Origin of the sequence: Streptomyces sp. CLV115 (assembly GCF_038448545.1) — a bacterium.
GTDB lineage: Bacteria > Actinomycetota > Actinomycetes > Streptomycetales > Streptomycetaceae > Streptomyces > Streptomyces sanglieri.
In genome coordinates this window covers 1-42,745 of the sequence record NZ_JBCEWQ010000072.1, presented here as the reverse complement: position 1 = coordinate 42,745, position 42,745 = coordinate 1, and the positions used below count along the sequence as shown (strand labels likewise).

Annotated in this window: 38 protein-coding genes, 1 pseudogene and 1 riboswitch; of the genes and pseudogenes, 13 read left to right on the top strand and 26 right to left on the bottom strand. The window is 71.1% G+C overall.

What is annotated here, in order from left to right; translation table 11 throughout:
• Positions 1-1,091: MacS family sensor histidine kinase (gene macS, locus AADR41_RS23895; RefSeq protein ID WP_342283434.1), on the bottom strand; the 1,091-nt coding region annotated here is incomplete at its 3' end.
• 51 nt (positions 1,092-1,142) lie between these two features.
• On the bottom strand, positions 1,143-1,886 hold the full coding sequence (locus AADR41_RS23890; RefSeq protein WP_342283433.1) for a lysophospholipid acyltransferase family protein: 744 nt from the start codon (positions 1,884-1,886) through the stop codon (positions 1,143-1,145).
• 216 nt (positions 1,887-2,102) lie between these two features.
• Here AADR41_RS23890 and AADR41_RS23885 point away from each other — a divergent pair, with 216 nt between their 5' ends.
• Both AADR41_RS23885 and AADR41_RS23880 read left to right on the top strand, forming a co-directional pair.
• Complete coding sequence (locus AADR41_RS23885) at positions 2,103-2,882, top strand: alpha/beta hydrolase (RefSeq protein WP_342283432.1); 780 nt, start codon at positions 2,103-2,105, stop codon at positions 2,880-2,882.
• Positions 2,875-3,552, top strand: a complete 678-nt coding sequence (locus AADR41_RS23880; RefSeq protein ID WP_342283431.1) for a hypothetical protein — start codon at positions 2,875-2,877, stop codon at positions 3,550-3,552. The genes AADR41_RS23885 and AADR41_RS23880 overlap by 8 nt, the downstream gene beginning before the upstream one ends.
• Positions 3,553-3,573: 21 nt before the next feature.
• On the opposite strand, the gene AADR41_RS23875 is transcribed toward AADR41_RS23880, so the two are convergent.
• The 6 genes from AADR41_RS23875 to AADR41_RS23850 form a co-directional block, all read right to left on the bottom strand.
• Positions 3,574-4,332 carry an endonuclease/exonuclease/phosphatase family protein gene (locus AADR41_RS23875; protein ID WP_342283430.1) on the bottom strand — a complete coding sequence of 253 codons (759 nt, stop codon included), beginning with the start codon at positions 4,330-4,332 and terminating at the stop codon, positions 3,574-3,576.
• Between the two features lie 78 nt (positions 4,333-4,410).
• A complete protein-coding gene (locus AADR41_RS23870; RefSeq protein WP_342283429.1) occupies positions 4,411-5,352 on the bottom strand; it encodes an ROK family glucokinase in 942 nt (313 codons plus the stop codon).
• Positions 5,353-5,428: 76 nt separating this feature from the next.
• Positions 5,429-5,887, bottom strand: a complete 459-nt coding sequence (locus tag AADR41_RS23865; RefSeq protein WP_342283428.1) for a DUF5304 domain-containing protein — start codon at positions 5,885-5,887, stop codon at positions 5,429-5,431.
• A gap of 83 nt (positions 5,888-5,970) precedes the next feature.
• Positions 5,971-7,257, bottom strand: a complete 1,287-nt coding sequence (locus AADR41_RS23860) for an ArsA family ATPase (protein WP_342283427.1) — start codon at positions 7,255-7,257, stop codon at positions 5,971-5,973.
• A gap of 5 nt (positions 7,258-7,262) precedes the next feature.
• The gene (locus tag AADR41_RS23855) at positions 7,263-7,712 is read right to left on the bottom strand and encodes an SRPBCC family protein (protein WP_342283426.1); all 450 of its coding nucleotides are present in this window, start codon (positions 7,710-7,712) and stop codon (positions 7,263-7,265) included.
• Positions 7,713-7,819: 107 nt separating this feature from the next.
• A complete protein-coding gene (locus AADR41_RS23850) occupies positions 7,820-8,614 on the bottom strand; it encodes a metallophosphoesterase family protein (RefSeq protein WP_342283425.1) in 795 nt (264 codons plus the stop codon).
• A gap of 280 nt (positions 8,615-8,894) precedes the next feature.
• On the opposite strand from AADR41_RS23850, the gene AADR41_RS23845 reads away from it, so the two are divergent.
• Positions 8,895-10,691 (top strand): AMP-dependent synthetase/ligase, encoded by a 1,797-nt coding sequence (locus tag AADR41_RS23845; protein ID WP_342283424.1) that lies wholly within the window; start codon positions 8,895-8,897, stop codon positions 10,689-10,691.
• Between the two features lie 62 nt (positions 10,692-10,753).
• Here AADR41_RS23845 and AADR41_RS23840 read toward each other — a convergent pair whose 3' ends face one another.
• Positions 10,754-11,896 (bottom strand): glycosyltransferase family 4 protein, encoded by a 1,143-nt coding sequence (locus AADR41_RS23840; RefSeq protein ID WP_342283423.1) that lies wholly within the window; start codon positions 11,894-11,896, stop codon positions 10,754-10,756.
• Positions 11,897-12,018: 122 nt separating this feature from the next.
• Between AADR41_RS23840 and AADR41_RS23835 the strand changes: the two genes are divergently transcribed.
• Positions 12,019-13,263 (top strand): glycosyltransferase family 87 protein, encoded by a 1,245-nt coding sequence (locus AADR41_RS23835; protein ID WP_342283422.1) that lies wholly within the window; start codon positions 12,019-12,021, stop codon positions 13,261-13,263.
• A gap of 13 nt (positions 13,264-13,276) precedes the next feature.
• On the opposite strand, the gene AADR41_RS23830 is transcribed toward AADR41_RS23835, so the two are convergent.
• The 5 genes from AADR41_RS23830 to AADR41_RS23810 form a co-directional block, all read right to left on the bottom strand.
• Positions 13,277-14,515: a hypothetical protein gene (locus AADR41_RS23830; RefSeq protein ID WP_342283421.1), complete on the bottom strand. Its 1,239-nt coding sequence runs from the start codon at positions 14,513-14,515 to the stop codon at positions 13,277-13,279.
• A gap of 16 nt (positions 14,516-14,531) precedes the next feature.
• Complete coding sequence (locus tag AADR41_RS23825; protein ID WP_342283420.1) at positions 14,532-15,563, bottom strand: C40 family peptidase; 1,032 nt, start codon at positions 15,561-15,563, stop codon at positions 14,532-14,534.
• Between the two features lie 237 nt (positions 15,564-15,800).
• A complete protein-coding gene (locus tag AADR41_RS23820; protein ID WP_342283419.1) occupies positions 15,801-16,829 on the bottom strand; it encodes a C40 family peptidase in 1,029 nt (342 codons plus the stop codon).
• A gap of 284 nt (positions 16,830-17,113) precedes the next feature.
• Positions 17,114-18,475 (bottom strand): NYN domain-containing protein, encoded by a 1,362-nt coding sequence (locus AADR41_RS23815; RefSeq protein WP_342283418.1) that lies wholly within the window; start codon positions 18,473-18,475, stop codon positions 17,114-17,116.
• A 36-nt stretch (positions 18,476-18,511) separates the two neighbouring features.
• Positions 18,512-18,754, bottom strand: coding sequence for a hypothetical protein (locus AADR41_RS23810; protein ID WP_014156692.1), 243 nt, complete (start codon positions 18,752-18,754; stop codon positions 18,512-18,514).
• A 163-nt stretch (positions 18,755-18,917) separates the two neighbouring features.
• Between AADR41_RS23810 and AADR41_RS23805 the strand changes: the two genes are divergently transcribed.
• Both AADR41_RS23805 and AADR41_RS23800 read left to right on the top strand, forming a co-directional pair.
• Positions 18,918-19,670: a rhomboid family intramembrane serine protease gene (locus tag AADR41_RS23805; RefSeq protein WP_342283417.1), complete on the top strand. Its 753-nt coding sequence runs from the start codon at positions 18,918-18,920 to the stop codon at positions 19,668-19,670.
• On the top strand, positions 19,667-19,948 hold the full coding sequence (locus AADR41_RS23800) for an Lrp/AsnC family transcriptional regulator (protein ID WP_124718123.1): 282 nt from the start codon (positions 19,667-19,669) through the stop codon (positions 19,946-19,948). The genes AADR41_RS23805 and AADR41_RS23800 overlap by 4 nt, the downstream gene beginning before the upstream one ends.
• Positions 19,949-20,005: 57 nt before the next feature.
• Here the strand turns inward: AADR41_RS23800 and AADR41_RS23795 are convergent, their stop codons facing one another.
• The 6 genes from AADR41_RS23795 to ctaE all read right to left on the bottom strand — a co-directional run bounded on the left by AADR41_RS23795 (position 20,006) and on the right by ctaE (position 27,193).
• Complete coding sequence (locus AADR41_RS23795) at positions 20,006-21,385, bottom strand: aminotransferase class V-fold PLP-dependent enzyme (protein WP_342283416.1); 1,380 nt, start codon at positions 21,383-21,385, stop codon at positions 20,006-20,008.
• Positions 21,386-21,561: 176 nt separating this feature from the next.
• Positions 21,562-21,679: riboswitch (SAM riboswitch) on the bottom strand.
• 138 nt (positions 21,680-21,817) lie between these two features.
• Positions 21,818-22,882, bottom strand: a complete 1,065-nt coding sequence (gene trpD / locus AADR41_RS23790) for an anthranilate phosphoribosyltransferase (protein ID WP_342283415.1) — start codon at positions 22,880-22,882, stop codon at positions 21,818-21,820.
• Positions 22,883-23,005: 123 nt separating this feature from the next.
• Positions 23,006-24,655, bottom strand: coding sequence for a cytochrome bc1 complex cytochrome b subunit (qcrB, locus tag AADR41_RS23785; RefSeq protein ID WP_342283414.1), 1,650 nt, complete (start codon positions 24,653-24,655; stop codon positions 23,006-23,008).
• On the bottom strand, positions 24,652-25,704 hold the full coding sequence (gene qcrA / locus AADR41_RS23780; protein WP_259930658.1) for a cytochrome bc1 complex Rieske iron-sulfur subunit: 1,053 nt from the start codon (positions 25,702-25,704) through the stop codon (positions 24,652-24,654). The genes qcrB and qcrA overlap by 4 nt, the downstream gene beginning before the upstream one ends.
• Positions 25,701-26,510 carry a cytochrome bc1 complex diheme cytochrome c subunit gene (gene qcrC / locus AADR41_RS23775; RefSeq protein ID WP_342283413.1) on the bottom strand — a complete coding sequence of 270 codons (810 nt, stop codon included), beginning with the start codon at positions 26,508-26,510 and terminating at the stop codon, positions 25,701-25,703. The genes qcrA and qcrC overlap by 4 nt, the downstream gene beginning before the upstream one ends.
• A gap of 62 nt (positions 26,511-26,572) precedes the next feature.
• Positions 26,573-27,193 (bottom strand): aa3-type cytochrome oxidase subunit III, encoded by a 621-nt coding sequence (gene ctaE, locus AADR41_RS23770; protein WP_124718117.1) that lies wholly within the window; start codon positions 27,191-27,193, stop codon positions 26,573-26,575.
• 187 nt (positions 27,194-27,380) lie between these two features.
• On the opposite strand from ctaE, the gene AADR41_RS23765 reads away from it, so the two are divergent.
• A complete protein-coding gene (locus AADR41_RS23765; RefSeq protein ID WP_342283412.1) occupies positions 27,381-27,782 on the top strand; it encodes a hypothetical protein in 402 nt (133 codons plus the stop codon).
• A 58-nt stretch (positions 27,783-27,840) separates the two neighbouring features.
• On the opposite strand, the gene AADR41_RS23760 is transcribed toward AADR41_RS23765, so the two are convergent.
• The 4 genes from AADR41_RS23760 to ctaC all read right to left on the bottom strand — a co-directional run bounded on the left by AADR41_RS23760 (position 27,841) and on the right by ctaC (position 32,306).
• Complete coding sequence (locus tag AADR41_RS23760) at positions 27,841-29,097, bottom strand: L,D-transpeptidase (RefSeq protein ID WP_342283411.1); 1,257 nt, start codon at positions 29,095-29,097, stop codon at positions 27,841-27,843.
• Positions 29,098-29,215: 118 nt separating this feature from the next.
• Complete coding sequence (locus tag AADR41_RS23755) at positions 29,216-29,614, bottom strand: cytochrome c oxidase subunit 4 (protein ID WP_342283410.1); 399 nt, start codon at positions 29,612-29,614, stop codon at positions 29,216-29,218.
• On the bottom strand, positions 29,611-31,347 hold the full coding sequence (ctaD, locus tag AADR41_RS23750) for an aa3-type cytochrome oxidase subunit I (RefSeq protein ID WP_342283409.1): 1,737 nt from the start codon (positions 31,345-31,347) through the stop codon (positions 29,611-29,613). Before ctaD ends, AADR41_RS23755 begins: the two co-directional genes overlap by 4 nt.
• Positions 31,344-32,306 carry an aa3-type cytochrome oxidase subunit II gene (gene ctaC / locus AADR41_RS23745; protein WP_342283408.1) on the bottom strand — a complete coding sequence of 321 codons (963 nt, stop codon included), beginning with the start codon at positions 32,304-32,306 and terminating at the stop codon, positions 31,344-31,346. Before ctaC ends, ctaD begins: the two co-directional genes overlap by 4 nt.
• Positions 32,307-32,576: 270 nt before the next feature.
• On the opposite strand from ctaC, the gene AADR41_RS23740 reads away from it, so the two are divergent.
• Positions 32,577-33,959, top strand: coding sequence for a cysteine desulfurase/sulfurtransferase TusA family protein (locus AADR41_RS23740; RefSeq protein ID WP_342283407.1), 1,383 nt, complete (start codon positions 32,577-32,579; stop codon positions 33,957-33,959).
• On the opposite strand, the gene AADR41_RS23735 is transcribed toward AADR41_RS23740, so the two are convergent.
• Positions 33,960-34,934 (bottom strand): carbohydrate kinase family protein, encoded by a 975-nt coding sequence (locus AADR41_RS23735; RefSeq protein WP_342283406.1) that lies wholly within the window; start codon positions 34,932-34,934, stop codon positions 33,960-33,962. It abuts the gene before it with no gap.
• Between the two features lie 160 nt (positions 34,935-35,094).
• Between AADR41_RS23735 and AADR41_RS23730 the strand changes: the two genes are divergently transcribed.
• Together AADR41_RS23730 and AADR41_RS23725 are read left to right on the top strand one after the other, a co-directional pair.
• A complete protein-coding gene (locus tag AADR41_RS23730) occupies positions 35,095-35,292 on the top strand; it encodes a hypothetical protein (RefSeq protein ID WP_342283405.1) in 198 nt (65 codons plus the stop codon).
• A 199-nt stretch (positions 35,293-35,491) separates the two neighbouring features.
• Positions 35,492-36,973, top strand: coding sequence for a hypothetical protein (locus AADR41_RS23725; RefSeq protein ID WP_342283404.1), 1,482 nt, complete (start codon positions 35,492-35,494; stop codon positions 36,971-36,973).
• Positions 36,974-37,087: 114 nt separating this feature from the next.
• Here AADR41_RS23725 and AADR41_RS23720 read toward each other — a convergent pair whose 3' ends face one another.
• Entirely contained in the window at positions 37,088-37,444 is a 357-nt protein-coding gene (locus tag AADR41_RS23720) for a HesB/IscA family protein (RefSeq protein ID WP_030933606.1), read from the bottom strand.
• 246 nt (positions 37,445-37,690) lie between these two features.
• Between AADR41_RS23720 and nadA the strand changes: the two genes are divergently transcribed.
• From nadA to AADR41_RS23705, 3 genes and pseudogenes are all read left to right on the top strand, one after another.
• Positions 37,691-38,887 (top strand): quinolinate synthase NadA, encoded by a 1,197-nt coding sequence (nadA, locus tag AADR41_RS23715; protein ID WP_342283403.1) that lies wholly within the window; start codon positions 37,691-37,693, stop codon positions 38,885-38,887.
• A gap of 236 nt (positions 38,888-39,123) precedes the next feature.
• The gene (locus tag AADR41_RS23710; protein WP_342283402.1) at positions 39,124-40,533 is read left to right on the top strand and encodes a lipase/acyltransferase domain-containing protein; all 1,410 of its coding nucleotides are present in this window, start codon (positions 39,124-39,126) and stop codon (positions 40,531-40,533) included.
• Positions 40,523-42,745, top strand: a pseudogene (locus tag AADR41_RS23705) (tetratricopeptide repeat protein); the annotation flags it as partial. The gene AADR41_RS23710 and the pseudogene AADR41_RS23705, both read left to right, overlap by 11 nt.

Sequence of the window (42,745 nt, the reverse complement as noted above, 5' to 3'; positions counted from 1 at the left end):
ACCCCCATCCGCCCCTCCCCCTCGGCCTGGGCGAGCCGCCCGTCCGGGATTCCGGGGCCGTCGTCCCGGACCGTCACGATCACCTCGTCCGGCCAGTCCTCGACGAGGATCCATGCCTGGGCATTCTCCCCCGCGTGGACCCTGACATTGTCCAGGGCGGCACTGACAGCGGCCGCCAGCTCCGTCGCGGCCGCGGCGGCCAGCAGCACCGGAGCGCCCGGCTCCGCGAAGCTGACCCGGGATCCGGCGTGCGGGGCGAGCAGCGCGCGCAGGTCGCGGTCGGCCTGTTCGGACGGTTCGTCGTCGACCTCGACGCTGCGGACCACCGCGCCCTCGGCGGCGTCCTCGGAGACCCGGGTGGTGGGCACGAGACCGCTGGAGACCAGGGTGCGCAGGGCGACCTCCTGTTCCCCGGCCATCCGGCCCAGTTCGGCCGCCTCCCCGCCGATCGCGGTGCCCCGGCGCTGCACCATCGCCAGGACCTGGAGCACGCTGTCGTGGATGTCCCGGGCCAGCCGTTCCCGCTCGCGGGTGGCGGCCTCGATCTCCAGGGCGCGGGCCAGGGTGCGCTCACTGGCCCTGGCCACCTCGATGACGTACCCGATGGCGATGGAGGCGACCCAGACCAGCAGCACGTTGTGGAAGGTGTCCCGGCTGGGATGACCGCGCTCGACGATGTTGGCGACGGCGACGAAGCTCGACGCGAAGGCCGCCCAGCGCCAGCCGCCCTTGATCGCGAAGGCCAGCACGGAGCCCGCGGTCCAGATCGACGGCAGCGTCGGGCCGTCCATCTGCTGGGCCTCGAAGTCGGCGAGCGGGGTGAGGAGTATGCCGGTGAGCGCGACGGTCAGATCGGCGCCGAGGAAGCGTTTGGTGCAGGCGGTGGCGTTCGAGACCTTCGGGAGGGTGGCGAGCGTCCAGACCACCAGCACCGCCAGGAAGGCGACGGCCACCCACGGCCGGTCGTACTTCTCCCGGCCGAAGACGGCGAGCAGTACCGCGTACAGCATCGTCAGGATGCGATACGCGGTCAGCGCACTCCACAGCGGCTGCTCGACCGACATGCGTACGACCCGCTCGCGCCTGGCCACAAACCCCACCCCCTGGACGGAACGGACGCGTTCACGCGCCGTACCGTTCCCTCACCCCTGCGTCGCGGACCCGGTGCCCTTGTGCTTCTCCGCCTCGGCGCGGCGCTTGGCCTCGTCCGCGATCTGCCGCTTGGCCGCCGTCGCGTAGATGTCGACGTACTCCTGGCCGGAGAGCTTCATGATCTCGTACATCACCTCGTCGGTGACCGAGCGCAGGATGAAGCGGTCCCCGTCCATGCCGTGGTAGCGGCTGAAGTCGAGCGGCTTGCCGATCCTGATCCCGGGGCGCATCAGCTTGGGCATCACCTGGCCGGGCGGCTGGATCTTCTCCGTGTCGATCATCGCGACGGGGATGACGGGCGCCCCGGTGGCCAGCGCCACCCTGGCCAGCCCGCCGGGCTTGCCCCGGTAGAGACGGCCGTCGGGCGAGCGGGTGCCCTCCGGGTAGATGCCGAAGAGGCCGCCGCTCTCGATGACCTCGATGCCCGCCTTGATGGCCGCCTCACCGGCGCCGCGGGCGCCCGAGCGGTCCACCGGGAGCTGGCCGACGCCCTTGAAGAAGGCGGCGGTCAGCTTGCCCTTCACTCCGGGGGCGGTGAAGTACTCGGACTTGGCGATGAAGGTGACCTTGCGGTCCAGGACGGCCGGCAGGAAGAAGGAGTCGGAGAACGACAGATGATTGCTCGCGAGGATCGCCGGTCCCTGCGCGGGGATGTTCTCCAGGCCCTCCACCCATGGCCGGAAGGCGAGCTTCAGTGAGCCGCCGATGGAGAACTTCATTGCGCCGTAGATCAACTCGGGTGCCTCCTGTGTGCTGTCCGACAGACCTTAACCCGTGGGGCGCCCGCGCTCCCGCCCGGCACGGAGCCGCTGCGGCGGCCGCAGCGGGTGACGGCCCTGGTCGGTGTCGGTGACGGCCCTGGTCGGTGTCGGCCCGGTCGCGTACGGTGAAGTAATCCTCTGCACTCCCCCCTTTCGCTCCCCCGCGAGCCTCACGAACAGGAGACCCCGGTGCCGGTCCTTCCCGGAGCCGAGCCGTTCCGCCACGAGGGCGGAGAGGTCGGCGTCCTCCTCTGTCACGGATTCACCGGTTCCCCGCAGTCGCTGCGCCCCTGGGCCGAACACCTGGCGGAGCGCGGGCTCACCGTCTCGCTGCCCCTGCTGCCGGGGCACGGCACCCGCTGGGAGGACATGCAGCTCACCGGCTGGCAGGACTGGTACGCGGAGGTGGACCGGGAGCTGCGCGCCCTGCTGGAGCGGTGCGCCCAGGTCTTCGTCTTCGGGCTGTCCATGGGCGGCGCGCTGACGCTGCGGCTGGCGGCGAAGCACGGGGACGCGATCAGCGGCCTGGTGCTGGTCAACCCGGCCAACAAGGTGCACGGCCTGTCGGCGTACGCGCTGCCGGTCGCCCGCCATCTGGTGCGGACGACGAAGGGGCTGGCGAGCGACATCGCCCTGGCCGGGTCCGACGAGGTGGGGTACGACCGGGTGCCGCTGCACGCGGCGCATTCGCTGCGGAAGTTCTTCCGTCTGGTCGACGCCGAGCTCCCCCAGGTCACCCAGCCGCTGGTGCTGCTGCACAGCCCGCAGGACCACGTGGTGCCGCCGGCCGACTCGGCCCGCATCCTCAGCCGGGTGTCGTCGACGGACGTCGAGGAGATCCTGCTGGAACAGAGCTACCACGTCGCGACGTTGGACCACGATGCGGAGCGGATCTTCGACGAGAGCTACCGGTTCATCGGCCGCCTCGCCCCGAGCGTCGGAAAGAAGGGGAGCACGTCAGGTGGCTGAGCACGACGCGGAGCGCGCGGGCAGCGAGGAGGAGCGCGAGCCTCTCCCCGCGGAGGGAGCGGCCGTGCCCGACGACGGCACGGGCCCGCAGGACGGCGCGGCACAGCAGGCGGCACCGGGCGCCGACGGCACCCGGTCCGAGCCACCGGTCGACGAGGACGCCGCGTGGCAGGCGATCGTCGCCGGGTACGGCGAGGAGCCGCCGGACCCGCCGGGCGCCAGGCCGTTCAGGTCGATCGAGGATCTGGCGCTGCCGGAGGACGACCAGCCCGTCCTGGATCCGGACAAGGGGATCGGTACGAAGTCCGCGAAGCCGCCGGAGAAGCCGCTCGGCAGCTCGGTGGTCTTCGCGCCCGGAGTCATGGGTCCGCGCGACTACGAGGTCGCGGAGCCGAAGGACGACGATCCGGACGGCAGCGACGAGGGGCATTTCGTCCCCCCGGAGCCGCCGCCACTGCCGGAGGCCGATGTCACGGCGAAGTTCGCCTGGCTCGCGGTCGTCGGCGGTCCGGTGCTGATGCTGATCGCGGTGCTGCTGCGGTGGGACATGACCTGGTGGCTGACGACGGTCTGCGTCGGCGGCTTCCTGGGCGGTTTCGTCACGCTGGTGGCGCGGATGAACGACGACGACGAGGACGGCGACGACCCCGGGCGCGGGGCGGTCGTCTGAGACGGGGGCGGAGCACGGGTGTCAGGGCAGCATCGCGGGCACCCGTAGCACCGCCAGTACCGGCAGGTGGTCGGTGGCCGCCCGCAGGTCCGCCTCGGTGACCCCGGGCAGCCCGGCGGGGACTCCGCAGCCGAGCACCTCGATCCCCTCCGTCGCGAAGATCGCGTCGATGCGCCGTCGCGGGTGGTCCGGCGAGTAGGTGTGCTCCTCGCCCCACGGCCGGACCGCCCAGCAGTCCTGGAGCCGCCCGGCCAGCCGCCGGAACGCGCCCCCGGTCGGTACGTCGTTGAGGTCACCGGCCGCGATCGCGTGCTCGACGCCCATGTCGTCCAGCCGCTCCAGCAGCATCTCGGCCTGGGCCAGGCGTTCGTCCCGTTGCAGGCTGAGATGGAAGCTCAGCAGTCCGATCCGGGCGCCCGCGATCCGTACCACCGAGGTGGCGAAGCCCCTGCGGTGCAGCCCTGGGGTGAGTGGCAGCAGCACGTCCTGCGTCCGCTCCACGGTGGCCCGCAGCGAGCAGAGCAGCAGCGGCCCGGACGCCGTGGCACCGCCGCCGAGCACGACCAGGTCGGTACGGGCCGCGAGCCAGGCCGCGCGCTTGCGCCAGCGGAAGAACCGCGGCGCTTCCTGGACGAGGACGAGGTCGGGGGCGCAGGCGGTGATGACGCGGGCCAGCGCCTCGCGGTCGTCGCGCATCGACCGGATGTTGTAGCTGAGCACTCTGATGACGGCCGAACCGTCCGGCTCGGTACGGGAGTCGGGCAGTGGCGTCAGGACCATGCGCCTCACGATACGACGGACGCCCGCCGCTGCCACAAGGGCGCGACGGGCGTCCGGGTTCGCTGCGGTCCGGCCGGCTCAGCCCTGGCGGGCGAGGTCGGCCGCGCCCACCAGACCGGCCTCGCCGCCCAGTTGGGCCGCGAGGACCTGGGCGTGCGGGCGCCATTCGCCACCGATCAGCCAGCGCCGGAACGACTTGCGGATCGGGTCGAGCACCAGCTCGCCCTCGTCCGAAACACCGCCGCCGACGATGAACGCGGACGGGTCGAAGAGCGAGGCGAGGTCGGCCAGTCCGGCGCCGGCCCAGCGGGCCAGCTCGCGGAACGAGTCGACCGACACCGGGTCGCCCTGCCGGGCGGCCTGGCTGATGTGCTTGCCCTCGATGCCGTCCACCGTGCCGTCGCCGAGCGACAGCAGGATCGTGGCGTTCTCCGGGGTGGCGTTGGCGCGCTGCTTGGCGTACCGGACGAGTGCGCGTCCGGACGCGTACTGCTCCCAGCAGCCCTGGCTGCCGCAGCCGCAGAGCAGACCGTCCGGGACGACCCGGATGTGGCCGAACTCGGCGGCCACGCCGAAGCGTCCGCGGCGCAGCTTGTTGCCGATGATGATGCCGCCGCCGAGGCCGGTGCCGAGCGTGATGCAGATGACGTCGTCGTGGCCCTGGCCGGCACCGAAGCGGTACTCGCCCCAGGCGGCGGCGTTGGCGTCGTTCTCGACGACGACGGGAAGGCCGACGCGCTGTTCGACCTTGTCCTTCAGCGGCTCGTGCCGCCAGTTGATGTTCGGCGCGAAGAGCACGGTGGCGCGCTTGTCGTCGACGTATCCGGCGGCGCCGATGCCGACGGCCTCGATCCGACGGCCCTCGCTCGCACCGGACACGGCCGAGGCGATGGCGTCGACGATGCCTTCGGCCGTCGGCGGGGTCGGCACCTTGTGCGTCGAGAGGATCCGGCCCTCTTCGTCGACCACTCCAGCCGCGATCTTCGTGCCGCCGATATCGACGCCGATGGTGAGTCCCATGAATCCCTCAGTTCCGGTCGAGCCCCGCTGAGGCCAACCGTACCCGAGCCGGGGGCCCGGCCCTTTCGGCGCCCGGTCAGTCCAGGTCGATGTGTTCGCCCGCGGCGGGGCCCTCGTCACGGGGGTCGGAGGGGTTGTCGGCCTTCTTCTCGGGGCCGGCGGGGTCCTGGGCGCCCTGGGTCCAGCGGCGTTCCTGGCCCTCGACGGCGGAACGGTAGGCGGCGAGGAGTTCGCCGCCGGCCGCGGCGATGTGGTCGAAGACGTCCGGGTTGCGCTCGATGACGGGCTCGACCGCGGACTTCGCCTGCTTGATGATCTGCTGCACGGTGCCCTGGGCCGCCGCGCCGAACAGCGGCGACTGGAGGGACGAGAACTTGTCGGCCACGGCGTCGACCAGCTTGCGCAGTTCCTCGGCGGCGGAGCCGGGCGGCGGGCCGTGCTGGGCCCGGCGGCGGGCCTTCTCCGCTTCGAGGTCCTCGGCGCAGGCCTTCGCCCACGCGTCGTCGTCGACGGGACGATCGGTGGCATCGCTCATGGCGGACTCCTGCGACGTGGTGTGCCGGCGGCCCGGCATACGGGGCACGTACTACCGACGTTACCCGAAGCGCGACGCGCCGTTCAGCCCGTCCTCGGCCACAGCCCGGGGTCCGGCGTGAACCGGACCCGGAGCACCCCGTCGGTGAGGGCGGCGCCGGAGACGGTGCAGCGGCGCAGTCCGGACTCCAGCGGGACGATCCGGTGGAACGGGCCGACGGTGAGCAGCAGTTCGTCGCCGCGGCGGACCAGCTGGAGGTCCTTCTTGGCGGCGCCGGGCAGCGGCAGGCACCAGACGAGGACCGGGTCGCCGTCGCCGGACGGCGGGCCGGTGGTCACGATCCGGGCGCCGGGCAGCAGCCCGTCGAGGCCGTCCGGGCTGTCGGGGCTCTCCACCCACCAGGGGTCGTCGGCCCGGCCGGGGCCCCGGCCCTCCAGTCCCGCGGCGAGTCCGCCGTCCGCGCGGGAGGCGTCGGCCGCGGTGTCGAGGCGGGCGAGGTCGTCGGGGCCGCGCGGGTCGCGGCCGAGGTGGGGCACCTCGCGCAGCGCGGCGTCGGGCGCCCACTCCTCGTACCAGTGGTCGACGGTCTTCTCCTGCTGGGCGGCGAGCTCCGCGAACCAGGGGTCGGCCGAGTGCCTGGGCAGCACCCGGTTGACCGCGAGGGCGTCGACCCGCAGCCCGTGCAGGGCGAGGCCGGTGCGGGCGGTGCGCAGGGCGTCCTCGGCGGCGGGGCCGGGCTCCGCGACCAGCCGGACCGTGGTGTCGCGGGCCTCGATCAGGGTCTGCACGGCGGCCAGCTCGGCGTCCCTGCGGGCGGCCGCCTCGTACAGCCACTGGGCGGGCATGGGCACACCGGCGAGCTGGGCGAGCATCGGGCGCAGGGCGCGGGCGGCCTGGCGTTCCGGGGGGAGCAGCCGGCGCAGATAGCGGCGCAGCTGTTCGGGGAGGGCGAGCAGGGCGAGTGCTTCGCGCAGGGGTGGCAGGTCGACGACGAGGAGGTCGTGGCCGGCCCGCGACCAGTCGCCCTCGGCGGCGCGGCGCAGGCTGTGCAGCAGGGCGAGCTGGGTGCTGCCGGGGAGCTCGGTCAGCTCCTCGCCGTCCAGCCGGTTCCCGCCGAGCAGGTCCAGTACGACGGAGGCCTGGTCCTGGAGGGCGAGGAGTTCGCCGCGGAAGTGCTCGCCGGAGTCGATGCGGGCGGACCACAGCCCGTCGGTGACCTCGGTGGGCTCGGTGTCCTCGGGGAAGCCGGGTATGCCGTCGGCGGTCAGCAGCAGGGTGCGCCGGCCCCGGCGGGCGGCGGCCAGCGCGGTCGCCGCCGCGACGGTGGTACGGCCGGCGCCGCCGGGACCGGTGACGAGGACCGTACGCATCCGGGTCAGGCCTTCGGGACGGACTCGACGCGCTTCTTCAGTCCGGCCAGGGCCCGGTCGATGATGACCTTCTCGGCCTTGCGCTTGATCATGCCGAGCATCGGGATCTTGACGTCGACGGTGAGCCGGTAGGTGACCTCGGTGCGGTCGCCGTCGCCGAGCGGGGCCAGTGCGTAGGAGCCGTCGATGGCGCGCAGCATCTGGGACTTGACGAGGGTCCAGCTGACCTCGTAGTCGCCGATCCAGGTGTAGGCGAGGGTGTGGTCGTCCTTGATCGCTCCGGCGTCGAGGACGAGCCGGACCTTCTCGGCGCGGCCGCGGTCGTCCTCGGCCAGGACCTCGGCCTCCTTGACCTCACCGGTCCACTCCGGGTAGCGGGCGAAGTCGGCGATCACTCCCATGACGTCGGCCGGTGCCGCCTCGATCGTGATGCTCGAGCTGGTGTGTTCAGCCATCGCCGTGGCTCCTCCAGTGCGGTGTACCGGTGCGTCGGCAGATGCCTGCCGTCAGAAGGCTATCGCGTGTGCGCGGCGCCTCGTTCCAGGGTCCGGCGCCGGTGTGGTCACCACTCCAGGGACCAGGGCCTGCCGGTGGACGCGAAGTGGCCGACGTTCACACATTCGGTGGCGCCGATCCGCATCCGGCGCACCAGCGGCTGGTGGACGTGGCCGAACAGGGCGTACCGGGGGCGGGTCCGGCGTATGGCGTCCAGCAGGGCCCGGCTGCCGCGTTCGAAGCGGCGCGCCACCGTGTCGTACGTCAGCTCCGGCACATCGGGCGGGATGTGGGTGCAGAGCACGTCGACCGGGCCGAGCGCCTCGATCTTCGCCGCGTACTCCTCGTCGCCGATCTCGTACGGGGTCTTCATGGGGGTCTTCAGCCCGCCGCCGACGAAGCCGAAGACGCGGCCGCCGATCTCGGCCCGTTCGCCGTCCAGGACGGTGGTGCCGGGATGCGCATACTCGGACCACAGGCCGGGGATGTCGACGTTGCCGTAGGTGGCGTACGTCGGGGTGGGGAAGGCCGCGAAGAGCTCGGCGTACTGCTTGCGCACCGCCGAGACGATCGCCGCGTTGCGGTCCCGGCCCGCCCACAGGCCCCGGCCGAACTCGCGGGCCTCCTCGAAGCGGCGCGCGGTGCGCAGCGCGACGATCCGGTCGGCGTTCTCCACTCCGAAGAGGTCGGGGAAGATGCCGCGCGAGTGGTCGGCGTAGTCGAGGAAGAGCACCAGGTCACCGAGGCAGACCAGCGCGTCGGCGCCGTCCCCGGCGCGGGCCAGCGCCTCGGTGTTGCCGTGCACGTCGCTGACCACATGGATACGCGTGCGCTGTCTGGTGCTGTCCGGTCCGGCTCGCATGACGATCACCCTAGGACCCTCCCGGTCACCTGGGTAGAGGCCGCCGGACCTGCGAAAATCTTCGCCCGGTCATACGGGTGGACTACTGTGCGCCCAAGGATCACCGTGATGTGTGACGCGTAAGACATCTGGCCGGAACCCCCTATCGGGAACCGAGTACTGGTGGGTAACGTCCGGGCAGTCCAGTCGTGCTCACCCCACTGAGCACCTGCCAATCTTGGACCGCAGCCGGTGCGTCACACAGAGCCGTGGCACCGGAGCCCGATGAGGAGCAGCAGTCTTGCGCGAGTTCAGCCTTCCGGCCCTGTACGAGGTCCCCTCGGACGGCAACCTGACGGATCTCATCCGCCGCAATGCCGCTCAGCATCCCGATGTCGCGGTGATGAGCCGCAAGGTGGGGGGCGCGTGGACCGATGTGAACGCCGCGCAGTTCCTGGCCGAGGTCAGAGGCGTCGCCAAAGGGCTGATCGCTGCGGGCGTCGACGCCGGTGACCGGGTGGCCCTGCTCTCGCGCACCCGTTACGAGTGGGTACTGCTGGACTTCGCGATCTGGAGCGCCGGCGCGGTCACCGTCCCGGTGTACGAGACCAGTTCGCCCGAGCAGATCCAGTGGATCCTCGGTGACTCCGGTGCCACCCTGTGCCTGGTGGAGTCCGAGGCGCACCAGGCCTCCGTGGTCTCCGTCCAGGCCGATCTGCCGGCCCTGAAGGGCATCTGGCAGATCGAGGACGACGCGATCCGCGGGCTGACGGCGATCGGGGAGGACGTCTCGGACGAGACGCTGGACCTGCGGACGACGAGCGCCAAGGCGGACGACCCGGCCACCATCGTCTACACCTCGGGCACCACCGGCCGCCCCAAGGGCTGTGTGCTCACGCACCGCAGCTTCTTCGCCGAGTGCGGCAACGTGGTGGAGCGGCTGAAGCCGCTCTTCCGTACCGGTGAGTGCTCCGTTCTGCTCTTCCTGCCCGCCGCGCACGTCTTCGGGCGGCTGGTCGAGGTGGCCGCGGTGATGGCCCCGATCAAGCTCGGCTGCGTACCGGACATCAAGCACCTCACCGATGAACTGGCCTCGTTCCGGCCGACGTTGATCCTCGGTGTGCCGCGGGTCTTCGAGAAGGTGTACAACGCGGCGCGCGCCAGGGCGCAGGCCGACGGCAAGGGGAAGATCTTCGACAAGGCCGCGAACACGGCGATCGCCTACAGCCGCGCGCTGGGTACCCCTCAGGGCCCCCCGCTGGGCCTGAAGCTGAAGCACAAGGTCTTCGACCGGCTGGTCTACGGCAAGCTGCGCGCGGTGCTCGGCGGGCGCGGCGAGTACGCGATCTCCGGCGGCGCGCCGCTGGGCGAGCGGCTCGGCCACTTCTACCGCGGCATCGGCTTCACCGTCCTGGAGGGCTACGGCCTGACCGAGACGTGCGCGGCCACCGCCTTCAACCCGTGGGACCGGCAGAAGATCGGTACGGTCGGCCAGCCGCTGCCCGGTTCGGTGGTGCGGATCGCCGACGACGGCGAGGTGCTGCTGCACGGCGAGCACCTGTTCACCGGTTACTGGAACAACGAGGCGGCGACGGCCGAAGCGCTGGCCGACGGCTGGTTCCACACCGGCGACATCGGCACGCTGGACGAGGACGGCTATCTCGCGATCACCGGCCGCAAGAAGGAGATCATCGTCACGGCGGGCGGCAAGAACGTCGCTCCCGCGGTGATCGAGGACCGGATCCGCGGGCACGCCCTGGTCGCCGAGTGCATGGTGGTCGGCGACGGACGGCCGTTCGTGGGCGCGCTGGTCACCCTGGACGAGGAGTTCCTGGGCCGCTGGGCCGCGGAGCACGGCAAGCCGGCCGGTTCGTCGGCGGTGTCGCTGCGCGAGGACCCGGAGCTGCTGGCCGAGGTGCAGCGGGCGGTGGACGACGGGAACGCGGCCGTGTCCAAGGCGGAGTCGGTGCGCAAGTTCCGCATCCTGGACTCGCAGTTCACCGAGGAGGCGGGCCACATCACGCCGTCGCTGAAGCTGAAGCGGAACGTGGTGGCGAAGGACTTCGCGGACGAGATCGAGTCGATCTACCGGGGCTGACGACCGGGACGTACCTGCGAGAGGGCCCGCACGGCGTGTGCGGGCCCTCTCGCGTACGTGGCTCAGAGCAGCGCCCGCAGCCGCTCGGCGAGCAGGTCCCAGCGCCACTTCTCCTCGACCCAGGCCCGCCCCCGCTCCCCCATCCGCTGCCGCAGCTCCGGGTCGCGCAGCAGCGTGACGATCCGGTCGGCCGACTCCTCGGCGCTGCCGCCGCGCACCACCCACCCGGTCTCGCCGTCGAGCACCGCGTCGGGCGCGCCGCCCGAGTCGCCCGCCACCACCGGCAGACCGGTCGCGGAGGCCTCCAGGAAGACGATGCCGAGCCCCTCCACGTCGAGGCCGCCGCGCCGGGTGCGGCACGGCATGGCGAAGACGTCGCCCGCGCCGTAGTGGGCGGGCAGCTCCTCCCAGGGCACCGGTCCGGTGAACCGCACGGACTCCCCGACCCCGGTCTCCTCGGCCAGCCGCCTCAGCTCCTTGTCGTACGGTCCGCCGCCGACGATCAGGAGCACCGCGTCCGGCACCTGCGCCAGGATCGCGGGCATCGCGAGGATCAGCGTGTCCTGGCCCTTGCGCGGCACGAGCCGGGACACACAGACGACGACCGGCCGGTCCGAGAGGCCGAGCCCGGCCCTGGTCCGGTCCCCGCCCGAGTCCGGGTGGAAGGTCTTCTCGTCGACGCCGGGCGGCAGTTGGACCATCCGCGCCGCGGCCCCGGGGGTGAGCGCGGGGGCGATCCGGGAGCGGGTGTACTCCCCCAGGTACGTGATCGTGTCCGTGCCCTCGCCGATCCGCCGCAGCAGCTGCCGGGCCGCGGGCAGCTGTGCCCATCCCGCCTCGTGCCCGTGGGTCGTGGCGACCAGGCGGCGGGCGCCGGCCCTGCGCAGCGCCGGTGCCATCAGCCCGAGCGGGGCGGCGGCACCGAACCAGACGGAGGTGCAGCCGTGCTCGCGCAGCAGCCGCACCGCGCGCCGGGTGACCCGGGGGGTGGGCAGCAGCATCGTGACGGGGTCGCGCACGACGGTGAAGGGCTGCTCGGCGTCGAAGGCGGCGGTGGCCGCGCGGCCTTCGGGGGTCCGCTTCCAGGTGGAGGCGTACACGACGACCTGTGCGGGATCCAGGCGCAGCGCCATGTTGTGCAGGAATGCCTGGATGCCGCCGGGGCGGGGCGGGAAGTCGTTGGTCACGATCAGGGTCTTGTCCATCCCGGCCGACAGTACCGGCAGCCCGGCCCGATGGCTCTCGCGCGCCCCGGGCGGGCATCATGGCTCCTCGTACCCGGCCAGTACCCACCGGGTACCCCCCGACCAGAACGGATGAGGCCGTCATGACGGGATCGACCGGCGCGCGGCTCGCTGTCGCGGTGTGGGCCCTGACCAGGGTCGCGCTGCTGCTCTGCGTCACCAAGGTGATCACGCTGCCCGGACCGGACGTGACCAGCGATGTCTCGGTGATCTACCACGGCTGGTCCGAGGTCCTGAAGACCGGTACGTATCCGCAGTCCGACGTCACCTGGCAGTACCCGCCGCTGGCCGCGCTCGCCGTCCTCTCCCCCGCGCTGCTGCCGTTCCTGGACTACGCCTCGGCCTTCTTCGTCCTCGCGTTCGTCTGCGACCTGCTGGTGCTGGGGCTGCTGCTGTACGCGGGCCGGGGGGACGGCCGGTGGCCGGCCGGCGCCTGGGTGTGGGTGGCGGGGGTGCCGCTGCTCGGCACGACCGCGTACGCCCGCTACGACGTGATGGTCACGGCGGTCGCGGTGGCGGCGCTGCTGGCCGGGCTGCGGCATCCGCGGGTGCTGGGGGCGCTGGCCGCCGTCGGCGCGCTGCTGAAGGTGTGGCCGGCGCTGATCCTGGCCGGTACGGCGCGCGGGCGGCGGACGCGGCTGGCGTGGACGGCCGCGGCGGTGACGGCGGCCGGGCTGCTGGTGGTGTGCACCCTGGCGATGCCGGGGGCGCTGGCCTTCCTGGGGTTCCAGCGCGACCGGGGCACCGAGGTCGAGTCGCTGGGGGCGCTGGTCTTCCATGTGGCGCGGCAGTTCGGCTGGCAGGGCCGGGTGGAACTGCACTACGGCTCCCTGGAGTTCCTGGGCCCGCACGTGCCGCTGGTGAGCACGCTCGCCCTCGGTCTGTCGGTCCTGGCGTTCGGCTGGCTGCTGCTGTGGCGGCTGCGGGCCCGTGAGTTCGGCATGAGCACCCCGGCGGACGCGGCGTTCGCGGCGGTGCTGCTGTTCACGACGACGAGCCGGGTGATCAGCCCCCAGTACATGCTGTGGCTGGTCGGTCTGGCGGCGGTCTGCCTGGTGTTCCGGGACAGCCGGATGGTGCTGCCGGCCGGTCTGGTGCTGGTGGCGACGGGCGTCACCCAGTGGGAGTTCCCGCTGGGGTTCGTGCATGTGGTGACCAGCGACGCGACGGGCGTGACGCTGATGTTCCTGCGCAACGGCCTGCTGGTCGCGGCGACGCTGATCGCCTGCCGCCGGCTGTGGCGGCAGACGGTCACCGGGGCGGCGCGCGAGGGCGGTCCGGCCGCCCGGTCCGGCCTCGGCCGGGCGGCGGAGCCGGTCGAGGCCTGAGCCGCCCGGCCGTTCAGCCGAGCGTGGTGCGCAGGTGGTCGCGCCAGAGCGCGGTGAAGTCCTCGGGAGTCGTGTCGAGCACCTCGTGCATGGCCTGCTCCACCGCTCCGTCCCGTCCCCGGTGCCCTCCGACGGCCCGGTAGAAGGCGAACAGCTTCTTCTCGCCCCAGTGGTCGGCGATCAGCTCGCAGGCCGCCCAGGCGCCCTCGTACGCCCTCGCCAGGCGCGCGGGGTCGCCCGCGAAGCCGAAGTCCTCGTCGGTGGGGAGCCCGGCCGGCAGCTCGCCGCGTGCGACGGCATCCGCGAGTCCGGGCGCGATCTGTGCGGCGGTGCGGCCCTCGCGGAGGTAGGCCGCCCGGTCGGCGAAGCCCTCGGAGAGCCAGGTCGGGGTCGCGGCGGAGGTGCGGGCGCGGGTGGCGACATGGGTGGTCTCGTGGGTGAGCACGACCCGCTGCCCGAAGGCGCCGAGGGTGCCGTACGCCTGCGGGTTGACGATCACCCGGTCCGCCGGGGCCCGGCCCGTGCCGCCGGTCCGCCCCGTGGTGACGGCGGCGATCCCCCGGTAGTCCGCGTCCGCCGCCCCCAGCAGCCCCGCCATGTCCCGTACCGTCCTCGGCACGAGCACCACCACGCGGCCCGCCCAGCGCTCCGGCCAGGCGGCCGAGACGGCGGGCACCGCGCGGTCCGCGGTCCGGGCGATCCGGTTCAGCTCCCGGTCCGAGCGGCCGACGCCGAGCACCAGGCTGTGCTGCCCGCGCACCACCCGGACGTCGCCCTGCTGCCAGAGTTCGGCACCGTCCCCGACCGCCCGGTCGCCGACGACGTACCAGCGGCCGGCCGCCCGGTCCCGCTTCAGGGCGAGCACCCGGTCCGCGGTGACCGGCGCCGCGTCGTAGCCCTTGATCCGGTAGCGCAGCTCGACGTCGGCGGTGGCCCGGTCGGTGCCCTGGGCGGTCACGTCGCGCAGCCGGTACGTCCAGGAGCCGAGCGGTACGTCGGCGAGGTTGCCGAGCTCCCGGCGCTGGGCCGCGCGCAGCGCGGTGGCCCCGGGATCCGTGGTGGCGAGGTAGGCGTCCGTGTCGTGGTCCAGCACGGCGGCGGCCCGGCGGTCCAGCGTGGCGCGGACGGCCCGGGTGGTGGATCCGGGGGCGGCGCCGTCGTCGGGGGCCGCGCAGCCGGAGACGAGCAGCGCTCCCGCGAGCAGCGCTCCCGCCGCCCGTCGCCCGCCATTCCGTCCCCGCCGCCGCCGCACCCGATCGAGGGTACGGTCAGACGCGGGTGACCGACGAGACGGGCATCATCCCGACGGGGTCGTAACGCACCGGGGCCCCGGGGTACGGGGCGTGGATCACCTGTCCGTTGCCGACGTACATCGCCACATGGCTCGCGTCCGCGCGGTAGACGACCAGGTCGCCGGGGCGGGCCGCGGAGAGCGGCACCATGTGTCCCGCGTACCGCTGGGCCTGCGAGGTGCGGGGCAGGCTGACCCCGGCCCGGGCGTACGCCCACTGCATCAGCCCGGAACAGTCGAATCCGGCCGGTCCGTTGGCCCCCCAGACGTACGGGCGGCCGAGCGCCTGCCGGACCGCCACGACGGCGGCCGCCGCCCGCGCGGAGCCGGCCGGGAGACCGGCCATGGCCGGGTACCCGGCGTCCCGGCCGGAACGCGAGGCCCGCTCGAACTCCGCCCGGTCGGCGCCGGACAGCGCGCCCAGCAGCTTCCTGGCCTCGGCGAGCTTGCGCTCGACGGTCCGTTTGTGACGGGTGGCGTCGGCCCGGCTGCGCTCCAGCTCGGCCAGCGCGCGGGCCGCCTCCGCCCGGGTCTGCGTCAGCCCGCGCTGGACCTGCTGGAGCTCCCGCAGCTCGGCGGCCTGAAGGCCGGTCAGGCGCTCCAGCACGGCCGCCCGGTCGAGGTAGCTGTCCGGGTCGGAGGAGAGCAGCAGAGCGAGCGAGGGGTCGATGCCACCGGAGCGGTACTGCGCGCTCGCCGCCGAACCGAGCACCGTACGCATCCGGTTGACCTGCTCCTGGCCGCGGGCCGCCCGGTCCTGGGCCCGGTCGACCTCGCCGCGCAGCCGGCCGATGTTCTCACCGGCCGCGTTGTACTGCTCGGTGGCCCGCTCCGCCTCGGTGTACAGCCGGTCGACGCGGGCCTTGGCGGTCCTCGGCGCGTCCTGCGGGTCGGCGTTCGCGGTGGCCGCGCCGAGGGTGGCGGCCGCGGTCGCCGCCGCGGCGGACAGAACGGTGGCCCGGACGCTCAGATTGAGGCCGGACTGTGTGGAACGGCGATGGGACACCACAGGACGCCGCACTCCCTTCCGCTGTACGCAGACGCGCGCAGCCCCTGCCGCCCGGGGCGGGCGGACCGACGACCGGGAGCTGCACGGCAGGCAGACAGTAGTCGGACGATCACGGAGCGGCCAAAGACCGCGCCGGGAGCAAGTCCGGCAGAAACGACGGCGCCCCGCCGGTGACCTGTGGTCTCCGGCGGGGCGGACTGTCGGCGCGGGCGCGGGAATTCGCCCGTTCGGGCGTCGTCAGCCGACGCGCACGCCGAACTGGAAGCTGCCCATGGTGTTCATCGACTCGAAGCGCACGACCGTGCCCGTGTACGGGGCGTGCAGAACGGTGTTGTTGCCCGCGTAGAGACCCACGTGCGAGGTGTTGTTGAAGAAGACCAGGTCGCCCGGCTTCAGCGCGCTGCGCCCGATCCGGACACCGTCGTTGACCTGGGTGTACGTGACCCGGGAGATCTGGACGTTGGCCTGGGCGTAGGCCCACTGGGTCAGCCCGGAGCAGTCGAAGGCGCTGGGGCCGGTGCCACCGCGCTGGTACGGCTTGCCCACCTGGGTCTTGGCGGCGTTCAGGGCCGCGGCACCCCAGGCGGAGGCGGGGAGTTCGTTGCCCAGGTCGACGCGGTCGCCCGCGGAGCGGCTGGCGCGCTGCTGGTCCTCGCGCATCTTCTCGCGCTCGGCGGCGGTCATCGAGTTGAGCAGGCGCTGGGCCTCGCCGAGCTTGCTCTGGAGCTTCTTCTTCTTCTCGCCGAGCGTCTTGCGGACGTCCGCGAGGTCACCGAGCTTGTCCTGGGCCTCCTTGCGCTCCTGCGCGAGGGACCGCTGCTTCTCCTGGATCTTCCCCAGGGTCTCGGTCTGCTTGGCCGTCAACTGGTCGAGGGCCGAGGCCTCGTCGAGGAAGGTGTCCGGGTTGGACGAGAGGAAGAGCTGCACCGACGGGTCGATGCCGCCGGAGCGGTACTGCGCGGCGGCGAGCGAACCGAGGCCGTTGCGGAGCGTGTTGATCTCCTGCTGGCCGCGGGCCACCTTGTCCTGCAGCGCGCCGACTTCCTTCTCCAGCTTCTGCTGCTTCTCCTTGGCGCCGTAGTACTGCTCGTTGGCCTCGCCGGCCTCGTGGCCGAGCTTCTCGACCTTCGCCTTGACCTCGCTCTTGGAGGGCTTCGGGTCGGCCTGGGCCGCCTGGGAGGACAGGGCGACGGCTGCGGCGGCGGTTGCGGTGAGCACGGTCACACGAGCGCGGCTCGGCTGCTTGGGACGACGGTGGGACGCCACGGAGGCGAGCTCCTTCTTCCTCGAGCCGCCTACCGGGCTGTGGGGGATGTGAATCCCCGGCTCCGTGCACGTCACGGACTCGGCGGTGCCTTCACCGTCACCCCGGATGGGTGATCAACCGTGCGAAGGTTCGAGGCCTGACCCTAGTGACCATCTTGTGATCAGTTCAAATCCTCGCCGGAAAAATCTCGTCACGGACCGCACTTCTTTACCCACGACGCACGGGGTGTAGCGGTGACTTGACGGTCCGTTCCCCGAATTCCCCCGAGAACCGGCAAGTGGCGCTAGACGCGCGAAAGGCGCTTCAGGAGCAAGACGGACGCAACGGGCCGGGCGCCTGCCTTGGCGACTCCGTCGGCCACTTCGCGGTCGGTGGAGACCACCACGACCGGCCTGCCCGGCGGTTCGGCGCGCGCCAGCTGACGGATGAGTTCGTCGGCGGTCACCCCGGGCTTGCTGAACAGCACCCGGACCCCGCGCGGCGGTGCGAGCAGCACCGGGGCCGCCAGCTCGGCACCGTCGAAGACGCAGGTCGTCTCCGCGCCGGTCTGCGCGGCGAGCATCGAGAGCCCGCCCAGCAGCCGCAACCGCTGCTTCTCCAGCGGCAACTGCGGATAGCCGGTCTTGGTGACGTTGTAGCCGTCGATGATCAGATGCGCCTGCGGCAGCGCGAGCAGCTGGTCGAGCAGGGCCGGGTCGGTGTCCGAAAGAGCCCTGGCGGCAATGTCCTTGGGCGACATCCGCCCCGGCTCGACCGCGTCGACGCTGTCCGCCGGACGCATCGAGGAGGGTGGCAGGGCCAGTTCGCGGCGGAGCCCGCTCGCCGCGTCGAGCACCGTGTCCAGCAGCAGCCGCAGCCGCATGTCCTCGACCGAGCGACCCTCCCTGGCGGCCCGGCGGCCCGCCTCCACGGACGCCTCGGCCTCGCCGAGCCGCGCCTTGAGCCGACGGCTCTCGCTCTCGGCTGCGGAGACCTGGGCGGCCGCCTCGGACCGTACGGTGTCGGTCTCGGCACGGCTGCGGCGCAGCGCGGCCTCGCCGCGCTTGACCTCGCTGACGGCACTGCGCAGCTTGCGCTGGAGGGATTCGGCCTCCTTGCGGGCGGCATCCAGCTCGACGCGCAGCCGCTCCGTCTCGGCCTTCGTCTGGGAGCGGGCCCGGACCAGCTCCTCGCGCAGCCGCTCCAGCTCGCGGCGGCTCTCCTCGTCGGCGCGCTCGGCGTCCGCGCGCTGGACCTCCTCACCGGCGGCGGCGACCAGCTTGACCCAGCCCGCCGGGCGCAGCACATAGGCCGCGGCAGCCACGTCGACGGGGTCGGCGGCGGCCGGCGGCGCCCCGGCCTCCAGGGCACCGGCCAGCTCCGGCTGGCCCTCCTTGAGCCGCTCGCCGATGCGCTGCCGGAACAGCGAGTCGCTCTCCAGGGCGGCCGCCATGGCGTTCCCGGCGAACTTGGCCCGCCGGGTCGGGGTGAAGCGGGCGTACTGCCGCAGCTGGGCCGGGAGTTCGGTGACCGTCAGGCCGCCGAAGGCGTCCGAGACCAGCGCGACGACCCGCCGCCGTACGCCTTCGGGCAGCGGGCGGTCGAGCGCCTCGACGGCGTCGTCGGCCGCCCCGGCCGACTCGGCGCCGCTAGCGGGCTGCTCCACCATCCGTCACCCCAAATGTCTGTGGGCGCGGCTCCGTCAGGAGTCGGCACCCGGCCTGTCCACCAGTTCGATCTGGTCCACCGCGTTGCACCAACGGCAGCGCACCGACTCGATGGTCTCACTGACCACCTCGCGTTCCTCGACGCTGGACTCACCGGCCAGGTCGAGATGGACGTATTCGACGACCTTCGAGGAGCGGGTCACGTCGAAGCGCGTGAGATTTCCGCAGAGCGTGCAGCGCCAGCGAGTCCCGTCGGTCGGCTGGGGAACCGTCGTCATCGTTGCGTCCTCTTTCGTCGAGCCTCGTGCTGCCTTGCTTCAAGGATCTCGCGGTGCGCCGTCGAACTGCGGATGTCCTGTCGTAACCCTACGGCCTCACCGTGTCCCCCCGACACGGCGAGGCGGTCTGTCCCGTTCCCTCCGCTTGCGTCATGCTCTGTTCATGATCGATCGGCGAGCTGTGACCGGCAGGCTGACCGGCGGGCTGCTACGGACGGTCACCTCCGGCGGCCCGCTGGTGACCCATGCCCTGATCGCGGTCTGCTCCCTGGTCTTCGTGATCAGCCCGCTGTCCGGCTTCAACCCGGTCCCCGGCACCGCCGACGCCCTGCTCGCCGCCCAGGCCGGGTACTTCGAACGCTGGGGCGTGATCCCCAGCGAGCTGTGGGACGGCTCCGCGCACGCCCTGCTCACCCCGCTCACCGCCCTGTTCGTGCACGGCAGCTGGCTGCATCTGCTCGGCAACGTGCTCTTCCTGTACGTGTTCGGGGCGATGACCGAGCAGCGCATGGGCCGCATCGGGTTCACCTTCTTCTACGTGATCTCCGGCTACCTCGCACTGGTGGCCTACGCGGCCGCGCACGCCACGTCCGACCAGACGCTGGTGGGGGCCTCGGGGGCGATCTCGGCGGTGCTCGGGGCGTTCCTGTACCTGTTCCCCAGGGCCCGGGTCACCAGCCTGTTCCCGTTCCTCTTCTTCCTGCCGCTGCGCTTCCCCGCCTGGATCGTGCTGGTCTTCTGGTTCGCCCTCCAGTGGCTGGCCGTCCAGGGCGCGGGCAGCGGGGGGCCGGGCGTGGCCTATCTGGCCCATGTGGTGGGCTTCGCCCTCGGCTTTCTCTACGCCTGGGGGCGTTACCGGCGTACGGATAGAGTGAAGGGACCAGCCACGGCCACCGAGGGAGAAAGCCAGCCGTGATCACCGCGATCGTGCTCATCAAAACCAGCGTGGACCGGATTCCCGAGATCGCCGAGGCCATCGCCGCGCTGGACAGTGTCAGCGAGGTCTTCTCGGTCACCGGTACGTACGACCTGATCGCCATGGTCCGGGTGCCCAAGCACGACGATCTCGCCGACGTCATCCCCGGCCGGATCAGCAAGATCCCCGGCGTCGAGGCCACCGACACCCATGTGGCGTTCCGTACCTACTCCCAGCACGACCTGGAGGCCGCCTTCGCCATCGGCCTCGACGCGTAGGCACGCACCTCACCACCCCCGCCGAAGTGCTGTGTGCCCCCGGGCCGCCCGCCGGCCTCAGAGCTGCGCCACCGCACCCCGGTCCGGGACGCAGCGGCCGTCCTCGGTGCGGTACTTCCACCGGGCGCCCTTGCCGACCAGTTCCTTGACCGCGCGCAGGAACCGCTCGATGTGCTCGTCCGGCGTACCGGCGCCGAAGCTGACCCGGATCGCGTTCAGTGAGCGCTCCCCCGGCTCGGCCTCCGGCGCACCGCACTCGCCGACCTCCTGCGGGTCGCTGCCCAGCAGGGTGCGGACCAGCGGGTGGGCGCAGAACAGTCCGTCGCGGACACCGATGCCGTACTCGGCGGAGAGCGCGGCGGCGAAGTGCGAGCTGTTCCAGCCCTCCACCACGAACGAGATGACGCCGACCCGCGGGGCGTCGTCGCCGAACAGCGAGAGCACCTTCACCTCGGGGACCTCGGCCAGGCCGGCCCGGACCGCGGCGACGAGGTGCTGCTCCCGGGCGACCAGATTGTCGAAGCCCGCCTCGGTGAGCGCCTTGCAGGCGGCGGCGATGGAGTACACGCCGATGACGTTGGGGGAACCGGCCTCGTGACGTGCGGCGGTGGAGTGCCACTCGACGTCCACCCCGCCGTCGGTGCGACGGGCGACCTTGCGCGAGGCGCCACCGCCCGCGAGGTAGGGCTCGGCCTCCTGGAGCCAGTCGGCCCGGCCGGCCAGCACGCCCGAGCCGAAGGGCGCGTACAGCTTGTGCCCGGAGAAGGCGACCCAGTCCACGTCCAGCTCGGCGATGTCGACGGGGTGGTGCGGGGCGAGCTGGGCGGCGTCCAGCACGATCCGGGCGCCGTGCGCGTGCGCGGCGGCGGCCAGCTCCTTCACCGGCCACAGCTCGCCGGTGACGTTGGAGGCGCCGGTGACGCAGACCAGCGCGGGGCCGTAGGGGTCGCGCTCCGCGAGCGCCCGCTCCAGCGTCTCGACGGCCTGGGCCGGGGTGCGCGGGGCGTTCAGGTAGGTCACCCGGGCGTCGCGCCACGGCAGCAGCGAGGCGTGGTGCTCGGTCTCGTAGACGAAGACCTGGCAGCCGGCCGGGACCACCGAGGCCAGCAGATTCAGCGAGTCGGTGGTCGAGCGGGTGAAGATCACCTGGTCACCGGCGCGGCAGCCGAGGAACTCCGCGACGGTGGCGCGGCTGTTCTCGAAGAGGTCCGTGGAGAGCTGCGAGAGGTACCCGGCCCCGCGGTGGACGCTGCCGTAGTACGGGGCGTACGCGGCGACGTCGTCCCAGACCCGCTGGAGGGCGGGGGCGCTGGCGGCGTAGTCGAGCGCGGCATAGCTGACCTCACCGCCCGTGACCAGCGGAACCGTCACATCCTTGCCCAGAACAGGCAGAGGGGCACAAAGCGACTGGTCGGCGGCAGCGGTGAAGACAGACATGGCGAACTCCCGTAAGAGGCAGGCGAATCGCATGCGCCGGCGAGTACGCGGCAGCGCAGCGGGAAAGGTGAAGAAGGGTGTGCGGAAGAGGGCCGAGGGCCCTATCGCATTCGCGTGCTCACAAGAGACTCCCTGGGGACCAGGACCCCGGGGGTTGGCATTCACAGATGCCGAGGGGCCCGCGCTTGCCGCAGACCTCGCTGCCTACGGCCTGGTCTTCACCCGGGGCACCCCGCCACGGACGGAGGGTTGCCGGACAGCGGGCCGGGGCCGTAGTCGCTGTCACTCATGACCTGCCCAGCATCTTGCCATATGTACGAAGACGCGCAAGGCGCAGTCCAGGATCCGGACTGCGCCCCGCGCCACATCTGCGCCCGTTTCAGAGCCTGCCGGGTGGCCTTCGTCCGCCCGATCAGAGGTCACCCGGCAGGCTCAGGCGTTGCTGGCCGCCACCCAGCGCTCCAGCGCCCGCGCCGCCGCACCGGAGTCGATGGACTCGGCGGCCTTCGCGATCCCGGCCGCGAGCTGCTCGTTCAGCGTGCCGTCCGTCGGGTCGAGAGCCGTCAGCGCCGCCGCCGAGTTGAGCAGCACGGCGTCCCGGGCGGGCCCCCGCTCGCCGGCCAGCACCCGCCGGGCCACATCGGCGTTGTACGAGGCGTCCGCGCCGCGCAGGGCCTGGACGGGCACCAGCTCCAGGCCGACGTCGCGCGGGTCGAACGTCTCCTCGCGCACCGCTCCGTCCCGGACCACCCAGACCCGCGAGGTCGCGGTCGTGGTCAGCTCGTCCAGGCCGTCGTCGCCCCGGAAGACCAGCGCCGAATTGCCGCGCTCGGCCAGGACACCGGCGACGATGGGCGCCATCCTCAGGTCGGCGACACCGACGGCCTGGGAGCGCACCTGGGCCGGGTTGGTGAGCGGTCCGAGGATGTTGAACGTGGTCGGCGTGCCGAGCTCCTTGCGGGCCCTGGCGACGTACCGCAGGGCGGGGTGGAACTTCACCGCGAAGCAGAAGGTGATGCCCGCCTCCTCGGCGACCTCGGCGACCCGCTGCGCGCTGAGGTCCAGGTTGACGCCCAGCTTCTCCAGCACGTCGGAGGAACCGCTCGCGGAAGAGGAGGCGCGGTTGCCGTGCTTGACGACCTTGGCGCCGGTGCCGGCGATGACGACCGCCGACATGGTGGAGATGTTCACTGTTTTGGCGAGGTCGCCGCCGGTGCCGACGATGTCGACCGTGCGGCCGGGTACGTGGATGGTGTTGGCGTGCTCGTACATCGCCCGCACCAGGCCGGAGACCTCGTCGATCGTCTCGCCCTTGGCGCGCAGGGCGACCGCGAATCCGGCGATCTGCACATCGCTCGCCTCACCGCGCATGATGCGGTCCATCGCCCACGCGGTGTCGTCGGCGGTGAGGTCCTCACCGCGCAGCAGGGGGTTCAGCACGCCGGGCCAGGTACGGTCCGCCACGCTGTCGCCGCCGATCGGGGTCACAACGTTCATGGTCCGCTCCTGGGTCCACAGCCGGTAAAAGGGATCACCCCCACCCTATCCAGCGCCGGGGACGGCAAAGAGCCCCGTCCATCGAATGGACGGGGCTCCTGCTGTGGCGATCAGTTCAGGCGATCAGTGGTGACCGTGGCCGCTGGTGATCTCCTTGTACTCCTCGACGGTGGGCTTGGCGATCTGGTTGTCCTCGCCGTAGTAGCCCTTGCTGAGCCGGGCCCGCAGCTTCTGCAGGACCGACACCTTGCGCTCGACACCGTTCTCGTCGACCGTCGGGCCGAGCTCGACCGGCTTGTACTGCTCGTGCGCGGTGAGCGTGTGCAGCTGCTCGGGACCGAGCGGCTCGTGGATCTCGACGAACTCACCGTGCGGCAGGCGCTTGATGATGCCGGACTCGCGTCCGTGCAGCACCTTCTCCTTGTCGCGGCGCTGGAGGCCGAGGCAGATCCGCCGGGTGGCGATGAACGCGAGGACCGGGCCGACGAAGATGAAGATCCGTACGAACCAGGAGATGGCGTTCAGCGACAGGTGGAAGTGCGTGGCCCACAGGTCGTTGCCACCGCCGATGAAGACGATGACGTACTCGGTGATCCAGGCGACGCCGAAGGCCGTCCGGGTCGGGGCGTTGCGCGGGCGGTCCAGGATGTGGTGCTCGCGCTTGTCCCCGGTGATCCAGGACTCGATGAACGGGTAGACCGCGATGATCGCGAGCACCAGTCCGAAGGCCATCAGCGGGATGAACACGCCCAGGACCAGCGTGTGGCCCCAGAGGTTGATCTCCCAGCCGGGCATCACTCGGATCAGACCCTCGGCGAAGCCCATGTACCAGTCGGGCTGGGCGCCGGTGGACACCTGGTCCGGACGGTACGGACCGATGTTCCAGATCGGGTTGATCGTGGCGATGGCCGCGATGATGGCGATGATGCCGAAGACCAGGAAGAAGAAGCCGCCTGCCTTCGCCATGTACACCGGCAGCAGCGGCATGCCGACGACGTTCTTGTTCGTCCGGCCGGGGCCCGCGAACTGCGTGTGCTTGTGGTAGAAGACCAGGATCAGGTGCGCCACCAGCAGACCGAGCATGATGCCCGGCAGCAGCAGGATGTGGATCGAGTAGAACCGGGCGACGAAGTCGTGACCGGGGAACTCTCCGCCGAACAGGAACATCGAGATGTACGTGCCGACGATCGGCATCGACAGGATCGCGCCCTGGGTGAACCGGACACCCGTACCGGACAGCAGGTCGTCCGGGAGCGAGTAGCCGGTGAAGCCGGTGAACATGCCCAGCACGAACAGCAGGAAGCCGAACAGCCAGTTGATCTCACGCGGCTTGCGGAACGCGCCCGTGAAGAAGACGCGCATCATGTGCACGAACATGCCGGCCAGGAAGATCAGCGCGGCCCAGTGGTGGATCTGGCGGACCAGGAGACCACCGCGGACGTCGAAGCTGATGTCCAGTGTCGAGGCGTACGCCTGCGACATCTTGATGCCCTGCATCGGCTCGTACGAGCCGTGGTACACGACCTCGTTCATGCTCGGGTGGAAGAACAGCGTCAGATACACACCCGTGAGGATGATGATGATGAAGCTGTAGAGGGCGATCTCACCGAGCATGAAGGACCAGTGGTCCGGGAAGATCTTGCGCATGTTGGCCTTGGCCAGGGAGTAGATCCCGAGCCGGCCGTCCGCCCAGTCGGCCACCCGCTCGCCGGCGGGCGCCTTGCGATTGCCCGGTGCTGCCGCACCGGGAGTGTTCGTGGTCGCAGTACTCATCCGCGCTCCCAGAATGCAGGACCGACGGGCTCTTCGAAGTCACCGAGCGCCTCGAGGTTGCCCTCGCTGTTCACGCCGATCCGCAGCTGCGGGAGGGCGTGACCGGCCGGACCGAAGATGACGCGGGCGCCGTCGGACAGGTCGAAGGTGGACTGGTGGCACGGGCAGAGCACGTGGTGCGTCTGCTGCTCGTACAGGCTGATCGGGCAGCCGACGTGGGTGCAGATCTTGGAGAAGGCCACGATTCCCTCGTGGGCCCACTCGCGCTCGCGCTTGTCCTTGATGTTGTCCGGCTCGATGCGGATGATCATCAGCGCGGCCTTGGCGATCTGGTTCTGGAAGTCCTCCGCCTCCTCCGTCAGCCCCTCGGGCATGGCGAAGGTCAGCGAACCGACGGCGACGTCCTCGGGACGCAGCGGCTCCATCGTGTTCATGTTGATGAGCTGCTTGCCCTTGGCCCACAGGGTGTTGCGGAGCTTCTTCTCCGGCAGCGGACCGAGGTCGCGCAGCAGCACGACACCGGAGAGCGGCACCAGGGCCAGCGCGCCGAACATGGTGTTGCGGATCAGCTTGCGCCGTCCGAAGCCGGACTCCTCGGCACCGGCCGCGAAGTCCGCCATGACCTTCGCCTTGACCTCGGGCTCCGCCTCGATGGCGTGCCGGTCGTCGGCGACCTCCACGTCGGACATCAGCGTGCGCGCCCAGTGGACGGCGCCGGCGCCGATCGCGAAGAGGGCCACGCCCAGGGTCAGACCCAGGGAGAAGTTGAGCGCGCTCACATGGCCGAAGGGCCAGATGTACACGATCTTGTCGACCGGGAAGATGACGTAGGAGGCGATGAAGCCGACCGTCGCCAGCATGGACAGCGTGAACATGAACGCGACGGCGCGCTCGGAGCGCTTCGCGGCCCGTTCGTCGATGTCCTGGATACGCGGCTTGTGGGCCGGCAGCCCCGGGTCGGCGAACGGGTCGTCGGCGACCTCTACCGCGCCGTGCGCGGTGCCCTGCTCAGCGGGCAGGTTCTCGTCTGGAATCTCTTGGCTACTCATGACTTCTTGGCCTTAGCGGTGTGGGCCGCGACCCAAATGGCAACTGCGATCAGTGCGCCGAGCCCGAAGATCCAGGCGAACAGACCCTCACTGACCGGCCCCAGGCCGCCCAGCTTCAGCCCGCCCGGGTTCTCCGCCTGGGCGCTGTTCACGGTCTGGATGTACGCGATGATGTCCCGCTTCTGCTGCGCGGGCATCGTCGTGTCCGGGAAGGACGGCATGCTCTGCGGGCCGGTCTGCATGGCCTCGTAGACATGCTTCGGGTCCACGCCCTCAAGGCTGGGCGCGTACTTGCCGTTCGTCAGCGCGCCGCCCTCACCGGTGAAGTTGTGGCACTGCGCGCAGTTGGTACGGAACAGGTCGCCACCCTTGGCGATGTCCGCACCCTCGGGGTTGACGTCGTTCTTGGTCGGGACGACCGGGCCGGCGCCGAGCGACGCGACGTACGCCGCGAGCTGGTCGATCTGGGCCTGGCTGTAGATGACCTTCTTCTTCGGTACCTGGGCGCCGGGCTGCTGCGCCGGCATACGGCCCGTACCGACCTGGAAGTCAACGGCGGCGGAGCCCACGCCGACCAGGCTCGGCCCGTCGGTGGTGCCCTGACCGCCGGTTCCGTGGCAGCTGGCGCAACCGACGGAGTACAGCTTCTTGCCCTCGTCGATGGCGAGGGACTGGGCGGTTTCGTCGGCCTGCGCCTTACTCGCGGGCGCAAACGCGGCGTACAGCCCCCCAGTGGCCGCCAGCGCGAGGAGTAGTACGACGACCGCCGCCAACGGATGGCGTCGTCGTGCGGAGAGCTTTTTCACGGATTACCCCGGTGTCAGGATCTTCTGCGTCGATGCTGGATGTGGTTCGGGTTCGAACCCGGTTACTTGATCATGTAGATCGTGGCGAAGAGGCCGATCCACACGACATCGACGAAGTGCCAGTAATAGGACACGACGATGGCGGCGGTCGCCTGTTCGTGGGTGAACCTCTTGGCTGCGTATGTCCTGCCCAGAACGAGCAGGAAGGCGATGAGACCGCCTGTCACGTGCAGCCCGTGGAAGCCGGTGGTCAGGTAGAACACCGAGCCGTACGGGTCGGAGGACAGCGAGAGGCCGTCCTTCTTCACCAGCTCGGTGTACTCGAAGACCTGGCCTCCGATGAAGATCGCACCCATCACGAAAGTGATCACGAACCACGCACGGAGCTTCTTCACATCGCCCCGCTCCGCGGCGAAGACGCCGAGCTGGCAGGTGAGTGAGGAGAGCACCAGGATCGTGGTGTTCGTCGCCGAGAACGGGAAGTTCAGGGCCGAAGCCATTTCCTTCCAGTGCTCCGGTCCGGTCACCGATCGCAGGGTGAAGTACATCGCGAAGAGGGCCGCGAAGAACATCAGCTCGGAACTCAACCAGATGATGGTTCCGACGCTGGTGAGGTTCGGTCGATTGACCGACGGGTGCGCGTGCCCGGTTTCTACTGTCGTTGCTGTCGCCACGACCGACATTATGTCGGTCGCTTATCCCGCCCTCACCCCGGGGGGTGCCGTTCGGTGTGTCAGCCGGGTGTGTCCTCCCCGAACGGCCCATGGAACGGCGGTCCGAACCGGTGCTGACAGGCCGTCGGGCGGAGTACGATCCGCGCATCGGTTCATGCCCGGAAAGCCCCGAAGACACAGATGTCACGGAGGAACAATGCAGCCGACCGCCACGGTCCTGGTCTACAGCGACGACACCAACACCCGTGAGCAGGTGAGGCTGGCAGCCGGGCGCAGGCCCGCGGCCGACGTGCCACCGGTGGAATTCCTCGAATGCGCCACCCTGCCGGCCGTCCTGGAGGCGCTGGACCGCGGCGGCGTCGACGTCTGCGTGCTGGACGGCGAGACGGCGCCCGCGGGCGGCATGGGCGTCTGCCGGCAGATCAAGGACGAGGTCTTCCGGTGCCCGCCGGTGCTGCTGCTGATGGGGCGCCCGCAGGACGCCTGGCTGGCCACCTGGAGCCGTGCGGACGCCGCGGTGACCCTGCCGGTCGAACCGGTCGAGTTCGCGGACGCCCTGGCCGCCCTGCTGCGCAGCAGGGCCTGCGTGGACGCCTGAGGCCCGCCGCGGCCCCGTCCGCGGTCCCTCCGAGGGGCAGCGCACCTCCCCGGTCCGGTCAGACCACGGGACGCAGTCGCGCCGCCTGGATCGTGTCCGTACGGTCCGGGGCGGTGTTCTTCTGCAGGGCGCTGCCCTTCAGCCATTTGGCCCAGGACAGGTTCCAGTCCCCGAAGCCGTTGTCGAACGGCGTCATCGTCTCGCCCTGGCTGCCCACGACCGTGACGATGTCGCCCGGGCGCACGGTGTTGTAGAACCACTCGGCCTGGCTGGTGCTCATGCCGGTACAGCCGTGGCTGACGTTCGCGTACCCCTGCGAGCCGGTGGACCAGGGGGCCGCGTGCACGTACTCGCCGCTCCAGGTGACCCGCGTCGCGTAGTAGACCTGCAGGTCGTACGAGTCGGACGAGCCCTCCGCGATGCCGATCGTCTCCCCGCGCATACGTACGCGGTATTCCTTGCCCAGCACGACCTTGACACCGTTTCGGGTGGAGAAGCCGGGCTTGCCGGTGGTGACCGGAATGGTGTTGATCACTTTCCCGTCGCGCTTGACCGTCATCGAGTGCGTCGCGGCGTTCGTGACGGCCTCGATGCGGTCGCCCGTGGTGAGCCGCAGCGGCTTGGTGGGGGCTCCGTAGAGGGCGTCGGTGACCTTGACGCCGGCCAGGCCGCTGGTGACGTCGATGGTAGCTCTGGCGGGCCAGTAGTCCTTGGGGCGGTAGTGCAGGGTCTTGTCGTCGACCCAGTACCAGGAGCCGGTCACGGCGGGCGTCGAGCGGACCCGCAGGGCGCGCTCGACGTTGGCCCTGGAGGCCTTGTCCTTGACCGGAGCGCTGAGTTCCGCCGTGATGGGCTGCCCGACGCCGTAGGTGCCCGCCTGAGGCCCGAAGGCGACCTTCAGGAACTTCTTGGCGGACGTGGTCCCGAAGGAGAGCGTACGGCTGCCGGGAGCACCGTCGTCGTCCTCCACACCGACCCGGACGGTGTACCGGGTACCGGCGGCGAGCGGGAGCGTGGAGTGCCACCGCTTCCCGTCCGCGTCGAGTTCACCCGCGAGGTGGCGGCCGGTCGTGTCGACGGCCGACACGTCCGTGATCCGGCCGTCGTCGCCGTTGACGGTGACCTCCAGCGGTTTGCCGGGGTCGACCTTCCCGTCGCCGTCCGACGCGTTGGCGGAGATCTCGTCCGCCGCGTCGTACGGCTTCTCCGCGAGCGGGTGGCCACCGGACCCACCGCAGGCGGTCACACCTGCGACCAGGGACACGACCAGCAGAGTGCAGCTCACTACGGGGCGGTTGCGCGGCGTGTGGTTCATGGACCCACGCTATGAAGATTCATCCGTTTCAGCGCGCGGTGTGACTGCGAACGGGGGACCCGCACTCCTCTCGGTGGAGAAGTGCGGGCCCCCCGTCAGGTGGAGCGGTGACGCAGTGTCACTGGGTGCGGTTCTCACCGCGGTAGTACTCGAAGACCCAGCCGAACAGACCGATCAGGATGATCGGGGTCGAGAAGTAGAGCAGCCACCAGCCGAAGACGATGCCCAGGAAGGCCAGGGCACCGCCGACCGCCAGCGAGAGCGGCTGCCAGCTGTGCGGGGAGAAGAACCCCACCTCGCCGGCCTCGTCCGCGACGTCGGCTTCCTTGTTGTCCTGCGCCATGGCGTCGACCCGCCGGGCCGTGAAGGCCAGGTAGAAGCCGATCATGACGCTCAGCCCGAAGCCCAGGACGAGCGCGGTGGTACCGGCCGGCTCCTTCGACCACACGCCGTACGTGATGGCCATGGCGAGGATGAAAACACTGAGCCAGATGAACATCTTGCCCTGGATCTTCACTTGCCGGCCTCCTTGCCACCAGCGAGGGCCTTGTCATCCTCGGAGTGGTGCTCCAGCTGTTCGAGCGCCGAGATCTCCGGGTGGTGCAGGTCGAACGCCGGGGATTCGGAACGGATCCGCGGCAGGGTGAGGAAGTTGTGCCGCGGCGGCGGGCAGGAGGTCGCCCACTCCAGGGAGCGGCCGTAGCCCCACGGGTCGTCGACCTCGATCTTCTTGCCGTACTTGGCGGTCTTCCACACGTTGTAGAAGAACGGCAGCATCGACAGGCCGAGCAGGAACGAGGAGATCGTCGAGATCGTGTTCAGCGCGGTGAAGCCGTCGGCCGCGAGGTAGTCCGCGTAACGACGCGGCATGCCCTCGGCGCCCAGCCAGTGCTGCACCAGGAACGTGCCGTGGAAGCCCACGAACAGCGTCCAGAACGTGATCTTGCCGAGCCGCTCGTCCAGCATCTTGCCGGTGAACTTCGGCCACCAGAAGTGGAATCCGGAGAACATCGCGAAGACCACGGTGCCGAAGACGACGTAGTGGAAGTGCGCGACGACGAAGTACGAGTCCGAGACGTGGAAGTCCATCGGGGGCGAGGCCAGGATCACGCCGGTCAGACCACCGAAGGTGAAGGTGATCAGGAAGCCGACGGCCCAGAGCATCGGTGTCTCGAAGGACAACGACCCCTTCCACATCGTGCCGATCCAGTTGAAGAACTTCACACCGGTCGGTACCGCGATGAGGAAGGTCATGAACGAGAAGAACGGCAACAGCACGCCGCCCGTCACGTACATGTGGTGCGCCCACACCGTCACGGAAAGACCCGCGATGGCGATCGTCGCGCTGATCAGGCCGATGTACCCGAACATCGGCTTCCGGCTGAACACCGGAATCACCTCGGAAACAATTCCGAAGAATGGCAGGGCGATGATGTACACCTCTGGATGGCCGAAGAACCAGAAGAGGTGTTGCCAGAGCAATGCGCCGCCATTGGCCGCGTCGAAGACATGCGCACCGAATTTACGGTCCGCCTCCAGCGCGAAGAGCGCGGCGGCGAGCACCGGGAAGGCCAGCAGGACCAGCACACCGGTCAGCAGGACGTTCCAGACGAAGATCGGCATGCGGAACATCGTCATGCCGGGCGCGCGCATGCAGATGATCGTGGTGATGAAGTTGACCGAACCGAGGATCGTGCCGAAGCCGGAGAAGGCCAGACCCATGATCCACATGTCGGCGCCGACACCCGGCGACCGGACCGCGTCCGAGAGCGGGGAGTAGGCGAACCAGCCGAAGTCGGCCGCACCCTGCGGGGTGAGGAAGCCGGCCACCGCGATGAGCGAGCCGAAGAGGTACAGCCAGTAGGCGAACATGTTCAGCCGCGGGAACGCCACGTCGGGCGCACCGATCTGCAGCGGCATGATCCAGTTCGCGAATCCGGCGAACAGCGGCGTCGCGAACATCAGCAGCATGATCGTGCCGTGCATCGTGAACGCCTGGTTGAACTGCTCGTTCGACATGATCTGCGTGCCGGGACGGGCCAGTTCGGCGCGCATGAAGAGCGCCATCAGACCGCCGATGCAGAAGAACGCGAACGATGTGACCAGGTACATCGTGCCGATCGTCTTGTGGTCAGTGGTGGTCAGCCACTTGATGACGACGTTTCCCGGCTGCTTGCGCCGGACCGGCAGCTCGTCCTCGTACGAGTCGTCTGCTGCCGCGGCACCCTGAGATTCGTTGAGGATGCTCACAGTTTGTTCGTCTCCGCATTCCTGGCCGGGTCAGTCTGCTCGATGCCGGCCGGCACGTAGCCCTTCTGGCCCTTCTTCGCCAGCTCCTCCAGGTGCGCCTGGTAGCGCTCCGGGGAGACGACCTTGACGTTGAAGAGCATCCGGGAGTGGTCGACGCCGCAGAGCTCGGCGCACTTGCCCATGAAGGTGCCCTCCTGGTTGGGAGTCACCTCGAAGGCGTTGGTGTGGCCCGGAATGACGTCCTGCTTCATGAGGAACGGCACCACCCAGAAGGAGTGGATGACGTCACGCGAAGTCAGTACGAAGCGGACCTTCTCGCCCTTCGGCAGCCACAGGGTCGGACCCGGGTTGCCGTTCTGCGGGTTCCGCGTTCCCGGGATGCCGAAGTCGTAGACGCCTTCCGCACCCTTGGGGAAGTCCTTGCGGAACCGGTCGGGGATGGCGTCGAGCTCCTTGGGGATCTCGTTGCCCGTGGCGGCGGAGCCGTCCACGTTCTCGATGTAGTTGAAGCCCCAGCTCCACTGGTAGCCGACCACGTTGATGGTGTGGGCCGGCTTCGGGGAGAGCGAGAGGAGCTTCGATTCATCGCGCGCGGTGAAGTAGAACAACACCGAGACGATGATCAGAGGAACCACGGTGTACAGCGCCTCGATGGGCATGTTGTACCTGGTCTGCGGAGGAACCTCGACCTTGGTGCGGCTGCGCCGGTGGAAGATGACGCTCCACAGGATCAGGCCCCAGACCAGCACGCCCGTGGCGAGCGCTGCCGCCCACGAGCCCTGCCAGAGGGAAAGGATCCGTGGTGCCTCTTCTGTTACCGGCGTGGGCATACCAAGGCGGGGGAAGTCCTTGTATGTGCAACCGGTTGCGGTCGCCAGGATCAGGCCCGCAGTCAGCACCTGCGGCAGCTTCCGCCGCATCGGGCGCCGCGACGAGCGGTCGGAGCCGTTGGGACTCACGTAGCGCCTTCCCGAGAGTCTCGCCCGCGCGGTCGGCGCGGCCGTCTTTCTGGTCGGTCGCCGCCCTGACGCGGGCAGGGGTTTGGATGTTTATGCGGACCAAACCCTACTGGACGCTATTTGGGGTCGCGCGGGGAGGGTGCCCAACGCGCCGTCCGACACCCCGAAGGGGTGGAATACGGGCCTCCGACCGCCATCTGACGCCCCCTCTCCTGGCCCCGCCGGAGGCCCGTCCCCGGCCCGGCGCCCACCTCGGGCTAGCGTGGCCGCGTGCCCTACTTCGACACCGCTTCCGCCGCCCCCCTGCACCCCGTCGCACGCCAGGCGCTGCTTGCCGCACTGGACGAGGGCTGGGCCGATCCGGCCCGGCTGTACCGGGAGGGGCGGCGGGCCCGGCTGCTCCTGGACGCCGCCAGGGAGGCCGCCGCCGAGGCCGTCGGGTGCCGCCCGGACGAGCTCACATTCACTCCTTCGGGGACTCTGGCGGTTCACTCGGGAATTTCCGGGGCGCTCGCCGGACGTCGGCGTGTCGGCCGCCATCTGGTGGTCTCCTCGGTCGAACACTCGTCGGTGCTCCATTCGGCCGCCGCCCATGAGGCCCAGGGCGGATCGGTCTCCGAGGTCCCGGTGGACCGGTCGGGTGCGGTGAGCGCGGCGGCGTACGCGGCGGTGCTGCGCGAGGACACCGCGCTGGCCTGTCTGCAGTCCGCCAACCACGAGGTCGGCACCGAGCAGCCGGTGGCCGGGGTCGCGGAGGCCTGCCGGGCGGCGGGGGTGCCGCTGCTGGTGGACGCCGCGCAGTCGCTGGGCCGGGAGCCGGTGCCGGAGGGCTGGTCGCTGCTGACGGGCAGCGCCCACAAGTGGGGCGGGCCGTCCGGCGTCGGGCTGCTGGCGGTGCGCAAGGGGGTGCGGTTCGCCGTCCAGGGTCCGGCCGACGATCGGGAGTCGGGGCGGGCGGCGGGGTTCGAGAACCTTCCGGCGATCGTCGCTGCTGCGGCGTCGCTGCGGGCGGTGCGGGCCGAGGCCGCGGCCGAGTCCGTGAGGCTGCGGTCCCTGGTGGACCGGATCAGGGCCTCGGTGCCGGAGCTGGTGCCCGATGTGGAGGTGGTCGGCGATCCGGTGCGGCGGCTGCCGCACCTGGTGACCTTCTCCTGTCTCTATGTCGACGGGGAGACACTGCTGCACGAGCTGGACCGGGAGGGTTTCTCCGTTTCATCCGGTTCGTCCTGCACCAGCAGCACGCTGACACCCAGCCATGTGCTCAGGGCCATGGGAGTGCTTTCGGAGGGGAACGTGCGGGTGTCACTGCCGAACGGCACCTCCGGCCAGGACGTCGACCGCTTCCTGGAGGTGCTGCCCCGGGTGGTGGCGGAGGTACGGGAGCGGCTGGGCGCGCCCGTCGGGCCGCCCCGGGGGGCCGCCCCGGCCGGGTCACTGGTGGTCGACGCGCTCGGGAAGCGGTGCCCGATCCCGGTGATCCGGCTCGCGAAGGTGATCGGGGACGTGCCGGTGGGCGGGACGGTGACCGTGCTCTCCGACGACGAGGCGGCGCGGCTGGACATCCCGGCGTGGTGCGCGATGCGCGAGCAGGAGTACGTGGGTGAGGAGCCGGCGGACCGCGGCTCGGCCTATGTGGTCCGCCGGCTGTCCTGACTACGAGAGGTGGGTGCGCACCTCGGCGGCGGCGTCGTGGCCGTACGCCTTGGTGAAGCGGTCCATGAAGTGGGCGCGGCGCAGCGTGTACTCCTGGGTGCCGACCGTCTCGATGACCAGGGTGGCCAGCATGCAGCCGACCTGGGCGGCGCGCTCCAGGCCGACGCCCCAGGCCAGGCCGGAGAGGAATCCGGCCCGGAAGGCGTCGCCGACACCGGTCGGGTCGGCCTTGGTCTCCTCCTCCGGGCAGCCGACCTCGATCGGGTCCTGGCCGGCCTGCTCGATGCGGACGCCGCGGGAGCCGAGGGTGGTGACCCGGTGGCCGACCTTGGCCAGGATCTCCTCGTCGGTCCAGCCGGTCTTGGACTCGATGAGCCCCTTCTCGTACTCGTTGGAGAAGAGGTACGTGGCGCCGTCGAGGAGGATCCGGATCTCGTCGCCGTCCATCCGGGCGATCTGCTGCGAGAAGTCGGCGGCGAACGGGATGCCCCGGGAGCGGCACTCCTCCGTGTGGCGGAGCATCCCCTCGGGGTCGTCGGCGCCGATCGAGACCAGGTCGAGGCCGCCGACCCGGTCGGCGACGGCCTTCAGCTCGATGAGCCGGGCCTCGCTCATCGCACCGGTGTAGAAGGAACCGATCTGGTTGTGGTCGGCATCCGTCGTGCAGACGAAGCGGGCGGTGTGCAGGACCTCGGAGATCCGGACCGAACCGGTGTCGACGCCGTGGCGGTCGAGCCAGGCGCGGTACTCGTCGAAGTCGGAGCCGGCGGCGCCGACCAGGATCGGCTCCGTGCCCAGCAGGCCCATGCCGAAGCAGATGTTGGCGGCGACACCGCCCCGGCGCACGTCGAGGTTGTCGACCAGGAAGGAGAGCGAGACCGTGTGCAGCTGATCCGCGACCAGCTGGTCGGCGAAACGGCCGGGGAAGGTCATGAGGTGATCGGTGGCGATGGAGCCGGTGACTGCGATTCGCACGGGGAGACTGCTCCTGCGGAGATCGGGGGGAACGGGTGACTGTGTTCCCGGGGCGGCGTGACAGTTCACGCTACCGGTTCCCCGGACCCGCCATGAAGGGGGAAAAACTACCCGATAGTAGGGCTTTCTTCCTGGGGCCCGCGGTGCCTACGGTGCGGATATGTCGAACCACATCGCCACGCGCGAGTCCGAGATCAGCCTGGCCGAGCTGCGCGGTGACTGCGCACGGATGGCTCCGCACTGGGTGGCCCGTCCGAAGTCCGCCCCCGCTCCGGTGGCACCGTCCCGGATTCACGGGGTCACCGTGCCCGCCGCCTCCGCCCGGCTGGTCGACGCCATGTCCGACTACGGCGACTGAGAGGCGGCCGAGACGCCCTCCTGCCCGAACGGCGGCCGAGAGGCCGCCGGGACACCCGCGCCGATCGCGCCCGACAGGCCCCGAGTCCCGCGAGGGAACCGTGCGCGCCGCTGCTCCGTCCCACCGTTGTCCCCGTCCGGGGACGGACGGCAGGCCGGACGACGGCACGTGACGGCCAGGCAGGCGAAGGAGCGATCCGGTGAGCACCGAGCGACCCGACAACGACGTGACCGGCCCCCGGCGGCGTTCGCCGCTCGCCGTGGCTTCGGTGGCGGCAGCCGTACTGCTGGCCGGCGGGGGTGGCGCGTACTGGGCCGCGACCGCGGCCGACGGCGACGGCAGGTCCGGCAGCGGCGCGGACGACGGCGGGCGGCACACCCCTCCCCCGCTGGCCCTGGGGCAGCACTCGGGCGACCCCACGGCGCCGGAGGCACCCCCGCAGGGCATCGCACCGGGCGAGCCCGATCCGAGCGGCGGCCGGGTGGTCTACCGCGCGTCCGGCAAGCTGCCCGACGGGCCGCGCACGGCCGCGGTGCGGCAGTCGGCGGGGACCGTCTCGGCGGCCGAGGTGGCCCGGCTGGCGAAGGCGCTGAAGCTGACGGGCACGCCGCAGGCCGAGGGCACCTACTGGAAGGTGGGGTCCGACGGGGACGGCTCGGGCCCGGTACTGCGGGTGAACAAGCAGGCCCCGGGCACCTGGAGCTTCACCCGGTACGGCTCCGGCGGTACGGACAACTGCCAAAAGGGGGCCGTCTGTTCGGGCGGGAACCCGGCGCCCGGCGGCAGCGGCTCCCCGGTGGGCGAGAGTGCCGCCAGGGCCGCCGCGGCACCGGTCCTGAAGGCGGCGGGGCAGCCCGACGCCACGCTGGATTCCGGCCAACTCATGGGTGCGGTACGGGTGGTGAACGCCGACCCGAAGGTGGACGGCCTGCCCACGTACGGCTGGTCGACCGGGATCCAGGTGGGTCCGGACGGTGAAGTGGTCGGCGGCAGCGGACAGTTGAAGGGCCTGGAGAAGGGCGACAGCTATCCGGTGATCGGCGCGGCCGAGGCGCTGAAGCAGCTGAACGGCCCCGCGACCCGCAAGGAGACCCGCGCGGACATCGGCGGCTGTGCCTCCCCCGTACCGCTGGACGAGAGCCTGGAGTCGCCGAAGGCCCACTGCGGGGCGCGGACCGGGGCGGAGCGGCCGACGACGACCGTGACGGTCGGCAAGGCGGTGTTCGGCCTGGCGGCGCAGTACGTGGCGGGCAAGCAGACGCTCGTACCGTCCTGGCTCTTCTCGGTGCGGCCGGCCGCCGGCGGCCGGGGCACCACGGTGACGCAGGTCGCCGTGGCGCCCTCGTACCTGGCGAGGAGCGCCCCGGCGACGAACGCCCCCACGCCGTCCCCGACGCCCCCGGGCAACGCGGAGAAGGCCCAGCGGCAGCTGCTGTCGTACAGCGCGGACGGGCGGACCCTGTCGGTGACGTTCTGGGGCGGGGTGTGCAGCACGTACACCGCGAGCGCGACCGAGAGTCCGGACCGGGTGACCGTGAAGGTGACGGAGGCGAAGCAGCCCGGGAAGAAGGTCTGCATCATGATCGCCAAGGAGCTGACCCGGACGGTGACGCTCGACGCGCCGCTCGGCGACCGGACCGTGGTCGACGCGGTGTCGGGCGGAGACGTGCCCCGCGGCTGAGCATCGGCCCCGGGTACGGCCCGGACACGACGACGGCGGCGGCCCCGGAATTCCGGGGCCGCCGCCGTTGTGCCGTTCCGCGTCGCGCTCAGGCGTACGCGCCGCCTTCAGGACTCAGCTGAAGGAGTCGCCGCAGGCGCAGGAGCCGGTGGCGTTGGGGTTGTCGATCGTGAAGCCCTGCTTCTCGATGGTGTCGACGAAGTCGATGGAGGCGCCACCCAGGTACGGAGCACTCATCCGGTCGGTGACGACCTTGACCCCGTCGAAGTCCTTCACGACGTCGCCGTCGAGCGAACGCTCGTCGAAGAAGAGCTGGTAGCGCAGGCCGGAGCAGCCGCCGGGCTGGACGGCGACGCGCAGCGCCAGGTCGTCGCGGCCTTCCTGCTCCAGCAGGCCCTTGACCTTGGCTGCGGCGGCGTCGGACAGGAGGATGCCGTCGCTCACGGTGGTGGTCTCGTCCGATACGGACATCTGCTTCTCTCCCGGGTTGTACGGAGACTGCTTGCCGACGTTGCAACCGTCGGGACCGCGGATTCATTCCGGGCCGAGCGCTTGCCTGTTCCATTCATGCTCGCACACCGGTCGGCCGGGGGGATGCGTCACATCGACACTATGGCCATCGTCAAAGTGACGTGAACCGGATATGATAGATAGCGTCAATTAGACGAAAAGGCCTCGCGGAAGCTATTCGCAGAGGCTTTCAGCAGAGAAGAAAGGGTGCGTGACGTGACCACGGCCCACCCCGTCCAGGATCTCGACGTCCAGCCGACGCCCCTCGCCCTGCTCCTGCTCGGCCGTGAGGCCGACCCGAGGAGCGAGCGCGGCGTCGAGTGCCCCGGCGACCTGCCCTCCCCGTCCGACCCGGACCTGGTGGAGCGCGCTCGCGCGGCCAAGGAGAAGCTCGGGGACAAGGTGTTCGTCCTCGGCCACCACTACCAGCGCGACGAGGTCATCCAGTTCGCGGACGTCACCGGCGACTCGTTCAAGCTCGCCCGGGACGCGGCCGCCCGCCCGGAGGCCGAGTACATCGTCTTCTGCGGCGTGCACTTCATGGCCGAGTCGGCGGACATCCTGACCACCGACGACCAGAAGGTCGTACTGCCCGACCTGGCCGCGGGCTGTTCCATGGCCGACATGGCCACCGCCGAGCAGGTCGCCGAGTGCTGGGACGTGCTGACCGAGGCCGGGGTCGCCGATCAGGTGGTGCCGGTTTCGTACATGAACTCCTCCGCCGACATCAAGGCGTTCACCGGCCGGCACGGCGGCACGATCTGTACCTCGTCCAACGCGAAGCGGGCGCTGGAGTGGGCCTTCGAACAGGGCGAGAAGATCCTCTTCCTGCCCGACCAGCACCTGGGCCGGAACACCGCGGTCCGGGACCTGGGGATGTCGCTGGAGGACTGCGTCCTCTACAACCCGCACAAGCCGAACGGCGGCCTGACCGCCGAGGAGCTGCGGAACGCGAAGATGATCCTGTGGCGCGGGCACTGCTCGGTGCACGGCCGCTTCTCGGTGGAGTCCGTCAACGACGTCCGCGAGCGGATACCGGGCGTCAACGTCCTGGTGCACCCCGAGTGCAAGCACGAGGTCGTGGCGGCGGCGGACCACGTCGGCTCGACGGAGTACATCATCAAGGCCCTGGAGGCGGCCCCGGCCGGCTCCAAATGGGCGATCGGCACCGAGCTGAACCTGGTGCGCCGGCTGGCGAACCGGTTCGCGGCCGAGGACAAGGAGATCGTCTTCCTCGACAAGACGGTCTGCTTCTGCTCGACGATGAACCGGATCGACCTGCCGCACCTGGTCTGGGCGCTGGAGTCGCTGGCCGAGGGCAAGCTGATCAACCGGATCGAGGTCGACCCGGAGACGGAGAAGTACGCCAAGCTCGCGCTGGAGCGGATGCTGGCGCTGCCGTAGCCCCGGGTCTTTCGTCCGGATCACGCCGGGCCCGCGTGCCCCGGTGCCTGATCCGGCCCGATTCGAAGGAAAGACCCTGGCCGCGAAAGGCCCCGGGGCGCTTCGGGCGCTTCTCCGGGGCCTTTCGCACAGGTGGCGGCAGCGGGCCGACTTCCCCCGTACGGCCCTCGCGGCGTCCGTGCCGTAATTACGCTGCTGCTCAACGCAGCGCACATTTCATGGGGGTACGGCACCACATGGCTTCTCGCAGCTCGGTGGACGACCTGGTGGTCGTCGTCCCGGGCATTCTCGGCAGTCGGCTGGCGGACGCGGACGGGCACGAGGTCTGGGGCCTCTCGGGCCGGGCCCTCCTGCGCGGGATCCGTACGTTCGGCCGCTCCGTCAAGGGTCTCGCGCTCCCCCCGGACCTGGGCGACGAGCACCCGGGCGACGGTGTGCGCCCGCTCGGTCCGATGCGCGACCTGCACGGACTGCTCGGCATCGGGACACTCGTGGACGGCTACGACGGCTTCCTGGAGTGGCTGGAGAACAACTTCACGCTCCGGCGGCGGCGCGAGAAGGACGAGGCGGACTCCCCCGCCAATCTGATCGGCTTCGCCTACGACTGGCGGCTGTCCTGCCGCTACAACGCGGACCGGCTGGCCGAGCGGGTGGACGAGGAGCTCGGCCGCTGGCGGGCCTCGGCGCCGGAGCGGGCGGCGGCACAGGTCGTCTTCATCTGCCACTCGATGGGCGGCCTGGTCACCCGCCACTACGTGGAGCGGTGCGGCGGCGCGGAGGTGACGCGCCGCGTGATCACGCTCGGAACGCCGTACCGGGGCTCTCTGGACGCCCTGCTCTGCCTGGTCAACGGGGTGGGCCCGACCGGTATCGGCCTCACCGCGTTCGCCCGCAGCCTGCCGTCCCTCCACCAGCTCGCCCCCGACTACGCCGCGCTGATCACCGCGCCGGGCGAGCCGCTGCGCCACGCCCGTGAGGTGACCGGCCTGCCCGGGACCGACGCGGCACTGATCGAGGACGCCGCCCTCTTCCACCGGGCGCTGCGGGAGTCCGGGGCGGGGACGGCGTACGGAGTGGAGTACGTACCGATCAGCGGGGTGCTCCAGCCGACCCCGACCACCGCCGAGGTCCGGGGCGAGAAGCTGACCGGACTGCTCACGATCGACGGGGCCGACGAGGGCGGCGACGGCCGCGTGCCCAGGCTCTCCAGCGCCCATGTGGGGGCGGCAGGACGGCCCGCGCTCACGCCCTGGGAGAAGCACGGCTCGCTCCAGAACAACACGGCGCTGCGCCAGAACCTCTACAACTGGCTCACCCCGGACCTGCCGCTCCACCGGGGCACGGAGACCGCCGACGTCCCGCTGGTGGTGGACGCCCCGGACGTGATCGCCGAGGGCGAGGTATACGAGCTGCGGGCCACGGTCCCCCAGGACGTACGGGGTCACGACCGGGTGGCCGTCTTCGCGGCGGCCGAGGGCGGACGGGCGCGGACGCTGAGCAACCTGGGCGGCGGCCGCTACGTGGCCCGGCTCGCCGGGCTGCCGGCCGGGCCGCACCGGGTGCGGGTGAGTACCGGGAACTCCGGCCATGTCGTGATGACCGCGCTGGTGCTCGTGCTGGAGGGCGGGGCGGGCGATGGTGTGTGAGACGGGTACGGCGGACGGCGAGGGACGCGAGCCGGCGGGTACGGCGGACGACGAAGCACGTGGGCCGGCGGACGACGAAGGGCGCGAGCCGGCGGGAACGGCGCTGTGCGTGGTGTGCGAGGAGTACGCCGATCGGCGGAGCTTTCCCCGGCTGACGGGGGCGGTGGCCCAGATGGCGGAGATCGCCGGGCTGCTGGAAGGCCTGGGGGTCGCGGCGCATGTGGTGGGCGGTGGGAACCCGTCCTGGGCGGCCTTCGACGAGGCCCTCACCACCTGGAGCGAGGGCCGGCGGGAGACGGGGGCGGCGAAGCCCGCGATCATCGTCTGGTCGGGGCACGGCGTGCTGATCGACGACGAACTGCGCCTCGCGCTCTGCGATCTGGATCTCGACGTCGAGCAGGCGACACGTGACGCACGCACCCTGAGGCGGGGCATCTCGGCCGAGACGCTGGTCAATGAGGCGGTGGCGTCGGGCGCGGACCAGATCCTGGTGATCATCGACACCTGTCACGCGGGGGACGCGGTGGGCCGGGGCGTGGAGAAGGCCCTGCGCCGCTGGGAGGGCATGTCGACGCCGCCCGGACAGATGAAGTGGCTGGGAATCGTGGCGAGCTGCCGGCGCAACGAGACCTCGGACGGCAGCGGCCCCCTACTCACCGCGTTGGCGGAGGTACTGAAGGCCGGCCCGGCCACCACCGAGTACCGCTCGGCATGGAGCGCCCACAACGAGCTGGTCAGCGGCCCGGACCTGCTGGCCGCGCTGAACGAGCGGTGGCGTGGCGAGGGGCAGACACCGGTGACCGCCGCCCTCGGCACCGGGCGCCCGGTCTTCCCGAACCCGCGCCATGTGCCCGGGGCCCCCGCCCGGCTGGTGGAGCACCTGGTGCTCGCGGCGCGCGGGGTCGGGTACCGCGAGGAGGGCTGGTTCTTCACGGGACGGAAGGAGGTGCTGGGCCGGATCGTCGCGTGGCTGGCGGCGGACGAGGCCGGGCTCTTCCTGGTGACCGGCCCGGCGGGCTGCGGCAAGTCGGCCGTGCTGGGCCGGATCGCGACCCTCACGGACCCCGTGCAGCGGAGGGAGACCGAGAAGTACGGGGGCCTGCGCGAGGACGACCCGGACCCGGGCCTGAACCCCGGCCGCTCCCTCGCCTCCGTACACCTGCGGGGCCTGAGCCCCCTCCAGGCGGTCTCGGAACTGGCCCGGCAGCTCGGGCTGCCCGAGCCCCGCAACACGGACGACTTCCGCGGCGAGCTCCGTGAGTCGTCCCCGCAGCCGGTGCTGGTGCTCGACGGCCTGGACGAAGTACCCGCCGAGCACCTGCGCGCCGTGATCGAGGAGCTGGTCTTCCCGCTCAGCCGGACGGGCCCGGTCCTGCTCGGCTCCCGCGACCGCGCGTTCCGCAGCCGCCTGGCGGAGGACGGGCGCGGGGACGAGACGCTGCCGGACGCCCTGACGCGGCTGATCGGCGCGGGTGTCACCACCGCGGACCTGGAGCGGGAACCGCACACCGAGAAGGACATCGGTGAGTACGTGTTCCGCCGGTGCGCGGAGGCCGGTGTCCCGCAGGACCGGGCGCGGGAGACGGGCGAGGCGGTCGCCTCGCGGGCCACGGCCGTGGGCGGCGGGTTCCTGTTCGCCCGGCTGGTGGTGGGGTCGCTGCTGGCGGGGGCGGGCGCCGCCCGTGGCGACCGGTGGCCGGCCGGTCTGCCGGACTCCATCGAGGCCGCGTTCGAGGAGGACCTGCGGGCCGGGCCGGTTCGGGTCCGGGAGGACGGCACCGAACTCCCCGGCGCCGCACGCGACCTGCTGACGGCCCTCGCGTGGACGGTCGGGCGCGGCATGCCCGCCGGGGGTGTGTGGGAGGAGGTCGCCGGGGCGCTGGGCGGCGGTGACGTGTCGTACGACGAGAGCGATGTGGACTGGCTGCTGTCCGTCTACGGCCGCTATGTCGTCGAGGACGCGGAAGGCGGGCAGGCGGTGTTCCGGCTGTACCACCGCGAGTTCGTGTCGCATCTCGCGGACCGGCCGGGGCCGGGGGGTGCCGAGGCCGGAGAGGTGGCGCTGGCCGCACTCGTCGCGCACGCCGAGCGGCGGACGGCGGACGGCGGCCGGGACTCGGTCGATCCGTATGTGCGGCGGGGTCTGGCGCTGCACGCGGCGCGGGCGGGTGCGCCGGGGATCGCGATGTTGCGGGGGCCGGCGGAGCGGGGC

Excerpts from the sequence above, each read along its gene's own strand:
- AADR41_RS23710 (WP_342283402.1), top strand. The coding sequence starts at position 39,124 with ATGGCTTCTCGCAGCTCGGTGGACGACCTGGTGGTCGTCGTCCCGGGC.
- AADR41_RS23855 (WP_342283426.1), bottom strand. The coding sequence starts at position 7,712 with ATGGCTGAACACACCAGCTCGAGCATCACGATCGAGGCGGCACCGGCC.
- AADR41_RS23805 (WP_342283417.1), top strand. The coding sequence starts at position 18,918 with ATGATCGATCGGCGAGCTGTGACCGGCAGGCTGACCGGCGGGCTGCTA.
- AADR41_RS23835 (WP_342283422.1), top strand. The coding sequence starts at position 12,019 with ATGACGGGATCGACCGGCGCGCGGCTCGCTGTCGCGGTGTGGGCCCTG.
- AADR41_RS23865 (WP_342283428.1), bottom strand. The coding sequence starts at position 5,887 with ATGAGCGATGCCACCGATCGTCCCGTCGACGACGACGCGTGGGCGAAG.
- AADR41_RS23730 (WP_342283405.1), top strand. The coding sequence starts at position 35,095 with ATGTCGAACCACATCGCCACGCGCGAGTCCGAGATCAGCCTGGCCGAG.
- AADR41_RS23760 (WP_342283411.1), bottom strand. The coding sequence starts at position 29,097 with ATGAACCACACGCCGCGCAACCGCCCCGTAGTGAGCTGCACTCTGCTG.
- qcrA (WP_259930658.1), bottom strand. The coding sequence starts at position 25,704 with ATGAGTAGCCAAGAGATTCCAGACGAGAACCTGCCCGCTGAGCAGGGC.
- ctaE (WP_124718117.1), bottom strand. The coding sequence starts at position 27,193 with ATGTCGGTCGTGGCGACAGCAACGACAGTAGAAACCGGGCACGCGCAC.
- AADR41_RS23795 (WP_342283416.1), bottom strand. The coding sequence starts at position 21,385 with ATGTCTGTCTTCACCGCTGCCGCCGACCAGTCGCTTTGTGCCCCTCTG.
- qcrB (WP_342283414.1), bottom strand. The coding sequence starts at position 24,655 with ATGAGTACTGCGACCACGAACACTCCCGGTGCGGCAGCACCGGGCAAT.
- AADR41_RS23840 (WP_342283423.1), bottom strand. The coding sequence starts at position 11,896 with ATGGACAAGACCCTGATCGTGACCAACGACTTCCCGCCCCGCCCCGGC.
- AADR41_RS23850 (WP_342283425.1), bottom strand. The coding sequence starts at position 8,614 with ATGCGAGCCGGACCGGACAGCACCAGACAGCGCACGCGTATCCATGTG.
- AADR41_RS23870 (WP_342283429.1), bottom strand. The coding sequence starts at position 5,352 with ATGGGACTCACCATCGGCGTCGATATCGGCGGCACGAAGATCGCGGCT.
- AADR41_RS23765 (WP_342283412.1), top strand. The coding sequence starts at position 27,381 with ATGCAGCCGACCGCCACGGTCCTGGTCTACAGCGACGACACCAACACC.
- AADR41_RS23720 (WP_030933606.1), bottom strand. The coding sequence starts at position 37,444 with ATGTCCGTATCGGACGAGACCACCACCGTGAGCGACGGCATCCTCCTG.
- AADR41_RS23875 (WP_342283430.1), bottom strand. The coding sequence starts at position 4,332 with ATGGTCCTGACGCCACTGCCCGACTCCCGTACCGAGCCGGACGGTTCG.
- AADR41_RS23860 (WP_342283427.1), bottom strand. The coding sequence starts at position 7,257 with ATGCGTACGGTCCTCGTCACCGGTCCCGGCGGCGCCGGCCGTACCACC.
- AADR41_RS23810 (WP_014156692.1), bottom strand. The coding sequence starts at position 18,754 with ATGACGACGGTTCCCCAGCCGACCGACGGGACTCGCTGGCGCTGCACG.
- trpD (WP_342283415.1), bottom strand. The coding sequence starts at position 22,882 with ATGAACGTTGTGACCCCGATCGGCGGCGACAGCGTGGCGGACCGTACC.